General features: G+C 67.1%; 52 protein-coding genes and 1 pseudogene (2 of these 53 running past the window's edge). 16 read left to right on the top strand and 37 right to left on the bottom strand.

The window, feature by feature from the left end:
- The 5 genes from NIBR502770_RS19700 to NIBR502770_RS19680 form a co-directional block, all read right to left on the bottom strand.
- Window positions 1-932, bottom strand: the 5' portion of a protein-coding gene (locus NIBR502770_RS19700; RefSeq protein WP_141183077.1) for an MFS transporter. 394 nt of this gene lie to the left of the window's left edge; only the first 932 of its 1,326 coding nucleotides appear in the window; the start codon lies at window positions 930-932; the stop codon falls past the left edge of the window.
- A 122-nt stretch (window positions 933-1,054) separates the two neighbouring features.
- Window positions 1,055-1,510 (bottom strand): MaoC family dehydratase, encoded by a 456-nt coding sequence (locus tag NIBR502770_RS19695; protein ID WP_141183076.1) that lies wholly within the window; start codon window positions 1,508-1,510, stop codon window positions 1,055-1,057.
- 43 nt (window positions 1,511-1,553) lie between these two features.
- Window positions 1,554-2,768 carry an acyl-CoA dehydrogenase family protein gene (locus tag NIBR502770_RS19690; RefSeq protein WP_141183075.1) on the bottom strand — a complete coding sequence of 405 codons (1,215 nt, stop codon included), beginning with the start codon at window positions 2,766-2,768 and terminating at the stop codon, window positions 1,554-1,556.
- A 1-nt stretch (window position 2,769) separates the two neighbouring features.
- Window positions 2,770-3,660 carry an amidohydrolase family protein gene (locus NIBR502770_RS19685; RefSeq protein ID WP_141183074.1) on the bottom strand — a complete coding sequence of 297 codons (891 nt, stop codon included), beginning with the start codon at window positions 3,658-3,660 and terminating at the stop codon, window positions 2,770-2,772.
- A 2-nt stretch (window positions 3,661-3,662) separates the two neighbouring features.
- On the bottom strand, window positions 3,663-4,604 hold the full coding sequence (locus NIBR502770_RS19680) for an SDR family NAD(P)-dependent oxidoreductase (RefSeq protein WP_141183073.1): 942 nt from the start codon (window positions 4,602-4,604) through the stop codon (window positions 3,663-3,665).
- A 130-nt stretch (window positions 4,605-4,734) separates the two neighbouring features.
- Between NIBR502770_RS19680 and NIBR502770_RS21730 the strand changes: the two genes are divergently transcribed.
- From NIBR502770_RS21730 to NIBR502770_RS19665, 3 genes are all read left to right on the top strand, one after another.
- Window positions 4,735-5,202: a MarR family winged helix-turn-helix transcriptional regulator gene (locus NIBR502770_RS21730; RefSeq protein ID WP_141183072.1), complete on the top strand. Its 468-nt coding sequence runs from the start codon at window positions 4,735-4,737 to the stop codon at window positions 5,200-5,202.
- A 441-nt stretch (window positions 5,203-5,643) separates the two neighbouring features.
- Window positions 5,644-6,522 (top strand): hypothetical protein, encoded by an 879-nt coding sequence (locus NIBR502770_RS19670; protein ID WP_141183071.1) that lies wholly within the window; start codon window positions 5,644-5,646, stop codon window positions 6,520-6,522.
- A gap of 156 nt (window positions 6,523-6,678) precedes the next feature.
- Window positions 6,679-7,287, top strand: a complete 609-nt coding sequence (locus tag NIBR502770_RS19665) for a DUF1349 domain-containing protein (RefSeq protein WP_371416478.1) — start codon at window positions 6,679-6,681, stop codon at window positions 7,285-7,287.
- Between the two features lie 16 nt (window positions 7,288-7,303).
- On the opposite strand, the gene NIBR502770_RS19660 is transcribed toward NIBR502770_RS19665, so the two are convergent.
- The 4 genes and pseudogenes from NIBR502770_RS19660 to NIBR502770_RS19650 all read right to left on the bottom strand — a co-directional run bounded on the left by NIBR502770_RS19660 (window position 7,304) and on the right by NIBR502770_RS19650 (window position 10,917).
- Window positions 7,304-7,771, bottom strand: coding sequence for a DUF3237 domain-containing protein (locus tag NIBR502770_RS19660; protein ID WP_141183070.1), 468 nt, complete (start codon window positions 7,769-7,771; stop codon window positions 7,304-7,306).
- The gene (locus NIBR502770_RS21710) at window positions 7,768-8,292 is read right to left on the bottom strand and encodes a CocE/NonD family hydrolase (RefSeq protein WP_246839797.1); all 525 of its coding nucleotides are present in this window, start codon (window positions 8,290-8,292) and stop codon (window positions 7,768-7,770) included. The genes NIBR502770_RS19660 and NIBR502770_RS21710 overlap by 4 nt, the downstream gene beginning before the upstream one ends.
- Window positions 8,293-8,363: 71 nt before the next feature.
- Window positions 8,364-9,470 (bottom strand): annotated as a pseudogene (locus NIBR502770_RS19655) (CocE/NonD family hydrolase); the annotation flags it as partial.
- A 79-nt stretch (window positions 9,471-9,549) separates the two neighbouring features.
- Window positions 9,550-10,917 (bottom strand): MFS transporter, encoded by a 1,368-nt coding sequence (locus NIBR502770_RS19650; RefSeq protein ID WP_141183069.1) that lies wholly within the window; start codon window positions 10,915-10,917, stop codon window positions 9,550-9,552.
- A 168-nt stretch (window positions 10,918-11,085) separates the two neighbouring features.
- On the opposite strand from NIBR502770_RS19650, the gene NIBR502770_RS19645 reads away from it, so the two are divergent.
- Both NIBR502770_RS19645 and NIBR502770_RS19640 read left to right on the top strand, forming a co-directional pair.
- Window positions 11,086-12,021: a PaaX family transcriptional regulator C-terminal domain-containing protein gene (locus NIBR502770_RS19645; protein WP_246857333.1), complete on the top strand. Its 936-nt coding sequence runs from the start codon at window positions 11,086-11,088 to the stop codon at window positions 12,019-12,021.
- Window positions 12,022-12,121: 100 nt separating this feature from the next.
- The gene (locus NIBR502770_RS19640; RefSeq protein ID WP_141158490.1) at window positions 12,122-12,868 is read left to right on the top strand and encodes a FadR/GntR family transcriptional regulator; all 747 of its coding nucleotides are present in this window, start codon (window positions 12,122-12,124) and stop codon (window positions 12,866-12,868) included.
- A gap of 14 nt (window positions 12,869-12,882) precedes the next feature.
- Here NIBR502770_RS19640 and NIBR502770_RS19635 read toward each other — a convergent pair whose 3' ends face one another.
- From NIBR502770_RS19635 to NIBR502770_RS19625, 3 genes are read right to left on the bottom strand one after another with little or no spacing between them, the layout of a single operon-like run.
- The gene (locus tag NIBR502770_RS19635) at window positions 12,883-13,848 is read right to left on the bottom strand and encodes an alpha/beta hydrolase (RefSeq protein ID WP_141158491.1); all 966 of its coding nucleotides are present in this window, start codon (window positions 13,846-13,848) and stop codon (window positions 12,883-12,885) included.
- Complete coding sequence (locus NIBR502770_RS19630; protein ID WP_141158492.1) at window positions 13,845-14,837, bottom strand: alpha/beta hydrolase; 993 nt, start codon at window positions 14,835-14,837, stop codon at window positions 13,845-13,847. The genes NIBR502770_RS19635 and NIBR502770_RS19630 overlap by 4 nt, the downstream gene beginning before the upstream one ends.
- On the bottom strand, window positions 14,834-17,545 hold the full coding sequence (locus tag NIBR502770_RS19625; RefSeq protein ID WP_141183067.1) for an alpha-L-rhamnosidase: 2,712 nt from the start codon (window positions 17,543-17,545) through the stop codon (window positions 14,834-14,836). The genes NIBR502770_RS19630 and NIBR502770_RS19625 overlap by 4 nt, the downstream gene beginning before the upstream one ends.
- 159 nt (window positions 17,546-17,704) lie before the next feature.
- Here NIBR502770_RS19625 and NIBR502770_RS19620 point away from each other — a divergent pair, with 159 nt between their 5' ends.
- A complete protein-coding gene (locus NIBR502770_RS19620; protein ID WP_141158494.1) occupies window positions 17,705-18,535 on the top strand; it encodes an IclR family transcriptional regulator in 831 nt (276 codons plus the stop codon).
- A gap of 6 nt (window positions 18,536-18,541) precedes the next feature.
- On the opposite strand, the gene NIBR502770_RS19615 is transcribed toward NIBR502770_RS19620, so the two are convergent.
- A complete protein-coding gene (locus NIBR502770_RS19615; RefSeq protein ID WP_141183066.1) occupies window positions 18,542-19,693 on the bottom strand; it encodes a cation:proton antiporter in 1,152 nt (383 codons plus the stop codon).
- Between the two features lie 140 nt (window positions 19,694-19,833).
- Entirely contained in the window at window positions 19,834-20,757 is a 924-nt protein-coding gene (locus NIBR502770_RS19610) for a LysR family transcriptional regulator (RefSeq protein ID WP_141183065.1), read from the bottom strand.
- Between the two features lie 101 nt (window positions 20,758-20,858).
- Between NIBR502770_RS19610 and NIBR502770_RS19605 the strand changes: the two genes are divergently transcribed.
- Window positions 20,859-21,125 (top strand): hypothetical protein, encoded by a 267-nt coding sequence (locus NIBR502770_RS19605; protein WP_141183064.1) that lies wholly within the window; start codon window positions 20,859-20,861, stop codon window positions 21,123-21,125.
- Window positions 21,126-21,129: 4 nt separating this feature from the next.
- On the opposite strand, the gene NIBR502770_RS19600 is transcribed toward NIBR502770_RS19605, so the two are convergent.
- From NIBR502770_RS19600 to NIBR502770_RS19560, 9 genes are all read right to left on the bottom strand, one after another.
- A complete protein-coding gene (locus tag NIBR502770_RS19600; protein ID WP_141158498.1) occupies window positions 21,130-22,617 on the bottom strand; it encodes a glycoside hydrolase family 43 protein in 1,488 nt (495 codons plus the stop codon).
- Between the two features lie 79 nt (window positions 22,618-22,696).
- Window positions 22,697-23,164 carry a phage tail protein gene (locus NIBR502770_RS19595; protein WP_141158499.1) on the bottom strand — a complete coding sequence of 156 codons (468 nt, stop codon included), beginning with the start codon at window positions 23,162-23,164 and terminating at the stop codon, window positions 22,697-22,699.
- A 76-nt stretch (window positions 23,165-23,240) separates the two neighbouring features.
- Window positions 23,241-24,194 (bottom strand): glycoside hydrolase family 43 protein, encoded by a 954-nt coding sequence (locus tag NIBR502770_RS19590; protein WP_246857332.1) that lies wholly within the window; start codon window positions 24,192-24,194, stop codon window positions 23,241-23,243.
- The gene (locus NIBR502770_RS19585; RefSeq protein WP_141183063.1) at window positions 24,194-26,488 is read right to left on the bottom strand and encodes a family 78 glycoside hydrolase catalytic domain; all 2,295 of its coding nucleotides are present in this window, start codon (window positions 26,486-26,488) and stop codon (window positions 24,194-24,196) included. The genes NIBR502770_RS19590 and NIBR502770_RS19585 overlap by 1 nt, the downstream gene beginning before the upstream one ends.
- A gap of 65 nt (window positions 26,489-26,553) precedes the next feature.
- Window positions 26,554-27,474: an MBL fold metallo-hydrolase gene (locus NIBR502770_RS19580; RefSeq protein WP_141183062.1), complete on the bottom strand. Its 921-nt coding sequence runs from the start codon at window positions 27,472-27,474 to the stop codon at window positions 26,554-26,556.
- 71 nt (window positions 27,475-27,545) lie between these two features.
- The gene (locus tag NIBR502770_RS19575; protein WP_141183061.1) at window positions 27,546-28,550 is read right to left on the bottom strand and encodes an ABC transporter ATP-binding protein; all 1,005 of its coding nucleotides are present in this window, start codon (window positions 28,548-28,550) and stop codon (window positions 27,546-27,548) included.
- Window positions 28,547-30,637 carry a dipeptide/oligopeptide/nickel ABC transporter permease/ATP-binding protein gene (locus NIBR502770_RS19570; protein WP_141183060.1) on the bottom strand — a complete coding sequence of 697 codons (2,091 nt, stop codon included), beginning with the start codon at window positions 30,635-30,637 and terminating at the stop codon, window positions 28,547-28,549. The genes NIBR502770_RS19575 and NIBR502770_RS19570 overlap by 4 nt, the downstream gene beginning before the upstream one ends.
- Window positions 30,634-31,587 (bottom strand): ABC transporter permease, encoded by a 954-nt coding sequence (locus tag NIBR502770_RS19565; RefSeq protein ID WP_141158504.1) that lies wholly within the window; start codon window positions 31,585-31,587, stop codon window positions 30,634-30,636. Before NIBR502770_RS19565 ends, NIBR502770_RS19570 begins: the two co-directional genes overlap by 4 nt.
- A 62-nt stretch (window positions 31,588-31,649) precedes the next feature.
- Entirely contained in the window at window positions 31,650-33,206 is a 1,557-nt protein-coding gene (locus tag NIBR502770_RS19560; protein ID WP_141158505.1) for an ABC transporter substrate-binding protein, read from the bottom strand.
- Between the two features lie 222 nt (window positions 33,207-33,428).
- On the opposite strand from NIBR502770_RS19560, the gene NIBR502770_RS19555 reads away from it, so the two are divergent.
- Entirely contained in the window at window positions 33,429-34,688 is a 1,260-nt protein-coding gene (locus tag NIBR502770_RS19555) for a glycoside hydrolase family 1 protein (RefSeq protein WP_141183059.1), read from the top strand.
- A gap of 54 nt (window positions 34,689-34,742) precedes the next feature.
- On the opposite strand, the gene NIBR502770_RS19550 is transcribed toward NIBR502770_RS19555, so the two are convergent.
- The 3 genes from NIBR502770_RS19550 to NIBR502770_RS19540 all read right to left on the bottom strand — a co-directional run bounded on the left by NIBR502770_RS19550 (window position 34,743) and on the right by NIBR502770_RS19540 (window position 36,406).
- Complete coding sequence (locus NIBR502770_RS19550) at window positions 34,743-35,573, bottom strand: nucleoside hydrolase (protein WP_141183058.1); 831 nt, start codon at window positions 35,571-35,573, stop codon at window positions 34,743-34,745.
- A 75-nt stretch (window positions 35,574-35,648) separates the two neighbouring features.
- The gene (locus tag NIBR502770_RS19545; RefSeq protein ID WP_141158508.1) at window positions 35,649-36,086 is read right to left on the bottom strand and encodes a universal stress protein; all 438 of its coding nucleotides are present in this window, start codon (window positions 36,084-36,086) and stop codon (window positions 35,649-35,651) included.
- Window positions 36,087-36,121: 35 nt separating this feature from the next.
- The gene (locus tag NIBR502770_RS19540; RefSeq protein WP_141158509.1) at window positions 36,122-36,406 is read right to left on the bottom strand and encodes a hypothetical protein; all 285 of its coding nucleotides are present in this window, start codon (window positions 36,404-36,406) and stop codon (window positions 36,122-36,124) included.
- 242 nt (window positions 36,407-36,648) lie between these two features.
- Between NIBR502770_RS19540 and NIBR502770_RS19535 the strand changes: the two genes are divergently transcribed.
- On the top strand, window positions 36,649-36,954 hold the full coding sequence (locus NIBR502770_RS19535) for a hypothetical protein (RefSeq protein ID WP_141183057.1): 306 nt from the start codon (window positions 36,649-36,651) through the stop codon (window positions 36,952-36,954).
- On the opposite strand, the gene NIBR502770_RS19530 is transcribed toward NIBR502770_RS19535, so the two are convergent.
- On the bottom strand, window positions 36,939-37,691 hold the full coding sequence (locus tag NIBR502770_RS19530; RefSeq protein ID WP_246857331.1) for a GAF and ANTAR domain-containing protein: 753 nt from the start codon (window positions 37,689-37,691) through the stop codon (window positions 36,939-36,941). The two genes, NIBR502770_RS19535 and NIBR502770_RS19530, sit on opposite strands and share 16 nt — an antisense overlap.
- 103 nt (window positions 37,692-37,794) lie before the next feature.
- Here NIBR502770_RS19530 and NIBR502770_RS19525 point away from each other — a divergent pair, with 103 nt between their 5' ends.
- The gene (locus NIBR502770_RS19525) at window positions 37,795-39,351 is read left to right on the top strand and encodes a carboxylesterase/lipase family protein (protein ID WP_141183055.1); all 1,557 of its coding nucleotides are present in this window, start codon (window positions 37,795-37,797) and stop codon (window positions 39,349-39,351) included.
- Here the strand turns inward: NIBR502770_RS19525 and NIBR502770_RS19520 are convergent.
- The 5 genes from NIBR502770_RS19520 to NIBR502770_RS19500 all read right to left on the bottom strand — a co-directional run bounded on the left by NIBR502770_RS19520 (window position 39,329) and on the right by NIBR502770_RS19500 (window position 43,770).
- Window positions 39,329-39,769: an SRPBCC family protein gene (locus NIBR502770_RS19520; protein WP_141183054.1), complete on the bottom strand. Its 441-nt coding sequence runs from the start codon at window positions 39,767-39,769 to the stop codon at window positions 39,329-39,331. The two genes, NIBR502770_RS19525 and NIBR502770_RS19520, sit on opposite strands and share 23 nt — an antisense overlap.
- Window positions 39,770-39,849: 80 nt before the next feature.
- Complete coding sequence (locus NIBR502770_RS19515) at window positions 39,850-40,341, bottom strand: RpiB/LacA/LacB family sugar-phosphate isomerase (protein WP_305775687.1); 492 nt, start codon at window positions 40,339-40,341, stop codon at window positions 39,850-39,852.
- Window positions 40,338-42,107 (bottom strand): dihydroxyacetone kinase family protein, encoded by a 1,770-nt coding sequence (locus tag NIBR502770_RS19510; RefSeq protein WP_141183053.1) that lies wholly within the window; start codon window positions 42,105-42,107, stop codon window positions 40,338-40,340. Before NIBR502770_RS19510 ends, NIBR502770_RS19515 begins: the two co-directional genes overlap by 4 nt.
- A 35-nt stretch (window positions 42,108-42,142) precedes the next feature.
- Window positions 42,143-42,916, bottom strand: coding sequence for an SDR family NAD(P)-dependent oxidoreductase (locus NIBR502770_RS19505; protein ID WP_141183052.1), 774 nt, complete (start codon window positions 42,914-42,916; stop codon window positions 42,143-42,145).
- A gap of 29 nt (window positions 42,917-42,945) precedes the next feature.
- Complete coding sequence (locus NIBR502770_RS19500; RefSeq protein WP_141183051.1) at window positions 42,946-43,770, bottom strand: sugar phosphate isomerase/epimerase; 825 nt, start codon at window positions 43,768-43,770, stop codon at window positions 42,946-42,948.
- A gap of 186 nt (window positions 43,771-43,956) precedes the next feature.
- Between NIBR502770_RS19500 and NIBR502770_RS19495 the strand changes: the two genes are divergently transcribed.
- The 5 genes from NIBR502770_RS19495 (at window position 43,957) to NIBR502770_RS19475 (ending at window position 48,579) form a co-directional block, all read left to right on the top strand.
- Complete coding sequence (locus NIBR502770_RS19495; protein ID WP_141183050.1) at window positions 43,957-45,294, top strand: MFS transporter; 1,338 nt, start codon at window positions 43,957-43,959, stop codon at window positions 45,292-45,294.
- Between the two features lie 36 nt (window positions 45,295-45,330).
- Window positions 45,331-46,242 carry a transketolase gene (locus tag NIBR502770_RS19490; RefSeq protein WP_141183049.1) on the top strand — a complete coding sequence of 304 codons (912 nt, stop codon included), beginning with the start codon at window positions 45,331-45,333 and terminating at the stop codon, window positions 46,240-46,242.
- Window positions 46,239-47,258 (top strand): transketolase family protein, encoded by a 1,020-nt coding sequence (locus NIBR502770_RS19485; RefSeq protein WP_141158520.1) that lies wholly within the window; start codon window positions 46,239-46,241, stop codon window positions 47,256-47,258. The genes NIBR502770_RS19490 and NIBR502770_RS19485 overlap by 4 nt, the downstream gene beginning before the upstream one ends.
- A gap of 120 nt (window positions 47,259-47,378) precedes the next feature.
- The gene (locus NIBR502770_RS19480) at window positions 47,379-48,038 is read left to right on the top strand and encodes a GntR family transcriptional regulator (RefSeq protein ID WP_141183048.1); all 660 of its coding nucleotides are present in this window, start codon (window positions 47,379-47,381) and stop codon (window positions 48,036-48,038) included.
- A gap of 91 nt (window positions 48,039-48,129) precedes the next feature.
- Window positions 48,130-48,579, top strand: coding sequence for a transferase (locus NIBR502770_RS19475; protein WP_141183047.1), 450 nt, complete (start codon window positions 48,130-48,132; stop codon window positions 48,577-48,579).
- A gap of 44 nt (window positions 48,580-48,623) precedes the next feature.
- On the opposite strand, the gene NIBR502770_RS19470 is transcribed toward NIBR502770_RS19475, so the two are convergent.
- Window positions 48,624-49,676, bottom strand: a complete 1,053-nt coding sequence (locus tag NIBR502770_RS19470; protein ID WP_141183046.1) for a LacI family DNA-binding transcriptional regulator — start codon at window positions 49,674-49,676, stop codon at window positions 48,624-48,626.
- A 167-nt stretch (window positions 49,677-49,843) separates the two neighbouring features.
- On the opposite strand from NIBR502770_RS19470, the gene NIBR502770_RS19465 reads away from it, so the two are divergent.
- Window positions 49,844-51,769 carry an adenylyl cyclase gene (locus NIBR502770_RS19465; RefSeq protein WP_141183045.1) on the top strand — a complete coding sequence of 642 codons (1,926 nt, stop codon included), beginning with the start codon at window positions 49,844-49,846 and terminating at the stop codon, window positions 51,767-51,769.
- Window positions 51,770-51,814: 45 nt separating this feature from the next.
- Here the strand turns inward: NIBR502770_RS19465 and NIBR502770_RS19460 are convergent, their stop codons facing one another.
- The 4 genes in view from NIBR502770_RS19460 to NIBR502770_RS19445 are tightly spaced (at most 12 nt apart) and all read right to left on the bottom strand, a layout consistent with a single transcriptional unit that may run on beyond the window.
- On the bottom strand, window positions 51,815-52,852 hold the full coding sequence (locus NIBR502770_RS19460; protein WP_141183044.1) for a HoxN/HupN/NixA family nickel/cobalt transporter: 1,038 nt from the start codon (window positions 52,850-52,852) through the stop codon (window positions 51,815-51,817).
- Window positions 52,852-53,817: an urease accessory protein UreD gene (locus NIBR502770_RS19455; protein ID WP_141183043.1), complete on the bottom strand. Its 966-nt coding sequence runs from the start codon at window positions 53,815-53,817 to the stop codon at window positions 52,852-52,854. Before NIBR502770_RS19455 ends, NIBR502770_RS19460 begins: the two co-directional genes overlap by 1 nt.
- Entirely contained in the window at window positions 53,814-54,428 is a 615-nt protein-coding gene (ureG, locus tag NIBR502770_RS19450; RefSeq protein WP_141183042.1) for an urease accessory protein UreG, read from the bottom strand. The genes NIBR502770_RS19455 and ureG overlap by 4 nt, the downstream gene beginning before the upstream one ends.
- Window positions 54,429-54,440: 12 nt before the next feature.
- Window positions 54,441-54,964: the 3' portion of an urease accessory protein UreF gene (locus tag NIBR502770_RS19445; RefSeq protein ID WP_141183041.1), read on the bottom strand. Its footprint extends 145 nt past the window's final position; only the last 524 of its 669 coding nucleotides appear in the window; its start codon lies off the right edge, out of view; its stop codon occupies window positions 54,441-54,443.

Below are 54,964 nucleotides of genomic sequence, written 5' to 3'. Positions count from 1 at the left end.
AAGCGGTCCGAAAGGCGGCCGCCCAGGAGGACGAAGACGATGGAAATGGCCGAGGCCCCGGCGAACGCGTAGAGCACGCCCTGCTGCGGTGCGCCCTTGGACACGGCGTAGGTCACCGAGAAGGTGGGCAGCACCACCTGCAGGCCGAACCCGGCAGCCCCGGCGAACATGATCATGATCAGTGCCTTGGGCCGGCGGAGCACGTCCAGCAGCGGGATCTTGCGCTTGGCGCCCTGTGCTTCTTCCTTGGCCACGGCCTCGGCGAAGATGGGGCTTTCAGAAACGCGGAGGCGCACGAACATGCCCACGATCAGGAGCACGAAGGACAGCAGGAACGGCACGCGCCAGCCCCAGGCCAGGAAGGCATCCTGCGGCAGGGCCGAGAAGGCACCCATCACCAGGGTGCCCAGCACGGCGCCGGTGGGCGCCCCGGCGTTGACGAACGACGCCGCGAAGCCGCGCCGTTTCGGGTCCGCGTGCTCCAGTGCCATGAGCGCCGCCCCGCCCCATTCACCGCCGACGGCGATGCCCTGGCAGACCCGCAGCAGCACCAGGATCACGGCGCCCCACGGCCCGATGATGCCGGCGCCGGGAATCAGGCCGATGAGGGTGGAGGCGATGCCCATCATGGCCATGGAGATGATCAGCATCCCCTTGCGGCCCACCTTGTCACCAAAGTGTCCGAAGATGATGCCGCCCAGCGGCCTGGCCACGTATCCGGCGGCGAAGGTGGCGTAGGCGGCCACGACGCCTACCCATTCGTCCGTGCCGGCGAAGAAGACCTTGGGGAAGGCCACCGCTGCGGCCGTGGCGTAGAGCAGAAAGTCGTAGAACTCGATGGTGCTGCCCAGATAGCTGGACAGGATGACCGTGCGCGCTTCCTTGCGCTTGGCGGCCGTGCCCGCAGGTGCGAGCGTGGTGTGTCCGGACATGGCTGTTCCTAAAGACGGAGGAATGTGGGGTTTTTGGGGTTGCCTGAGGCGGCGGCGCCGGGGCGCCGCCTGGGGGTTGGAACTGCTGTTACTGGTGGAAGTGGCTTACTTGTAGAAGCGGCTTACTTGTAGAAGCGGGCCAGGAATTCGGCCACGACGGCGGGGCGTTCCTGGCCTTCGATCTCGATGGTGGCGTTGACCTTGATCTGGGCGCCGCCCTTGACCTCGGTGACGTCGGCGATGGTGGCCTGCATACGGACCTTGGAGCCGACCTTGACCGGGGAGGTGAAGCGGACCTTGTCCAGGCCGTAGTTGACCTTGGTGGTGACGCCTTCGACGTCGAACAGCTCCCCCCAAAACGGGATGATCAGCGAGAGCGTGAGGAAGCCGTGGGCGATGGGGGCGCCGAACGGGCCGTCCTTGGCGCGTTCGGGGTCGGTGTGGATCCACTGCTGGTCGTCCGTGGCGTCCGCGAACTGGTTGATCTGGTCCTGGGTGATCTGGCGGTAGTCGGTGGTGCCGAGGTCCTTGCCGGACAGGGTGAGCAGGGTGTCGAAATCGACGACGAGATTGGGCATCGTTGCCTCCTGGCAGTTGTTTGTTGGTTGGGGAAGTAGTGGTTCAGCGGGTGAAGGCGCTTTCGCCGGTGAGGGCGCGGCCGATGATGAGGGCGTTGATCTCGTGGGTGCCTTCGTAGGAGTAGACGGCTTCGGCGTCGGCGTGGAAGCGGGCGACGCCGGCGGCGAGGGTGATGCCGTTGCCGCCCACCACCTCACGGGCCAGCGCTACGGTGTCGCGCATGAACAGGGATGTCTGCATCTTGGCCAGGGCGGAGTCCTGGTCGCGGTAGATGCCTTTGGCCTGCTGCTCGGTGAGCCTGACCACCAGGGACAGGCTGGCCGTGACGTTGCCGAGCATGCGGGCCAGTTTCTCCTGGACCAGCTGGAAGGAACCCAGGGTGCGGCCGAACTGACGGCGTTCGTTGACGTAGGCGAGGGCGGCTTCGAAGGCGCCGGCGGCGATGCCGGTGGCGATCCAGGCGACGTCCGAGCGCATGGCCCGGAGCATTGCCGCGACGTCCCTGAAGGAGTTCACGTTGTGCAGGCGCATGGCCTCGGGGACGCGGACACCGGTGAGGGTGATGTGGGCGTTCTGCATCATCCGCAGTGCCGTCTTCCCGTGGATCTTCTCCAGGGTGACGCCGTCGGCTGTCCGGTCCACGAGGAAGGCCTTGACCTGCCCGTCTGCGGTGTCCCGGGCGAATACCGCGAGGACGTCCGCGGTGGCGGCGCCGCCGATCCAGCGTTTGGCGCCGTCCAGGATCCAGCTGCCGTCGGGCTGCCGCCGGGCGGTGGTGGAGAGTCCGCCGGCGATGTCCGATCCGGATTCCGGTTCGGTCAGCGAGAACACGCCCTTGAGCGAGAAGTCGATGACCTTGGGCATCCATTCGGCCTGCTGTTCCGCCGAGGCACCCACGCGGATGGCTGTCCGGAACAGGCCGGCCTGGGCGGTGTACCAGGTGGCCAGGGACGCGTCGGTGCGGGCAAGTTCGAAGATCCGGAAGCCCTGGTAAATTCCACGGGCCGGACCGTCGGCCGTGAGGCCGGCAGGTTCCATCAGGTCGAGGTCGATCAGCGGCCGGGCGAGCTGCTCCGGAAATTCGCCGCGTTCCCAGTACTCGGCCAGCAGGGGCCTGGCTTCCGCGTCCAGGAAGGACCGCAGCCGGGACAGGACCTGGCGTTCTTCCGGCGTCAGGAGGGACTCGGCGTCGTACCAATCCGCTGCCTCATAGAGCCGGGCACCCGGGCCGGCCTTCGCCGTCGTCAACGTTCCCATCTCAGCCTCCCAACCCGAGGAGCCGCACCGCGTTGTCCTTGAGGATCTTGGGCCGGACCTCGTCCTTCAGGGGCAGCTCCGCGAAGGCACCGAGCCATTTCTGCGGGGTGATCAGCGGGAAGTCGGTGCCGAACAGCACCTTGTCCTGGAGATAGGAGTTGGAAGCCTTCACCAGCGATTCCGGGAAGTACTTGGGCGACCAGCCGGAGAGGTCGATGAAAACGTTGGCCTTGTGCGTGGCGATGGAGTTGGCCTCGTCCTGCCACGGCACCGAGGGGTGGGCCATGATGATCTGCAGGCCGGGGAAATCCGCGGCCACCGCGTCCAGCAGCAGGGGGTTGGAGTAGGCGAGCTTGATGCCGTACCCACCGGGAAGGCCTGCGCCCATGCCGTTCTGCCCGGTGTGGAAGATAGCGGGCAGGCCGAGTTCCTGGAGGGTCTCCCACAACGGGTAGAAGCGCTCGCTGGACGGGTCGAAGCCCTGCAGGGACGGGTGGAACTTGAAGCCGCGCGCGCCGAGTTCTATGGCCTGGTGCTTGGCCCCGGCGATGGCGTCCTCGCCGGTGCGCGGGTCCACGCTGCCGAACGGGATCAGTACATCGTTGTTCCGGGCGGCGCCGGCGATGAGTTCCGGGATGCTGTTGGGTTCGTGCTTGAGCTGGGTGCGGGCGTCGACCGTGAAGACGACGGCGGCCATGTTCAGTTCGCGGTACACCTCGGCGATGCGGTCCAGGGACGGGGTGCGGTCCTCGGCCTTGAAGTACTTGGCCGAGGCTTCGGTCAGTTCCTCCGGCAGGGAGCCGTGGCCGCAGCTGTCCACCTCGAGGTGGACGTGCATGTCGATGGCGTCGAGTTTGGCCGGGTCGATGCCCAGTTCGTAGCGGTCGGCCATGGTCAGCGGGCCTCGGCGGGCTGTGCGGGCTTCAGGTCCTCCGGCAGCGGGAGGAATTCCTCGCCGTAAGTCTGGAGGGTTTCGGCCGTGAACAGCTGGCCGGCGTTTTCCTGCAGCGCCTCGTAGCTCCAGCCGCCCTCGCGGTATTCGGTGGTGGCCGGTTCCGGGTGGGTCCAGACCTGGAGCCGGTCACCGCCGGCTCCGATGGCCTGGCCGGTGATGGTGGCTGCCTCGTCGGAGGCGAGGAAGGCAACCAGTCCGGAGACGTCGTCGGCCGTTCCAAAGCCCAGGTCGTGGCGGAAGAAGGACGGCATGGCCTCGCCGCGTTCGTCGGCCTCCACGGCTTTCTGGAAGTAGGGGACGGTCTTGGTCATGGCTGTGGCGGCGACGGGGATGACGCTGTTGACCGTGACGCCGGCCTTCTTCATTTCCAGCGCCCAGGTGCGGACCATGCCCACGATCCCGGCCTTGGCGGCGGCGTAGTTGGTCTGGCCGAAGTTGCCGCGCTGGCCCGTGGGCGAACCGATGGTGATGATGCGGCCGGCGACGTTGTGCTCCTTGAAGTACGCGTAGGCCTCGCGGACGCAGGTGAAGGTGCCCTTGAGGTGGACGTTGATGACCAGGTCGAAGTCCTCGTCCGTCATCTTCAGCAGGGACTTGTCCCGCAGGATTCCGGCGTTGGTGACCAGGATGTCCAGGCGGCCGAACGTGTCGACGGCTCCGGCCACCAGCGCCTTGGCGGCGTCCGTCGTCCCTACCGGAACCACCACCGCGGTGGCCCGGCCGCCGTCGGCCTCGATCTGCGCGACGGCCTGCGCGGCCGTGTCGGCGTTCACGTCATTGATGACGACGGCGGCGCCCTGGCGGGCCAGTTCCCTTGCGTAGGCAAGGCCGAGGCCCTGCCCGCTGCCGGTGACGATTGCAACCTTGCCGTTCAAGCTCATGGCCTGCTCCTTCGCATGCGCCGGCCGAAGCCGTTGGGGTGGTCCCACTGCGGTGTGAGATCCTTGTTGAAATCAATGAAATTACGGATCATTGAAAAAGTCAACGATTGTTTTTTACACCGGAGTTGTGATGGCCACCTTGGGCACCGAAGTTCAGACCCCCCGCCTTGCGGCAGCCAGGATCGGCAGTGATGTGGGCCTGCTGCTGGCCAAGCTGCATGCTGCCGGCTCGGTGCTGAACAACAAGGCGTTGGCTGACTTCGGGCTGCGGGAGCGGTCCTTCTCCATCCTGACGCTGGCGTGCAGCGGGCTGGAGCCTACGCAGCGGGAACTGGCGGATTTCCTCAGCCTGGACCCGAGCCAGGTGGTCACCCTCGTGGACGACCTGGAACGCCGCGGCCTGGTGGAACGGGCGCAGGGCAAGCAGGACCGGCGCGCCAAGATCATCGTCTCCACGGCCGAGGGCCGCAGGATGCATGCGAAGGCCCGCACTGCCATGGACGAGGCCGAGCTGGACCAGCTGGCCGGGCTTTCCGGGGAGGAGTCGCAGGAACTGAAGCGGCTTTTACGCAAAGCCCTCTGGGGCGCGTCCGAATAGGCGCTGCCGGCCGAGCGGGTCCGTCGCAAGCGTGCTTTTTGGGTGTCCTATAACTAACGAAGCGTGCAGCGAGTCGAGCGCGGGGTAATACGACATAGTTACCAGAACCATGTGGCCCCACGAGTAGGGGCAGCTTCGACAACTCGTCCGAGGACCGCTGAGACGTTGCCTGTCACAAGGGTTTCGAGGCAGTCTGAGGCGTAGCGGTTAGGGCACCCTCACCGTGCATGTCATCGTTCGGGGTAAACGTGCATATCAGGGGTCGGCAACGAAGCTGAGGGATGAATCCATGCCCGGGCTCACATCCGTGAGCATAGCGGCGTAGCAAAAGTACGCCCGCTGAAGGACCGGCTAACGGGCATATCGCAAGACGACATTGTTCCGGTTGCCGATCCTACCTCAGCGCCCTTTTGGTGCCTTGCGACTAACGTTTTGATGATTATGACCATAGACGGTGCAATCGGGGAACCAGGCCCCAAGAACCTGTCAGAGCTCAGGTGGGCTGGAGATACCCAGCCCGTGTGGTTCCTTGACCTCGTCCAACCGCAGATTGGCGGTGGAAAATTTGATCCAGGAGATCTCCTGCGGATCGAGGCACGCCCTGAAGCGACGGCGCTTCGTATCAGCGGGCTGGACCAGGCTGTGTTTGAGCGACTAGTTTCCAGCTACGGACAACAGTTCACAGCAATTGAGTTCTGGAAGTGCCCCAGAATTGAAGACCTCACCCCGCTTGAGGACCTATCAGGGCTCCGGATGGTCTCGTTCTATTGGAATCAGCGGTCCGCGCGACTATGGAACCTATCCCGTACGCCACATTTGACTGAGTTACGGGTACAGGACTTCACACGCTTTCATCGGCTGGATGACCTCTCGGCCGGACACGCACTAAAGGAACTCATCCTCGGCGACGCGGTATGGAACAAGACCACTTTCGAGACGCTGGAGCCCTTGGCCTCGCTGACGGGATTACTCAGCCTAAGCTTGCTTCCGAAAAGCATCGACGATGGTCGGATCCAGCCTCTTGGTAAACTTACCGACCTCGAAAATCTACAGATACCTTTCAACCTGTTCACGACAGAGCAGATCGCTTGGCTCCGAGCACGGCTGCCTGAAACACTGGAATCGGAAGCATTGAAGGCCATTCTCCCGCTTAGGACACCCTTCGACCTTGCCGGTAAGCCTCGCGACGTTCTCTTGATCGGGAAGCGTAAGCCCTGGCTCAACGCTGAACAGGACGCAGCAAGGATCCACAAGCACGTTTCCAGCTTCGAACAACTCTTGGCCAGCTTTCGAAGCGATCCGAGCCTCGAGCCGAAGTGACAAATCGCGCTAGACGCGAGTACTCCATGAACCCGCGGCCCATCCGACGCTATGGTGTCCGTTCAAGGATCGGTCAACGGGCAATAGCCGTCGTGTTGGATGTGCCGCTGCTTGAATAGGGCTTACGGCCTGAACGATCGACTTAGGAAATCTGACGTGACACAACTGATAAAGGAAGCACACGATTCCTGGGACCGGGGAAGGTGGCGCAACCCGCCGGTGCGTGTCATCGCTGATGGTCGGACTCTGCGGGTAACCGCAGCCGAGAACAGTGATGCGTGGAGGCACACCTCGTACGGCTTCGTCCATGACAGTGCGCATGCCCTGTTGGCACCGCTGCCCGCTGAGGGGGCCGTGGAGGTTTCATTCCTCCTGAATTACACCGAGCAGTTCGACCAGGCGGGAATCTATCTGCACGTTTCGGACTCCGTTTGGATCAAGGCCGGCGTGGAGGTGTCCGACGGGGTTCCCCAGGTTGGGGCCGTCGTAACACGCGGGGTATCCGACTGGTCGGTGGCACCAGTCCCTGAGTGGATCAATCAGGAAATCACAGTGCGGCTGAGCAGGGCCGGTAACGCCGTCACCATCAGGGCTCGCGCCGGGGATGAGTCTTTCCGGCTCGTCCGCGTTGCTCCTCTGGATGAAACAGTAAATGCCGAGGTCGGCCCATTTTGTGCCTCGCCCACTCGGGCTAACCTCACGACCACCTTCACCCGATGGGTTGAGACCAATGCAGACGCAACCCTGCACCCTGAACACGACTGACGCCGCAGCACCCGGGTCAGCGAACGATGAAGACGGCGATCTTCACCGAGTCCGGGTAGCGCTCGCCGGTGCCCACCGCGACGACATGGTTCAGCCACCCCCACGCCTCGGAGGCGGTGGAAAACCTCAACGAGCAGCGGAAGTAGATGGCGTCCGGATCCACTGCGTCACCCCGGTTCAGCCGGGCGATGTCCGCCGCGGAGCCGTAGCGGAGGGCGCTGTTGTGTACATGAATCAATGCCCCGTCCTCCGCCTCAACAACGTAGCGGGCATCGAGTTCGGTCAGTTCCGGGCTGTGGAGGGTCTGGAAATCCGCGCCGCCGGGCAGCACCGTGCCGCTGAGGGCGGGCCCCGTCATGGAACCGCCGGTGATCGGTATGATCCTGCGGTGTCCCGTGGGAGCCGGGCCGACGTCAATGGGTGTTTCCACCATGACACGCAGCTCCGTCAGGAACTCCAGGGGCGGCGGTACACGAGTGCTCACAGCAGGCCAACCGTCAGGCGGCTGGGGTGGGAGGAACCAACATGGATGCGCTGGTTGGCGGTTACGGCAACTCCCGATTCGTAGGCGAGCTTGCCGGTGTTAAGGTTCCGGTCCCAGCGCGGGTGGCAGCTTGAGGTGACCTGTACGCGCAGCCGCTCCCCCGGCGCAAAAGTCAACGCCGTCTCCCAGAGGGAGATGGTGTACTCGTAAACCCGATCCGGCTCGATGGCAGAGGGCGGGCATCCCTCCTTGAACAGCCCGGTTTCCGCGTAGGCGTCGCGCCAGGACGCCCGGACGATGCCGTCGGCAATGCCCAGGGAAACACCGTCCGCCGACACCTTGCAGAGCCGGACAACCCAGTCCGTGTCCACGGCGCTGGATGATGCGAACAACGTTGCGGTGACGGCACCGAAAATGGTGGTGGCCTCGGTGAAGGGCTCCGTGGTGAAGACGGCGACGTCGGCCCGCGCCTCCACGGCGTCCTGCCGTGCCGGTCCCGCAGGAAAGGCGCCGGCCAACATGGTGGCCCCCCGATGGTGGGGACCGCGTCCAGCGGATCGTAGGCGTACTCAACATTTCCGTCCGCACCCGCCTGGTCCAGCAGCTCCCCGCCGGCGGAGAAGAACCACGACCTCTGCCCTGAGGGAACCGGAAGTTCATCAAAGCCGCGCCAGCGGTTCTCGCCCAGGAAGTACACCAGCACCGGGGGGACCGCAGCGATGGCCGCTTCGTCCTCCTTGAGGACGGCGTCGAACCAGGCCGTATGGAGGGACGACAGATCTCCACGGCCATCGACGATGCCGGAGGACGCGGCCGCGCCGAAGTGGATGTCCGGGTACCCGCCGGTGAGGTTGGTGTGCGTCCACGGACCCAGGATGAGGCGGGGTTCCATACCGGGGAAGGTCTTGCTGAGGGCCGCCTGGCGGCGGTACTGGTCCAGCGTGTTGGGGGCGAAGATATCGAACCAGCCGCCGATGTGCAGCGTTGGCAGCGGCACCGCCGCATCGGAAGCGGCATCCCACAACCGGCAGAAATCACTCCCCGGCCCCTCCCCCGCCGACGGAATGACCTCGCTGCGAAGGAAGGTGCCCACTCTGGGCTCCAGGTCCCGCAGCGGCAGGACGCCGTAGCAGGAACCATCAGCAAATCCAGCGTCCAGGGCAAGCCATTCCTGGAGCTCTTTCGCGCGCCGCTCGGGATCGTCAGCATGTTCCCGCATCAGTTCATTGAGCGAAATCGAGGCATGGCCCCAGGCCAGGCGGCTGCCCAGCTCATGGGCGCCGCCCCGGTACAGCGCGCCGTTGTTGGCGTTGCCGCCCGCCGAGACCCCCGGGGCCAGGGCCTTTAGCCCGGCCGGGGCGTACCGGGCTGCACGCCACTGGGTTTCCGCGAAGTAGGACCGGCCCCACATGCCCACGCGGCCGTTGGACCACGGAAGGCGCGCGGCCCACTCCACCGTTGTGGCGCCGTCGGACGCTTCATTGACCGAGGGCTCAAACCTGCCGTCCGAGCCGAACCTGCCGCGGCAGTCCTGCATCACCACCACGTACCCGGCCGCCGCAACGGTCAACGGATTGAAGTAGGCCGAGTTGACCGCCAGGTCCCGCCCGTAGGGAGTGCGCGTGAGCAGCACCGGGAAGGTGCTGCCCGGCGCGTCCGGCCGGTAAACGGTGGACCGGAGGATGGTTCCGTCGGTCATGGTTGCTTCAACATCGCCGTCGACGACGACCGGGTAGCGCACGTACGTGCCTTTCGTTTGGGTGGGGGTGGCTTGGTGCTCAGGCGGCCTGGACGGGCCGCTTGCCGAGGTCTTCGGTCCTGGTCCGGTAGGTCTCCTTGACCCACACGGCGGTCACGACGGCGGAGACCAGGCAGCAGGCGGCCGTGAAGACGGCAACGGGGAGCCACCCGTCAGGGCCGGGCTGGACGATGGCGGCGGCAATGGCGGGTGCGAAGCCGGTGACGACGAGCCCCAGCTGGGAGGCAGTGGCTGCTCCCGTGTAGCGGATCCTGGTCTCGAACATTTCCGCGGTCATGGATGGGCCGAGCGGGTTGACCATGCCGTAGCCGACGGTCATGAAGAGGATGGCCGTGGCGAAGATCAGCGGGATGGAGCCGGCGCTGATCGACCAGAAGAAGGCAAAGACAGCCCCGGCGCAGACGATGTTGCCCGTGATGAACACCGGTTTACGTCCGATCCGGTCCGCCAGGATGCCGGCGTACGGCTGGACGATGATGCCCAGGGCCGCGGTGACGATGGTGACGGTGAGCATGACGGCCGCGGGGACTCCGAGCTTGCCGGCGTAGGCCAGCCCGAAGGCAGCGAACACCGAGGAGACCACGCTCCACAGGCCGAAGAGGATCACCTTGAGGATGGTGGCCCAGTGGTCGCGGAGGACCACCTTGATGGGCAGTTCCTGCTTGTGGTCCTCCTCCTTGGCGGCCTCGAACACTTCCGATTCCGGGAGGCGGAGACGGATGTACAGGCCCACCGCGACAACCAGGATGCTGGCAAGGAACGGCAGGCGCCATCCCCACGCGAGCAGGTCGTCCTGGGGCAGGAGCGAAACTGCAAGGAATGCCAGCGACGCCAGCATGATGCCTGCCACGGCTCCGGTGTTGACCCAGCTGGCGTAAAAGGCCCGTTTGTGGGTGGGGGCGTGTTCCATGGTCATGGTGACGGCACCGACTGATTCGCCGGCCGCCGAGGCTCCCTGCAGTGCGCGCAGGAGAACCAGCAGGACCGGCGCGGCGGCACCGATGGCGGACACCGGAGGAAGGCAGCCGATCAGGAACGTGGCCACTCCCATGAGGACCAGCGTCAGGACCAGCATCTGCCGGCGCCCGATCCGGTCGCCGAAGTGGCCAATCACGCCGGCAGCCAGGGGCCGCACCACGTAGCCGATACCAATGGTTGCCATGGACAAGACCATCCCGAGGGCGGGATCGATGCCCGGGAAGAAGATCTTGTTGAAGATCAGCGCCGAGGCTGAGCCGTAGATGAAGAAGTCGTAGTACTCGAGGGTGCTGCCGATGAAGCTGGCGACTGCTGCCCGGCGGGCATTCTGCGTGCCCTGTTCGGTGGATGCGGGAAGTGACATGGCGTCCGGGGACAACGGCGTCACCGGGCTGGGACCTGCGGTCATTGCGGATCTCCTGGAAATGATGGGTCAGCAGGCGCCTGCTGGGGACTGTGCGTGCCGGCGCGGGATGTGGCCCGGATCACTGGCTAAATGTTATGCGCTTATCAAGACGACCGTCAACAAATATGCAAAGTAAATTTGCTCCGCTTTGCCTGCCTGCGAAGATGGGGTGTGACTTCTAAGCCGCATCCATTCCCAGGCGGGCCCGCCGAACCCCGTGTTGCCGCCGAGGAAGTCAATTTCCCGCGCCCATCGAAAGGCTCGGCGACCCAGCACCTGGTGGTCACGATGCTGGCGGACTATTGGCGCGACTACACCGGGTGGCTGCCCTCCCGGCTGATTGTGTCCCTGGCCGCGGCCCTGGGCCTCAGCTCTTCCGCTGCCTCAACAGCCCTCAGCCGGCTCGCAGGGCGCGCCGTCCTGGAACAGTCGAGTGCGGGGCGCGCTTCCCGGTACAGGTTCACCCCGGAGGCGAGGGCACGCCTGGAGATCGGGGTGAGACAGATCAGTGGCTTCGGCTCCGGGGAACGCCCCTGGGATGGCATGTGGACCGTGGTGGCCTTCAGTGTCCCGGAGCGCTCGCGCGAAGTGCGCGAGCTGCTGCGGAGCCGGCTCAAATGGCTGGGGTTCGCTCCGTTGTATGGGGCGGTGTGGGTTTCCGCGTGGGACACCGCCGACGACCTGGAGGATTCCTGCCGCCACCTGGGGGTGGAGAACTACGTCATCTTCCGCACCGCCGCGGAAGGGCTGCGCGGGCGGCCGTTGTTGGAGGCCTGGGACCTGGACGAAGTACGCCGGCAGTACACCCCCTTCATCAACGCCTACCGCCAGAAAACTGACGCCCTGGCCGGCGAACGCCTCCCGGGGGAAGAGGCCTTTCGGCTGAGGACCGAGGTGATGGACGCCTGGCGGGCGTTCCCCTGGGAGGACCCCGGGCTCCCCCCGGAGCTGCTGCCCCACGATTTCCCCTTGTTCGAAGCGCGCCGCATCCTATTAGCCCTCTACAACCCGTTACTGGAGGATGCCCGTTCCTACGCGGAGGAGGCTGCGGAGAGGCTGGCACCCGGGGCTGCCGGGCACAGCAGGCCCTTCGTACTGGAGGGCTAAGGCTTCCCTGCCACCCCCTTCATGTCTGCCATGTTCCGTGGACAGAGACAAATAAGACAGACAAATACCCGGTCTCTCCGTCCCGCCATATGATTTATTCATGACCATCCCAAAGGCGGCGTTGTCCCCGGACCTGCATTCGTCGCTGGTCGACAACCTGGGGCTTGCCATTGCCGAGGGAACACTGGCACCGAACTCCATCCTGCGGCTGGACGAACTGGAAACCCAGCACAAGGTGTCCCGATCCGTGATCCGGGAGGCCACCCGCGTCCTGTCTTCCATGGGAATGCTCGAGTCCCGCCGGCGCCTGGGCACGGTGGTCCAGCCAGAGGCGAGCTGGAACCTCTACGACCCTCAGGTGATCCGGTGGCGGCTGGCGTCGGCCAAGCGGCTGGAGCAGCTGCGGGCCCTGAATGAATTGCGCGGCGCCATTGAACCGCAGGCCGCCCGCCTGGCCGCTGAACGGGCGTCACTCGATGCAGCCAGCGACCTTGTCTCCATGGCCGCCCGCCTGTGGGCCGTCGGGCAGCGCGGGGACCAGGACGAATTCCTCCGCCTGGACATCGAGTTCCACGCCGCGGTCCTGAACGCCTCGGGCAACCTGATGTTTTCGCAGCTGCACAACCTCGTGGCGGAAGTGCTGGCCGGGCGGACGCAGCACGGACTGATGCCGCATCTGCCGGACCACGAGGCGCTGCAGCTGCACGTGGATGTGGCCAGTGCCATCCAGCACCGCGACCCGGGAGCCGCGCTCGCGGCCATGAGCAGGATCGTGGAGCAGTCCACCGAGGAAATGGGCGACATCTGGTCCAGCAGCCACCAGGAAGAAAGTTCCGGGCAGCCCTGATCCCTTGGCCGCGGCTAAGGCCGGCGCACCGCCGCCAGCTGGCCCGCCAGGAACTCCAGGGCCGCCTGCCCTTCCGGCAGCCCGGCCGTGTGGTTGAGGTGGCCGTGCACGGCGCCCTCGGCCAGGAAATAGGACACCGGAACCCCTGCCCGCTCCAATGCCGAGGCAAACTGCTCGGTTGAGCCGCGGGCGTCGTCGTACTCGCAGGCAAGCAGGGCGGCGGGCGGAAGCCCGGCAGGATCCGCATAGCCGGGCATCGCATAGGACGGCGCCATGCTGACCGGCCCGCCCACGTAGTTCTCCGCCGTCCGGATGCAGTCCTCCAACGTGAACCGCAGGTGCCGCGGCAGCCCGGCCATGGCCTCATCGTCCAGTCCCCCGGCAGGCGCTGGGAGTTCGGCGTCCAGGAAGGGGTAGGCCAGCAGCAGTTTCGCGGGCAGCGGCTTGCCGGCGTCCACGAGGTACAGTGCGGCCCCTACTGCGAGGTTGCCCCCGGCGCCGGCCCCGCCCAGGCAGAGCAGGTCCGGATCCAGGCCGAGGGATCCGGCGTTCTTCCGGGCCCAGAACCACCCTGCCAGGGTGTCATCATGCGGAACGGGAAAGGACACGCCGTTGCGCGCCAGGCGGTAGTCCACGGACAACACCGGCGTCCCCCGGGCAGCGAGCACGCGTGCCAGGTAATCCGATTCGGGGCTGTCAATGCTGCCGCTGACGAAGCCGCCGCCGTGCAGCCACACGAGGCCCGGGCTGCCCGGAGCTCCGGGTTCGCCGTAGATCCGTATGCCTACCGGCCCGTGCCGGCCGTCCGCGGCCACCGTGCGGATGGGCACCACGGGTCCGGGCGAGCGCACGGCGTCCGGGTTGAGGAACTGCGGGCCTTCCGGGGTTGCCAGGTACTCCGCGAACCCGGCGTCAGGCGCCTGGCGGTCGTGCCCCGTGCCGGCGGCCGGGGCGGAGTCTGCACGTTTGGTGGGGGTCATGGTGTGCCCAGCTTCCGTGAGAAGTAGTCGACGGCGGTGGCCAGGATGGTGTCCATCTGGTCCTCCGCACCGAAGAAGCAGTGGTCGCCGCCTTGGATGGTGACCACGTCATGCTCCACGCCGGCCTCCGCGAGTGCCGCGGCCAGCAGGTCGGTCTGCGAATGCGGCACCAGCCCGTCGGAGTCACCGTGGACCAGGAGGAACGGGGCGGCGCCGGCATCCACGTAGCTGACCGGGCTGGCCGCGGCCAGTAGCTCCGGATCATCCGAGCCGCCCACCAGCATGTGTTCGGGCTGCAGGGACATGCCCGGCGGCACGGCGGCGGTCAACGCGTCCGGAAACAGGCCGTCGGGCCGCTGCATGGGCGGGATGTCCACCAGGGAGGAAACACCGTAGAAGTCGACGACGGCGCTGACGCTGCTGGAGCGCCCCTGCACGCCGAGGCCGCCCTCCAGGTCCGGGCGGTTCCCGGTCAGCCCCAGGAGCGCCACCAGGTGCCCGCCGGCGGATTCGCCCCAGGCCCCGAACCGTTCCGGGTCGATGTTGAGGTCTGCGGCGAATTCGCGGAGGTACCGGACGGCGGCCTTGAGGTCGTGCAGCTGCGCCGGGAAGGGTGCTTCCAGGGAGTGCCGGTAGTCGGCCGTGGCGCAGGCGATGCCGGCCTGGTTGAGCAGCCGGAAAACGGAGTCCGGCACAAATGTGGGCGGCAGTTCCCGCCGGTCGCCCAGCTGGAACGCGCCGCCGTGCACCCACAGCACCAGCGGCGTGGGTCCGGCAGCGTTGCGGGGCAGCCAGATGTCCAGCTTCAGCGGCCGGAAGCCGAGTGCGCGGGCGTACGTCACTTCGCGGTGGGCCAGGGAACCGTCGCCCACCCGCTCCGGCCTGCCGGGGGCATCGTAGACCGGGAAGGCCGGAACAGTCCGGCCTCCGGGGCGGGAAACGTCAGGGCGGGACGGGTCGAGTACCCCGGTAGCGTCTTCCACTGTCATAGTGTGCTCCTCATCAGCTCAGGTTGGGTGCTGTCCCCGCCGGGTGCGACCAGGAAAGTATGGTGTCCGGGCCCGACGACGGCTGCCGGCCGGCCGGGCAGCAGCACCTCGGCGGTGGTGCCGGCGGGGATCGTGGCAGTGAGCGTCAGCACGGCGCCGTCCGCCGGGTCCGTCGACACAGCCCAATGCACTTCGATCAGGCCGTGCGGCCCCTGGTGGGAGGTGGATGCGGAGGTGAGTCCGGCGCCGGGGCGGGGTTCGATGACCACCCGGTCCCAGCCTGCGCTTCCGGGTGCCTGGCGAAGCCCGGCCGTGTACCTGTGCAGGAAGGACACCACGGCGCCCTTGCTGTAATGGTTGAGCGACTGGTGCGGGATGCCGTCGCCGTCGATGCCGTTCCAGAGTTCCCATACTGTGGTGGCGCCGCGGTCCACCATGGCCAGCCACGACGGTTCGGAGTCCTGCATGAGCAGTTCGTAGGCGAGGTCCAGTTCGCCGTTGTCAGCCAGGACGGGCAGCAGATAGGGCGTGGCCAGGAAGCCGGTGCCGAGGTGGGTGCCGGCGCCACGGATCAGTTCCGCCAGCTGCGCGGTGACGGTGGTGCGGTGTACCGGGCTGACAAGGTGGAAGGCGAGGGCGCGGACGCAGTTGGCCTGGCTGGCGTGGGTGACATGCCCGGCGGCGTCGAGGTATTCCGTTTCCCAGGCGTCCCGGATGCTTGCCGAAAGTTCCGCCAGCGCGGCGGCCTCCCCGGCGAGCCCCAGGATCGAGGCGATGCGTGCCATCAGGTCCGTGGTGTGCCGGTAGTAGGCGGTGGCCACGATGCCGTTGTCCGCGGTGCGGGCGGCAAACAGGTCCGGTTCCGGGCCGTCCGGCTCCATCCATTCGCCGAAGTGGAAGCCCGTGTCCCACAGGTACTTCTCGTGGGCGGCCGGGAACGGCGCCTGCGCTGCGCGGGCAGCATGCCGCCGGGTTTCGGCGGCCGTGCGGACGAAACCGAGCCAGCGCTTCATCGCCTCCCAGTTCTCGGCGAGGATGGCGGCATCGCCGGTGGCCAGATAAGCCTCCCACGGCACCATCACGATCGCGTCGCCCCAGCCGGCCGAGCCGTTGGTGAAGGCCATGAATTCGGCCGAGGTGGCCTCCGGCCCGGGTGTCGGCGAGATGTTGGCGATGACGCCGTCCTCCCACTGGTCGGCGCGGACGTCGCGGAGCCACTTCCGGGTAAAGCCGGTGACGTCGTACAGGTACGCGGCGGTGGGGACGAACAGCTGCCAGTCCCCGGTCCAGCCGGCCTTCTCGCGCTGCGGGCAGTCGGTGGGGACGTCGCAGGTGTTCCCCAGGAAGCTCCACTCCACAATCCCGTGGAGCTTGTTCAGCCGCTCATCGCTGCAGCTGAAGGTGCCGATGCGCTCCATGTCCGTCCGGACCAGGCAGGCGGTGATGTCCGCCGGTGCCAGGTCCGCGGCGAGGCCCTGCAAGGAGACGTACCGGAAGCCGTGGGTGGTGTGCCGGGGCTCAAAGACTTCGCCCGGGGCCCCGGAAGCGGCGACCGTGTCCACCTGGCCGGCGGCGAGGAAGGCCCCCGGTGAGCGGAAATCATGCGGCCGCAGGTGGTCCCGGGTGACGTCACCGTCCGGCCCCAGGGCCTCGCCGTACTCCAGCGCGACGGTTTCGCCCGGCGCCCCCAGTTGGGTAAGGCGGATCCAGCCGTGGAGGTTCTGGCCGAAGTCCACCACCTGGTTGCCGTTTGGCAGGCGGGTGATGGAAACGGGAACCAGTTCCCCGGTCACGCGGGTGGGAGGGGCCAGGGGGCCGGCCAGCTGTGTGAAGCTGCCGGGGCGGACGACGGCGGCACGCACCCTGGGCGCCTTGCCTCCAGTAGGTGTGCTCCCGGCGTCGTGCGCCCGGAAGTCGACCCGCTGGCCCGCCATGAGGTCGGCGCCGGTGATCTCCGTGGCGGACACCAGCCAGGAGCTGTCGGTGCCGATGACCTGCGTGGCGGTCCCGGACCCCACCTCGAGCTGCGCAAGGAAAGCTGTTTGCGTACCGTACATGTCGGCGTCGCGCGTGTACCCGAAGCTGCCGCGGTACCAGCCGTCGGTGAGGATGGCCCGGATGGTGTTGGCACCCTCGCGGAGCAGGCCGGTGACGTCATAGGCCTGGACCTGGAGGGTGGTGTTGTAGCTGGTGGAACCGGGGGTGAGCTGCTGGTCCCCCACGCGGCGGCCGTTGATGAAGAGTTCGTAGATGCCGTGGGCGGTGGCGTAGGCGCGGGCCTTCTCCGGGGCGGCGTCCAGCGTGAAGGTCTTGGTGAAGGCGTAGCCGGGGCGCTCCCCCGCCCGCGCCATTGCCGGTTCGTCGGCGCCGATCCACTGCGCCGTCCAGTCGGTGGCGTGCAGGAGTCCCAGTTCCACAGGCATGGGCTGTGACCAGCCGGTAGGTGTTTCGTTGCCGGCTTCATCGGTGTTCCAGGTGCGGACGCGCCATTCGAAACGGCTGCGGGAGTCCAGCGCGGGGCCGGTGTACGGGGCGGCGCACGCGGCTGATTCCTGCCTGCCGGTGTCCCAGCCGTTGCTGGCGGTGATCCGGTACGCAGCCTGGGTGGTGCTGCCGGCGGGCGGCGTCCAGCTGAGCCGGGGTGCACTAACGGTCAAGCCCATGGCTTCCGGCAGGTGTTCGGCCCGAAGCCGGGTTGGGACGGTCATGCGGCAGGACTCCTGGATGCGGTTGCTGGGAGTTCCAGCTTCCTGTCCGGCCACTGGTCCTCTACACAGCTCTTTCAATGGTTGGAATAGTATTGTGGTTCAGCTCACTGCCTTCCCCGTGGGCCACAGGAACTGCCAACGGCGCTAGGAACCACTGCCATGATTGCCACTCCGGAAACGGACACCCCGCCTGCGCGCGGAAAGCGGCCCAAACAGGGCGAACCCGTCATCGACCGCGCGCTGAGCCTGCTCGCCGTCTTCTCGGACCGGCGCCGCGCGCTGACCCTGTCCGAGCTGGCCCGCCACGCGGACATGCCCGCGCCCACTGCGCTGCGCCTGATCGCCCGGTTGGTGGCGTGGGGCGCGTTGGAAAGGCTCGACGACGGCCGGTACGTGGTGGGGGTCCGGCTGTGGGAAGTGGCTTCCCTGTCTCCGCGCGGGCACGGTGTGCGGGAAATTGCGCTTCCCTACCTTGAGGACCTGTTCGAGGTCACCCGGCACCATGTCCTGCTCGCAGTCCGGGACAACGAGCAGGCGGTGCTGATTGAGCGGCTGTCCGGGAAGGACGCCACCGAGGTCGCCTACCGGGTGGGCGGCCGGGCGCCGCTTCGCTCAACGGCCATCGGATTGGTGCTGCTCGCAGGAGCGGACCAGCAGTTCCAGGAGACCATCCTGAAACGCCCTCCGGAGAACGAGCCCGGCGTGCCCGAAATGCCGGAGGGGCAGCTGCGCCGGACACTCTCCGACGTGCGGCGGACCGGCATCGCCATGATCCGCCGGACCGTCCCGTCCCGGACGGTCTCCGTGGCCTCGCCCATCTTCGATGCGCAGGGCACCGTGGTGGCCTCGCTGTCGATTGTGGTTCCGGACGGTGCCACGCCGCCCAACGTCCTTGCCCCGGCGGTCCGTGCCGCCGCCCGCGCGGTGTCCCGGAACATGGGCTTCCAGGCCCAGGCAAGCTCCGGCTTGTGGACCCACTCCCGGGGGTAGAGCGGGCTATTTAGCGGGCGCCGGGGCGTTCCGGGCGAAGGTGCGGGCAGCCCGTGAACCGGCCGCCGCACTTGCCCCGATGGTGATGAGCGCCCCCAGGATCAACGCCGAGGCTTCCCCCGGTTCCAGCAGGTCCAACTGGGAGCCGATGGTGGCAGCGGCAACGGGCACGCCCAGTTGGGATGCGGACAGCACGGCGAGCGGCAGCGGCTGGCCCAGCAGGCGCAGGCTGCCGTGGACCAGGAGGGTGCCGGCCCCGAGGCAGATCCCGAGGAGCACCATGCCCGGCGTGCCGGCCAGCGCACGCAGGTCCAGCGATGCGCCCAGCCACACAAAGAACACCGGCCCCAGGAAACCGTCGCTGACCGCGAAGAGCTGGTGCGCCAGGCGCCGGGGTTCACCCACCGCCGCCACCACCAGTCCGAAGGAGAATCCGGCAAGCATGATGGACACGTGCCCTGCGACGGCAAGCCCGGACAATGCGAAGAGCAGCGCAAGCTGGATCCGCAGTTCCAGGGCGAACTTCCGCTCCTCGGACACGTCGTGCACCCGCCCGCGGGTGCCGCTGCGCTCCAGCCAGCGCAGCAGGAAGAAGAGCAGCACGGAGCAGGCTGCGACGGCGGAGGCCCCCATCGCTGCCCTCGGCGCGTTGGGCGGGTCCACGGCGAGTGGAAGCGCCACGATGCAGGCGATGTCCGCCACCGCCACCTGCGCCGTCGTCGTAAGGACCTTTGGTCCCGTCAGCTGCAGGGAGTCGACGATGGGCAGGACAAGGGCCGCCGAGGAGGAGGCGAGCAGCACTATGTAGAGCGGTGCGTGCCCGGTGCCGAAGGCGAAGGCGATGAGGATTCCGACGCCGGCCGCGAGGACCGCTGCGATGGCGGCCCGCAGGGCGCCGCCGCCCAGGGCAGGGCGGAGGGCCTTGTCCCGCACCGGCACATGCGTTCCGGCGACGAACATGATGAGGGCGAATCCGACGTCCGCAACGAACGTGAACGTCGGGTCCGAGGAGTCCACCAGGCCCAGGCCGGTTCGGCCGATGGCGATGCCCGCGAGCAGTTGCCCCAGCACCATGGGAAGGTGCCAGGTCCGGGGAAACGCCAGCAGGGGCCCGAGGAGCGCGACGGCGGCAATCAGCGAAAGCTGGAAGAACGACACCTGCCTCCTTTTGCCGGCGCGCCCGGATCACTGGCCGCCGCAGTCATCGGCAGCTCGCCGGCGCCGCGGACGGATTGTGCGCCCACAGTACTCATGCCCCTGCGGGCGGTCAACGGCACCGCAAGGCGCATCAGGGCCGGTCAGGACGCGGACCGCGTGTCGAACGCCGCCGCTGATTCGCGCAGGAGCCGCGCAACGGTGTCCACCGGGGTGCTGGAACGCCGGCGCCCCTCGAACCGCCGCAGGACGATGCGCCGCGTCCCCAGCCCGGGAACGTCAAGGATGTCCACCCCTTCATGCGCCACTCCGGCCAGGGCCAGGGTGGGCACAATGGCAACCCCCTCGCCGGCAGCGACGAGCGCGAGCGCCGTGAGGGTCTCCTGGTACTGATGGACCGTCTCTATGGTGGCGCCCGTCGAATGGCGCAGCCGCCCCAGGACCGCGGAGTTGGCGGCCGATGAGTTCACTCCGAGCCAGGGAACCGGCAGCCTGCCGAGGTCAACATTCTCGGTAGTGAGCAGGGCCCCGGAGGGGACCACCAGCCTCCACGGTTCATCCAGCAGTGGTTCCTCGATCATTCCGGCTCCGAGGGAAAGCTGGCCGGCGGTGGTGGAGTCATGTTCCACCACCACGGCGTCGAGCTGGCGCTGCCGGAGCAGCCGCATCAGTGCGGGAAAATCATCCTCCACGATGTGGATCTGGAGTTGTGGATACTGGCTCCGCCACTCGGGCAGCCGGGGAATCACCACGGTGCGGACAAAGCTGGTGAAGCCGCCCAGCCGCACCACGCCTGAAATGTTGGCCCCGCTCTCCATCCGGGTCCGGGCGACGCTGAGGGCGCGTTCAATCTCTTCGCCGGCTTCAGCCATGGCGAGGCCTGCGGGAGTCAGCACTGACCCTTTTGGCGTACGGACCATCAGCGCGTGCCCGGTTTCCCGCTCCAGCTTGGTGATTTGCTGGGACACCGCGGAGGGCGTCAGGCGCAGTTCGTCGGCGGCGGCCAGCACGCCGCCCGTCCGGGCAACAGCGAGAAGCACAAGCAGCCGGCGCGGATCCATATCCATATTAAGCATTTCTAAACCAGGCGTGCAGAAGAATGCAATTGATCTACATGTCTTCAGGCCCCCAGAATTGCCATCAGGCAACGATTCACGAAAGGACACCTATGGAACTCGTATGGGAAATCTCCGGTTGGGCCGGCGCCGCCATGTTTCTGACGGCGTTCCTGTCGGTCTCCATGGGCTGGGTGAAGGCCGGCCGGGCGTTCCAAAGCGCAAACCTGCTCGGGGCCGCTGCCTTCATCCTCAACGGCGCCTTCCACGAAGCGTGGCCCTCAGTGGCCACCAACGCCGCGTGGCTCCTCATCTCCGCCGTTTCGCTCCTCCGCATGCGGGGCGCCCGGGGTACCGATGCCGGCGCCGTGGCCGCGTAGCGGGTCAGTCCTTGCCGCGGTAGGAAAGCCGGCGGACCAGGACCTCGCCGTCCACAGCGAAGACGCCGAAGGCCCGGCCGGTGAAGCCCTTGGCGGTCTCGAAAGCCCAATGCCTGCCATCGAGCTCGGTGAGCAGCTCATCGTCCGGGTTGCGGCCGGGCCCGGAGGACCGGACCAGGAGGCGGATCCTGTCGCCGCCCACGGCACCGGCGCTGAAGTCCGACGGCGGCGGGCTGGCCACGATGGCAAGTTCAACGTCTCCGGACGGAACCGTTGTTTCCCAGGTGCGGTCAAAGCCTGCGACGACGGCGCGCGCCGTGATCCGGACAGATCCGCCGTCCTGGGCGGCTTCGATGCCGAACCAGTTGTCCTCGGCGTTCCGCACGGCGATGCCGCCCGCGCCGGCGGCGACGTCAAGCACGGCCCTGAATTCCATCCCGAGGTGGCGCTGGCGTTGGGCCAGGAAACAAGGCCGGCCCGAGCCCATGGTGTTGCCTTCGCCCGTGAGCAGGAGCCCCTTGGAGGTGGGGGCGGAGAACTCCGCCGGTACCCTGCGCACGCCGATCCATTGCGGGTCCTCCAGCCCGGCGCCGTTGCTGAAGTCATACTCACACTCCTCGGGCCGGCCCCCTGTCACACGGGGAAGCCGCGCATGCGGCCAGCCGTCGGCCCAGTCCACTGCGGTCAGGAACGTCTCCCGGCCCAAGGGCGAGAAAGACTTCGCCAGCCCCAGCGGGCGGACGCCGAGCAGGACCATGGCCGTTCCGCCGTCGGGCAGGTCAACGAGGTCTGCGTGCCCGGTGTTCTGGACGGGCGAACCGGTTCCCGCGGCGGTAAGGATGGGATTATGCGGCGCGGATTCGAACGGGCCTTCCGGGTGCCGCGAGCGGGCCACTGTGACGGCGTGGCCGCGGTCCGTTCCGCCTTCCGCGGCCAGCAGGTACCACCAGTCACCGCGCCGGTAGAGGTGCGGTCCTTCGGGTGAGTAAAGTCCGCTGCCGGACCACAGTGCCCGCGGCTGTTCGAGGGCTTCCCCGGTCTCGAGGTCCACCCGGACCTGCTGGATCGCGTCAGGGTGGCGGGCAAAGGTCACGTACGCAGTTCCGTCGTCGTCCCAGGCGAGGTCGGGGTCGATGCCGTCCACCGCTTCGATGACGGTGCCGTCGCTCCACGGGCCGGCCGGGTCGGTGGCCGTGAACACCACGCAGCCCCGCCCGCCGAGGAAGACGGAGACGATCAGGTAGAACAGCCCATCCCGGTAGCGGAGGGTCGGCGCCCACACGCCTCCCGGCGTGGGAACGTTGGCGATCCGTACCTGCTCCTCCCTCGTGGCCACGTGGCCCACAAGTTGCCAGCGTTCCAAGTCCGGGCTGTGATAGACCGGCAGGCCGGGCAGGTATTCGAAGGACGAAGTGACCACGTAGTAGCCCTCCGGGCTGGTGGCGATGCTCGGGTCAGGGTTGAAGCCCGAAAGGATGGGGTTGGAGTTCATTCCGCCATCGTGCCGTGCAGCAGCGTCCGGGGCAGGGCCCGGTTTCAATCGTTGGAAGGCGTTCTTCGGCGCTGCTGCCCTAGTTGTACTGGCCCTTGATCACAAAGTAGGAGCCACGGATGGTGCCGGCAAGCTTGGACTTCTGACGGGCGAACTTGAAGCTGGAGGCCAGTTCTTCAGGCACCTCCATGCCGTCCGAAAGCTTGAAGCCAACCGCCCGCTTGCCACCTTCCTCGAGGCCGTACATGACATTGATGGACAGCCCTGATTCGTAGAAGACGTACGCCATCCGCAGGCCGTCCACCTCGAAGGATGACACCTCCAGGGGCTTGGACGCGATGACCAGATTCCGCTCCGCGGACAGGATGTTGGTGATGTACTGCAGCGTCTCCGGATCATCTTCCGCCGGGGTGGTGGTGAAGTCGTGGTCGTACTTGTTCTTGTAGTAGCGCGCCTCGTTGGCGCGCAGCCCCGCCAGCGCGTCGGCAACCGGCGACGATTCCAAACCAACAGTCGAGACGTTCTTGAAATCCACGGTGTACGGCATGAGTCCTCCTGGTTTTGTCCTGTGGCACATCGTTGCAGATCAGCGCCCGTGTTGCATCCGGCACCGCAGGCCCGCGTCACAGGATCCGGATACCCGCCCCGCTGACGTCCACTTCGGTCAGCCGCACACGTTCGTCGGGCGTGCTGTTCGGCCAGTGAAAGGCCAGGTAGTCACGGCCGCCGGACGCGCGAAGGACCATGCCGTGGCCGCCGTCGCTGGACCACAGGGGTTCAGGACGTTGGATCCAGGGCCCTGTGACGGTTCCGCTGGCCGATTCGGCGAGGCCCATGGCATACCCGTCCTCGCCGTGGCTGGACCACAGCATCAGCAGGGTGCCCCCGGCCCCGCCGATGAGGAACGGGCCATCGGTGAACAACGGGTCCGTGGCAAGGTTGAGCCCCTTTGGTGGTTCCATGCCCCCCGGGAAACGAAGGGGACGGGTCCAGTTGGCCGAGGACGCCGCGAACAAGAGGACCGGCTCTCCAACGGTGCAGCGCAGGTCCGCTGAGAGGTGGACCGCGTACAGTTCCCCGTCCCGGATTCCCGGTCCGGCCGGCGTCCCCTCGGTGCCGCGGCTGTAAACCAGCCAGCGGGCGCCGCCGTCGTCGACATGCAGGGTTCCGTCCAGGCACGGCTGGGTTGGCGGGGTGACCGGCCCGTCGCTCCACGGCTGGTAGGGGCCTGTGGGGTTGTCAGAGGCGAGTACCGCAACACCGCGCGGACGTGCACCGGAGGATGTCGCCAAGGTGGCGAGCATGAAGAACCGTCCGTCCAGGGCATACACCTCCGGCGCCCAGAACTGGGTGTCCGCCCAGAAGCCGGCCGGCGGCCGGAACGCCGCGATGGGGCCTTCCCAGTGCTCCAGGTCGCGGCTGGTGTAGCAGTCAAAGCCGGTGGCGGGGCCGCCCCACACGTTCTCATCGCTGGTTCCGAACAAGACGAACTCACCGGGAGCGGCCTCCAGGATGAACGGGTCCCGCATCCGGATTCCGTCGAGGCGCAGGTGCTGGACCGTCGCCTGGTGGCCCATCAGCGGCTCGCCTGGTAATCGAGCACAGGTGCCGGTGCGCAGGCAAAGTGGTACTCGCCGCCCTCAACCGTGTGCCGCTCGCCGTCCGGAAGCACGACGTCGGCCGCCACCCCGGCAGGGACGGTCGCCTCCAGACGGAACGCACCGCCGTCGAGCGTCCATTCCACCCGGACCTCACCGTGCGGGGTCTTCAGGGACGTCCTGGCCCAGCTGATCCCCTCCCCCGGCCGCGGCTGGATCAGTACGCGCGCGTAGCCGGGTTCGGCGGGCCGGATGCCCCCAATGGCCTTGTGCATCCAGTCCGCCACCGCACCCAGGGCGTAGTGGTTGAAGCTGGTCATTTCGCCGGGGTTGATGGTGCCGTCAGGGAGCATGGAATCCCAGCGTTCCCAAACGGTGGTGGCACCCATGGTCACCGGGTACAACCAGGACGGGCAGCCCTCCTCCAGCAACAGGCGGTAGGCCTCGTCCACATGTCCGGTGTCGGTGAGTGCGTGGGTGATGAACGGCGTTCCCGCGAATCCGGTGGACACCCGGTAGTTGTTGTCCCGCACCAGTTCCGCCAGGCGGGTCCCGGCGAACTCCCGCAGCTCCGGGGTGGCCAGGATGTCGAAGGCGATAGCCAGCGCGTAGACCGTGGTGCAGTCGCTGCGGATGGTGCCGTCGGCAGCGACGTAGTTCTCGGCGAAGGCGGTACGCACCCGGGCGGCGAGCGCCTCGAAGTGGGCCTCGTCGTCGTGCCTGCCCAGCAGCCCGGCAGCCTGGGCGGTTAGGCGCGCGGTGCGGTACATGCATGCGGTGGCCACCACGCCGGTGTCCGCCTTGGCCGCCCATGGCTGGTCCGGCGCGGCGTCGGGGTCCAGCCAGTCGCCGAACTGGAAGCCGGAGTCCCACAGGCCCGTGGGCGAGAGCAGCCCCTCCACCCGGCGGGTGTGCGAGGCCATCGACTCGTACTGGTTCCGCAGCACGCTGAGGTCCCCGTAGGCCTCCCAGAGTGCCCATGGCACCCACACGGAGGCTTCACTCCACAGGGCGGACGATTCCGGAGCCGGGAATTCGGGCGGCTGCGGGCAGTATTTCAGGGCATCGGGCACGGTGATGGGCACCAGACCGTTCGCGGCCTTCTGCTCGGCGGCAAGGTCCAGGAGCCAGTCCTGCAGGAAGCCCTTGACGTCGTACAGATACGCCGCAGTGGGGGCGAACACGGCGATGTCGCCAGTCCAGCCCAGCCGTTCGTCGCGCTGCGGGCAGTCAGTGGGCAGGTCCAGGAAGTTGCCGCGCAGGCCCCAGACGATGTTGCGGTGCAACTGGTTCACCAGCTCGTTGGAGCATTCGAAGGTGCCGGTGCGTTCCAGGTCGGAGTGGACCACCACGGCCTCAACGTCATCCGCGGTCAGTGTTCCCGGCCAGCCGGCGATCTCGGCGTAGCGGAAGCCATGGAAGGTCTTGGTGGGCTCGAAGGAGTCCAGGCCGCCGGAGAGGATGAAAGTGTCCGTGGCCTTGGCTGACCGCAGGGGCCGGACGCCCAGCTCTCCGGCTTCGAGGACCTCGGCGTGCCGCACGGTGATGGCCTGCCCGGCCTCGCCCTGCACGGTAAACCGGAGCCAGCCCACCAGGTTCTGGCCGAAGTCCACCAGGGTACGGCCGGAGGGAGACGTGAAGATTTCCACGGGACGCACGACGCCGGCCCGAACCACGGGCGGGCCGACCGGCTCAGCAAGCCGGTCGGCGTCGAACGCCAGCTCCCGTACGCCGGTCCAGTCAGCGCCCGGCACATAGCCGGGCTCCGCCCACCCCTTGTGAAGGCGGCGGGCGTCGATGGTCTGGCCGTCGTAGAGGTCGTTAGACGTGGTGGCGGACGGGCCTGCCTGCCAGGAGGCATCGGAGGCGATCGACTGCACGTGGCCGTCCGCGAACTCGATGTCCAACTGGCCGAAGAATCCCAGCTCACTGCCGTAGAGGTTGGCCATGCCGTGCCAGGCCAGCCGGCCGCGGTACCAGCCGTTGCCCAGTTCCACGCCCAGCACGCTGGTGGGCGTCACCAGGGTTGTGACGTCATAGCTGCGGTACCGGAGCCGCCACTCATAGGCGCTCCAGCCCGGGCTCAGGACGTCGTCCCCCACTTGCGTGCCGTTGATGCAGGCCTCGTAGATGCCGAAGGCGGTGGCCCGCAGCGTCGCCTTGACCACGCCGCCGTGGCCCTCCTCAAGCCGGAATTCCTTGCGGAGGCGCGGGGCGCCGTCGAAGTCCTGCCCGGGCGAAATCATGGCAGCGAGCCAAGGAGTGGAAGTCATGGAAGGAGGGGTCCGTTCTGTATAGCGGGTTTCAGGCGTGCAGGCAGTGACAGCAGGGCGGTGGGCTAAAGGGGTATAACGTCCAGTGCATTCGGGGCGATGATTTCCCCCTCGTAGCCGACGGCTTCGGCCGCGGGAACCGCCAGCGCAAGCCAGGTGGATGGTGGTTGCGCAACAGGCGTGTAGTGGCTGAAGACCAGCTTCTTGGCTTGCGCAGCGAGGGCTACAGCAGGCAGGTCGAGGACGCTGGAGTGTGCCTCGAACAGATGCTTCTTCAGCTCCTCTCCACGCGGGAAGGGAAGTTCGGCTGCAATGCGCTCAATGGCGCTGTTGTCCTGCGTTTCATGGACGAGCACATCACACCCCTTGGCGATGGCCGCAAGATTAGCGTCATGGGCGGCCGTGTCACCGGAAAACACCACCACCTTGCCGGTGCCCTTGACCGTAAACCGGTAGGCATAGGCGTTCGCCACTTCCGGGCCATGGAACACCCTGGTGGCATCTACACGGACGTTGGCGTCTTCCATGACGGGGACGACTGCCCTGTCCGGGGGCACCTCGATGTCATGGCCATCAGGTGCCATGAAGGCACCGAAACCACCGCCGGACTCGAAAAGGGCAATCTCGTCCCCGAAGCCGGCGAGGAGATTCGTTGCTTTTTGCTTAGTCCCGGGTGGGCCCCAGATATCCACGGGCGGCAGGGGCGGGCGTGCTGTCCACCCGTGCAGCAGGAGTCCCGGCAGCCCGGAAGTGTGGTCCAGGTGATGGTGCGTGATGAACACGTTGCGAATGCCGGCGAATCCCAGTCCGGCCCTGACGAGCTGTCTTGGCGTATCAAGCCCGCAGTCAACCAGATACACCGCGTCATTGACCACCAGCGCCAAGGCGGGTTTGGCTTCGTCGGGACCCACCACGGGACCACCATTGACTCCCAGCATGACGATCCTGTCGGTGAATCGAGCCGGCCGCTGTCGTTGCTCTGTCATCAGGGCTCCACTTCTGTGTTGAAGGCTGTCGTTGCAGCGATGGGGTGGCGTCCCCTTCGCTGACTGGAGGTTCAGGCGTAGTGGCAGGCGACGTCGGCCGTTTCCACCCGGCGCAGCGCCGGCCGTTCGGCGGCGCACAGGTCGGTGGCCAGCGGGCAGCGGAGCCGGAAGGGGCAGCCGCCGGGTGCGGGCACCGCAGCGGCCCCGGTACGGACGCCCAGTGATTCGCGGCCTTCGCGACGCGCCGCCTGCTCCGCCGGCCGCGGCACGGGGGAGGCCGCCACCAGCGCCTGCGTGAACGGGTGCCTGGGGTTCCCGGTGACGGCGGCGGCAGGACCGCTTTCCATCACCTGGCCGCGGTACAGCACCACCACGCGCTGGGCCAGGAATTGCACCACGGCGATGTCGTGCGCGATGAACAGGTAGCTGAGGCCCCGCTCGTCGCGGAGGTCGGCCAGCAGGTTGAGCACCTGCGCCTGGGTGGAAAGGTCAAGGGCACTGACGGCTTCGTCGCAGACCACCAGCTGGGGATCGCAGATCAGGGCGCGGGCCACGGAGATGCGCTGGCGCTGGCCGCCGGAGAACTGGCTGGGGTACCGGTCCACGGCCTCCCGGGGCAGGCCCACACGTTCCAGCATGTCCTCGGCCTTTACCCGGGCCTCCGCAGCGGCGATGCCGCGCAGGCGCAGGGGTTCGGCCAGGGAGGTGCCGATGGTGTTCCGGGGGTTCAGGGAGGAGTTGGGGTCCTGGAAGACGGCCCGCAGTTCCCCGCCCAGGTCCCGGCGCTGGGCCGCGGTGGCGGAGGTGATGTCCCGGCCCTGGTAGTTGATGGTGCCGCCGGAAACTTTCTGCAGGCCAAGGATTGCCTTGCCGATGGTGGACTTGCCAGAGCCGGATTCCCCCACCAGGCCCACCGTTTCACCGCGGGCGATACTGAAGCTGACGCGATCGACGGCGGCAGGTGCTGTGGCTGCCCGGCGACCGCGGCCGTAGCGCACCACCAGGTCCTTCACTTCGAGCATGGGGACGGTGGTGGCCGGCGTGGGCCCTGGGCGCTCCGTGACTGCGGTGCTCATGCCATGTCCTTTTCGGTGAGTAGCGTCTCTTTGGAGGTGACCTCGAGCAGGCGGGAGGCCGGGATGTCGGTGGCCAGCCAGTCCATGCCTTCGACGGCGAGCTGGTCCGCTTTGACGCACCGCACCAGGCCCTCTGCTGCGCCGGAGGGCAGCAGAGGGACGGGTTCGAGGCAGGCGGAGCCGGCGAACTGGCAGCGGGCGGCGAACCGGCAGCCGGTGGGCCAGTCCTTGGGCTGGGGTACCTGCCCTTGAATCGTGGCGAGGCGTTCCGGCATGTCGTTTGCATGGTTGGCGTGCGGGTCCGCGGCCAGCAGGGCCAGCGTGTACGGGTGTCGGGGGCTGTCCAGGATGGCTGCTGTCCTGCCGTTTTCCACCACCTGCCCGGCATACATCACGGCCACCTGGTCGCAGATGTCCGCCACCACGCCGAGGTCGTGGGTGACCATGACCACGGACATGCCGGTGTCCTTCACCAGTGCACGGAGCAGGGAAAGGATTTCGGCCTGGACCGTAACGTCCAGGGCAGTGGTGGGTTCGTCCGCCACCAGCAGCCGGGGCTGTCCGGAGAGGGCAAGGGCGATCGCCACGCGCTGCGCCATGCCGCCGCTGATCTGGTGCGGATAGGTCTTCAGAATCCGGGCAGCATCAACGATGCCCACTTTCTCCAGCAGGCTGAGCGCTTCCTTGCGGGCCTCGGCGTTGCCCATTCCGCGGAGCCGGCGGATGGTGGCGGTGAGCTGGTAGCCGACGGTGAACATCGGGTCCAGGGCGCGCATGGGTTCCTGGCTGATCAGGGCGATTTCGCGGCCGCGGACGGATTCCATGTCCTTGTCCGTGGTCGCGGCAAGGTTCCTGCCGTTCCAGAGGATTTGTCCGCCGGTGACGGAAACGCCGGAGGGCAGCAACCCGAGCAGGGACAGTGCGGTCATCGTCTTGCCGCAGCCGGACTCCCCCACCAGGCCCAGGACCGTGCCCTGTTCTACGTCGAAGGAGACGTCGGTGACGAGCCGGACGCCGTTGTCGACGCCGACGGAGAGGTTGCGGACACTGAGCGTCCCCTTGGCCGTTTCCCGAACAAGGGCGCCGTCCTTCGCGGTAGGGACAGGGGCGGCGGCGATTGCGGCGACGGCCTTTGCGCGCTGCCTGCGTGCCGCGGCGGAGGGCAGGTGCGGTGCGGCGGCGTTGGGTGCCTTGCCCAGGGCGTTGCCGATGGCATTGGCCGACAGGACCGTGAGCGCCAGGACGGCACCGGTGGGGACCATCATCCACGGGGCATCGTAGACATGCTGGGAGGCACCCTGGATCATGCCGCCCCAGCTGGGCTGCGGGATGGGCGGCCCGAAGCCGATGAAAGCCAGGCCGGCCTGGATGAGCATGCCGACGGCGAAGATGAGTGCCGCCTGGACCACGATGGTGTTGGCCAGCCCGGGCAGGACGTGGCGGAGGCTGATGCGCAGCGGGCTGGCGCCGTCCACCTTGGCCGCGTCCACATAGAGCTGGGACTGCAGCGACTTGGCCTGGCCCAGGATCACCCGGTAGATACCGGCGGACATCAGGATGCCCAGGATGGCCATGACCACGGGGATGTTGGTTCCCACCGCGCCGATCACGGCCAGGATAATCACCGTGCCCGGCAGGGACATCATGACCTCGGTGACCCGGCTGATCACGCCTTCGGTCCGTTCACCGGCGCCGGCAGCAAGCATGGCCAGGATGGTGCCGAGCCCGACGCCGACAATCACCGTGAGCATGGACGTTCCCAGGGTGCCTGCCGCCGCGGCGAAGATGCGGCTGAGGATGTCACGGCCCAGTTCATCCGTTCCCAGCCAGTGCGCGCCGGTGGGGCCGGACAGGACGGCAGTGAAGTCCTGGTCCTCGGTTTTGTACGGCAGCCACAGCGGCGCGGTCAGTGACGCGGCGACCATCGCCACGAGCCAGACGAGCCCGGCCACGGCGCCGGGCGACGCGAACAGCCGGTGTCCGGAAAATTTGGCGATGGCGGCCTTGCCGGCATTGCGCACGGGCGCCGTTGCCGGCGTCGGGGTTTCCAGCTGGTCTGCGGGGACCGGAGCCATTGAAGGGATCATGAGGCACGCAACTTCGGGTCGAGGAACTTGGTGGCCAACTCCAGCACCAGGTTGACGGCGACCACCACCACGGTGGCGATGACCACCACGCCCTGCACGGCGGGGGCGTCATGGGTGCTGACCGAGGTCTGGACGGCCTGGCCCAGGCCGGGCATGGCGAACAGCTGCTCAGCGATGACGGAGCCGCCGAACAGGCCGATGAACTGCAGGGCGATGCCGGCCACGATGGGCAGGCTGGCGTAGCGCAGGGCGTGGACGTAGAGGATTTTCCAGGTGGGGGTGGCCGTGGCGCGCAGCGTGCGGATGTGTTCCTGCTGCAGGGCCTCGAGCATGGAGGCCCTGGTCTGCCGGGCGATGAAGGCCGCACCGCCCACTGCCAGGGTGATCACCGGCAGCGCCAGGGACAGCGCCCAGTCCTGCGGGGAGACCTCGAACGGGACGTAGCCGGTGGCGGGAAAGATGGAGGACTGGACGGCAAAAAGGTAGACGAAGAGGACACCCACCCAGAACGCGGGCAGTGCCACCAGGAGGCCGACGAAGCCGCCGATGGCTTGGTCCAGCACTCCCCCGCGGACGGCCGCGGTGACGCCAAGGGCGATGCCCAGGACGGCACTGAGGATGGTGGCACCGGCGGCAAGGGAGGCGGTGACAGGCAACCGGCTCGCCAGGTCCGCGCTGACGGAGCGGCCATCGATGAGCGAGATGCCCAGGTCGCCCTGGACCGCGGAACCGAGCCAGGTAAAGAACTGCGCGGGGAGCGGGTCGTTCCAGCCCAGCCGCTGGTTGACTTCGTCGATGGCCTCCTGGGAGGCTCCGGCGCCGAGGGACACGGCCCCGGGGCTGCCCGGCATCGCGTGCACCAGCAGGAATGCCAGCACCGCAACCACCAGCACGGTGGCCAGCGCCATCAGCAGGCGCTTGGTGATGAATAGTGCCATGGTGACCTCCATCGGTCAGGCCGTCCTGCCGGGTGCTCCCGTGGCGGAGAGCACCCGGCAGGACGGTGCGGGTGTTAGCTGGCCGGGGTGTAGGACGAAAGGAGCGGGTAGGCGTTGGTGCCGGCGAACTTCACCGGAGCCACCTTCTTGGTGTTGTAGCCCTGGTTGGTAAGCGCCTCGTACAGCGGGATCATCCAGCCGGACTCCATCAGGCGGGTGTTCAGCTTCGTGGCGGCTGCCTTGGCGGCGGCGTCGTCCTTGGCGGCGGCCAGTTCGCCGGTGGCGGCGCTGAGCTGGTCATCGGTGGCCTTCTGGACGTTGGTGAAGCCGTTGAGGACCACGCCGTACATCACGCCGACGGGGTTGTCCCAGTTCAGCGGCGCGTAGCCCAGGGGCGTGGTGGCGACGGCGGCGAAGGCTTCATCCGTTGACGCGGCCATCTTCACGTTCATGGTGATGCCGACGGCGGCGAGGTCCTTCTGGACGGCCTGCAGGTCCGTTTGGGTCTGGGCGCTGGCGATGATGGTGAACTCGAAGCCGTTGGGGTAGCCGGCCTCGGCCAGCAGGCTCTTGGCCTTGTCCGGGTTGTACGCGAATTCGGTTTCAAGGTCCTTGGTGAAGCCCGCTGAATCCTTGGGGAGGGCGTTCCAGGCCGGGACATCGCCCTTGTGCAGGGCGTCCACCAGGGCCTGGCGGTTGATGGCGTACTGGATGGCCTGCCGGACCTTCTCCTGGGCGAACGCCGGGGCGGTCTTGCCGATCTTGTCGAAGGAGATCATGGTGTTGACGGTGCCGCCGATCTGGGTGACCCCGACGCCCTTCGACTTGGCGAAGTCAACCGTGTTCGAGGTCAGCATGGCCACGTCCGCCTGGCCGGACACGAGGGCGTTGGCCCGGGCCTGCGGGTCCTGGACCACGCTGAAGACCACCTTCTTGTAGGCGTACTTGGACGCGTCGGCGCTCTTGTCGTTCTTCACCATCACGTACTTGTTGCCCTTCACGGTGGAGGGGTCCAGGGTGTACGGGCCGGAACCGTCCGGGGTTGCCGACAGGCTGGCGGTGTCTGTGACACCGTTCTTGCCCACGATCATGCCGGTGGTGGAGGCCAGGTTCTTTTCAAATCCCGGCTGCGGCTTGGCGAACGTCAGGGATACCTGGGTGGGACTCACCACATCCACGGAGGTGATTTCCTGCGCACCACCCTTGGCGACGGCCGAGTACGCGCTCAGTGCGGGATCGGAGCGGCGGTCGAGGTTGGCCTTGACCAGTGCGGCGTCCAGCTTGGAACCGTCCGTGAACGTGACGTCGTCCTTGAGTGTCAGCGTCAGGACCGTGTTGTCCGCGTTGTAGCTGAACTCCTTGGCCAGGCCCGGCCCCGTGGAACCGTCCGGCTGCAGGGTCATGAGGCTGTCGTAGAGGCCTTCGAAGAACTGGCGCTGCGCTGCGGAGACGCGCAGCGGGTCGTAGCCGAAGGAGGCCGAGTCGCTGTCGATGGCCAGCGTGATGCTGCCGGTGTCGGCTTTGGCGGAGGCCTGGCTGGATCCGCCGCCACAGGCGGCCAGGGAGCCGATCAGCAGGGCACCCGTCAGGACGGCAGCGCTGCCGCGTGCGGTGGAGGTCATAAGTTTCATCTGGTGCGCCTTCGCATTCTTCTATGACGGTGACAAACGGAGGAAATTCGAGGGGCCGGGGCTGTCCGGCTCCCTTCAAGAATCCGTTGGGGCCTGCTGGACCAAACATGAGAATGTCATTGATTGAAAAAGTATTGTGGCGGCGGTCACGCGGTTGGACAGGATGGAGGCAGGCAGTGAGGCCTGGGACGCCGGCGTGCGTCCATGATGAGAGGAACCCCAATGACCAACCCGTTTCCGCAGGACTTCCTTTGGGGCGTGGCCACCGCAGGCCACCAGGTGGAAGGCAACAACGTCAACAGCGATGTCTGGTTCCTGGAACACCTTCCGGGCACCATTTTCGCGGAGCCGTCCGGGGATGCCGTGGACCACTACCACCGGTACCGGGAGGATATTGCCCTGATCGCCGGCCTCGGTTTTACCAGCTACCGGTTCTCCGTGGAATGGGCCCGGATCGAACCGGAGGAAGGGCATTTCTCGGTGGCTGCGCTGGACCACTACAAGCGGGTGCTCGAGGCCTGCCGGGAGCACGGGCTGACGCCGGTGGTCACGTTCCACCATTTCGCGTCACCGCTGTGGCTGCTCCGTTCGGGCGGCTGGGAGGGCGAACGCACGCCGGAGCTGTTCGCCCGCTATTGCGGCCGGGTCATGGCGCACCTGGGTGACCTGATCGGCGTCGCCTGCACCCTGAACGAGCCCAACCTCCCTTGGCTGCTGGAGTCATTCGGCATCGGCGGGGAAGCGCCGGAGAACCGCGGCAAGGTCCCCATGTGGGCGGCTGCCGCACAGCGCCTGGGCGTGGACGCCAGCACGGTTGCCCCGTTCCAGTTCTGCTCCACGGAGGCCGGCTTCAACGTTAAACTCGCGGCGCACAAGGCGGCCACCGAAGCAATCAAGGCACACCGCCCGGATCTGCGCGTGGGCTGGACCTTGGCCAACTCGGACATCCAGTCGGTCCCCGGCGGCGAAGAAATCGCGGCCCAGGTGCGCCGGGACGTCAACGAGCGGTTCCTGGAAGCCTCCCGCGGCGACGACTTCGTGGGCATCCAGACTTACGGCCGCACCGTGTACGGCCCGGACGGCCACGCTCCGGCTCCGGAAGGCGTGGCCGTCAACCAAATGGGCGAGGAAATCTATCCCCAAGCGCTGGAGGCCACCATCCGCGAGGCCTGGCGCGTTGCCGGCATCCCGGTGATGGTCACCGAGAACGGGTTGGCCACGGAGGATGACACGCAGCGGGTGGCGTACCTGCGGACAGCCGTCAACGGCGTTGCTTCCTGCCTTGCGGACGGCATCGACGTCCGCGGGTACATCGCCTGGACCGCGTTCGATAACTTCGAGTGGATCTTCGGCTACGGGCCCAAGTTCGGCCTGATCGCCGTCGACCGTTCCACCCAGGCACGGACTCCCAAGGAGAGCGCGCGCTGGCTGGGCAACTTCGCCCGGCAGCAGGCACCGGCGGGGGCGCCGCTGCACGCCTGACAGCAGCGGGTGGCCCGGACCGCCTGTGGCGGTCCGGGCCATTGTTTTAGCCTGCTACTGCTGCAGCCGCAGCTTTGCGAGGAAATCCGCCATGATCAGCCGCGTGTCCACGGAGGTGTAGGTCCGCCGCGAGGGATGGTTGCGTGTTTCCGTGAAGGTGGACGTGGCATCGTCGAGGCCGGTAACCACCAGGGGTGCGCTGTCACCCAGGCACCACAGCGGCCCGAATTTCACGAAGTCCGGCACGTCCAGGCTGTTGAAGAGCTCCCACAGCCAGGCGCCTGCCGCGCCCGAGTTCCTGAAGGCATGGTCAAGTTCGGCCACCGGGGCAACAACCTGCCGGTACGTCTCTGCCGGGAACTGCCACACGGACAGCTCCTGGTTCCCGAGCACGAAGTCTGCGGCGGCCGGGTCCGTGAAGTAGTTGTATTCCTCATCATTCGCCGTGGCCCCGCCAACCCAAGCCAAGGTGAGGGAGGAGGCGACGGCGGGATCCAGCAGGAGCGCATCGGCCACGTTGGTGAGCGGGCCGGCGCAGACAAGGACCAGGGGCAGCACTCCGCCGGCTGCTGCGGTGGCAGCGATCGCCCGGGCAGCCGGGTTGTCCCGGGGTTGTCCGGTGAAGGGGCTGTCGGATCCCGGGTGGGCCACTGCCGGCTCCGGGCTCTTGAGGACGCGCAACAGTTCCCCGGCCAGGTTCGCACCCTTCTGCGCCATGCCCGCCGGCGGCCCAAACATCGGGTTGGTCAGGGAACTTGTGACGCCGACGATCGCGTTGGCGGGCGACATGGCGTGGTGGGCCAGGGCCACCAGCCCGTCCGGGTCACCCGCCCAGTCGTTGTCGATCAGCACGCGGCAGCGGGGCTCCACCCGAATCATGTCCATGCTGCAAGCCTTGCGGCAGCGCGGGACCCACAGAACGGCGTTTCCATTCACTGAAAGGCGAAGGTACCGCGGTGGTTATCCCGCGTCGGGCTCCCGGATTACCAGCACGGGGCAGTGCGCATGATGGATGGTCTGGTGCGACACTGAACCCAGCAGCATCCCCGTGAAGCCGCCGTGGCCGCGTGAACCTACCGCCACCAGGTCAGCGTCCCGGGAGGCCTCAATGAGCGCCGACGCGGGATTCCCCTCCACGATGCGCCCCGTGACCGTCACGCCCTGGTTCTTGACGCGTTCAAGTTCTTCTTCGAGGATGGCCTGGGCGTCCTTCTGGAAGATGTCATAGTCCCAGGCTGTGCCGAGGGCATCGCTGACATAGGGAAAGCTCCAGGCGGTCACGGCCTGTACCTCTCCCGTGCGCAGCCTGGACTCCTCAATTGCCCAGTCCATAGCTGCCCTGGACTGGTCCGACCCGTCAACGCCCACCACAATCCTGAAACTCCCGCTGTCCGCCACGGTCTCCCTTTTCCTGTCGCTTCTTCAGGGCAACGCTAGCGCTGCCCTCCCGACGTGCCTTCCGCCGGCACGGCCACCGTCGTATGCTCAGCATGCGCGGCCTGGTGCGGGTTGCCCGCTTCCTTCGCGCAATGGAGGCAGCAGTAGATGCCTGCCTGGCTTTCAACGGGATGGCCCAGGATCCGGCAGCCGCAGTGCTCGCATGCCGGAGCCATCATGTGGATGGCACATTCGAAGCTGTCGAACGTGCCGGTCTGGTTTCCCATACTGACGGTGAACATGCGGCCCTCGCTGCTGCCGCAGACATCACATGCGCCCATGGTCCTTGCCTCCTGTTGTGCTCGCGTGCTCCAGACACTCAAGTTGACTTCCGGTGCCTGTTCGCCGCCTAGGGGCGAAGGTCCCCCGCCGCCGGATGTGGCGGAAGCAGCGCCGGGGCGAGTCCAGCGCATAGGTGTGGCGCCACTCTCCCAGCGAAATATTTGCGGTTCATTCCCATCCACCCAGGCCGCCGTTCCGAACTACAGCTGCAGGAATCCATAACCAAGGCTAGGACGGGACGATGGATGCCGTTGACCAGCAGGCCCTCACCGGCGCAGTCATCAAGGAGCACGGACTGGATCTGGCACAGCTGTGGCTCGAGTTCGTCGGCTTGGGCGGCGACGCCTCGGAACAGCTCATCCGCGACTACTGCGCCGGCCAGTGCACCCTGTCACCGAAGGAGCGGGACGCCCTGGCACAGGCCGTCAACGAGCACTGTGCCGCCCAGGGCCTGCTCCTGCGCGTCCCGCTCAGCAGTTATGCCCTGTTCCTCCTCCAACCGGAGCCGCAGGATCCGGAGCGGAAGGGCCCCTACTCGTCGAAGTAGGTAAAGGTGTCCGTCACCCCGGCCACTGACGAGATCACCATGGCCGCCACATCGCGGAGTTTCATGTTGCGCGTGTTGGATGCTTCCCGAAGCAGTTTGAAGGCAGCGTCCTGGGTGCAGCGGTTTTGAGCCATGATGGCCCCCGTAGCCAGGTCGATCACGGTGCGGGTCTGCATGGCGGCGGTCATGCCGTCCCTGGTCTCCTCCAGCCTGAGCATGCGGAGGCAGAGCGTCAGGCCCTTGGAGGCCCGCCGCACAAACGTCTCCGCAACATCCACGCGGTTGTCGCGGGGGTCGACGGGATGCGAGCAGTAGAACGTCAGCACGCCCTGCGCGTCCCCCTCTAGCTCCACGGGGATGCTCAGCACCGAAAGGAATCCCTGATCCTGCACTGCTTGGACATAGTCCGGCCACCGCTGTTCCAGCCGCAGGTCGGCCACCAGGACCGTGGCGCTGGTCCGCATGGCCGTCAAACCCGGACCGTCGCCGTGCTTGAACTCCACTTGGTTCATCACCTTCGCGGCGGCGTTGCTGCAGGCCGTGGTCACGGGTTTCTTGGGCCGCAGTACCGTGATTTCGCACGAACACCCGGGATCGGAGCTGCCGAGGCGGCCCACGGCATAGGCCGCGAGATCCTGCAGGATCGCCCCGACCTCGGGGGTATGGAGGAACGACTCCTGAAGATGCAGGGCAACGTCAGCAAAATTTTCGGCACCAAAGACGTCGGCGTGGGGCACGCGTCTTACCTCCCGGACAGTTATGAAGAGCCACAGCATCGTGGCCGCCCACTGCCGAACGGTGATGCCAGCCTACCTGTGCGGACGCCGTAACCTGTCAACCATGACGCGTCTCTCCACCCCCGCCGGGTCCATCCTCGGCAGCTCCCTCGAAGCTGAAGGGACCACCATCCGCCGGTTCCTTGGCATCCCCTACGCTGCACCGCCGTCGGGGGCCAACCGCTTCCGCCCTCCGGTCCCGGCAGCCCCGTGGGCAGGCGTCCTGGACTGCACCGCCGCCGGCCCCGCAGCACCCCAAAACCTGGAGAACCCCGCCCCGCCGGGCAGCAGGCCGCGGAAATGGAGCGAAGAAGGCTGCCTCAACCTGAACATCTGGGCCCCGCCGGGGGACGGGCCGGCAAGGCCGGTGATGGTGTGGATCCATGGCGGCGCGTTTCTGCTGGGCGCCAACAGCGACGCCATGTACGACGGCGCCCGGCTGGCCGCCGCGGCGGGCGTGGTGCTCGTGTCCATCAACTACCGCCTGGGCGCCCTGGGCTTCCTGCATCTGGCGGACCTGCTTGGCCCAGGGTACGAGGACTCGTCCAACGTCGCCCTGCTGGACCAGCTGGAAGCCTTGCGCTGGGTACGCCGGAATATCGGGGCATTCGGCGGCGACCCGGAAAACATCACTGTTTTTGGCGAGTCGGCAGGCGCCGCGGCCATCGGCACCCTGCTGGGCATGCCGTCGTCGGAAGGGCTCTTCCACCGCGCCATCATGCAGAGCGGCACCGCGGAACGGTACCGGCGGCCGGACGAATCCGCGCACATCAGCGCGCAATTCCTGGAACTGTGCGGCCTGGACAAACCATCCGCGAAGGAACTGCTGACCCTCCCCGCGGGGCGGCTGCTTGAGGCCCAGGCCGCCCTGGAAAAGCGGATCGCGACGGAGACTTACGCCGTCCCGCTGCCCTTCCAGCCGACCGTGGGGACACCCTCACTGCCGGAGCCGCCGCTGGACGGTATCCGCCGCGGGCTCAACAGCGGGGTGGACCTGCTGGCCGGAACCAACCTCAACGAAGGCTCCTTCGCCGTCGAAATGCGCCCGGCTGCCCCAGAGGACCCAGGGTATCCTGACCGCGCCGCCGCCGTCCTCGCCGCCGCAGGGGTTCCGTCTGCCCAGGCACCGGGCTACACCGAAGCACTGGCCCGGGTACTGTCCCGGGAGCCCGGGGGCAAGGAAATCCTTGAAGCCGCCATCGCCGATTCCGTCTACCGCCAGCCCACCAACCGTCTTTTGGCGGCGCGCCAACTGGCCGCGCCAAACGGCGCGGCCGGGAGAAACTTCGCCTACCTGTTCACCTGGCGCAGCCCGGCCATGGGCGGAAAGCTGGGCGCCTGCCATGCCCTGGACATCCCGTTCGTTTTCCGGCACCTGGACGCGCCGGAGGCTGCGTTCCTTACCCGGAGCGCGGCGCCGCGGTCCCTCAGCAACACCATGAGCGGGGCCTGGGCAGCCTTTGCGCGCACTGGATCGCCGGACACGGCAGGGCTGGAGTGGCCGGAATATGGGGACGCGCGCCGCACCATGATGCTGGACGACGGCGCCCGGGTCGAGGACGATCCGCGCAGTGGGATCCGGGAATTCTTTGCAGGCGTCAGGCCGCTGCCAGCGAATTAAGCGTGTCCCGGATCCCGTTCAACGCGGGATCACGCAGCGAATTGAAGGCAGGCTTCAGCAGCGGCTGGATGATCTTGGCCGGCCCATGGATGCTGAACTCGGCCGTGTACGTCACCACGGAGCCGCTCCCGTTGGGCCTGACTTCGATGGAATCGAACGAGGTGACGGTCTTGTTCTCGCCGCGCAGTTTTATGTGGTTGTCCGTGAGCTCGATGACCTCGTAGACCAGCGTCTGGCGCTTTCCGCGGAACTCGGACTCAGCGTGGTATTTGTGGCCTACGGCAACGGGCCCCGGGGTGATTTTGTCCATCACGGGGGTGTTGGGATCCCACTTAGTGGTGTTTTCGAACTCACTCATGAAGGCAAAGGCCTTCTCCGCGGACAGGTTGGTTTCCACACTTCCGGTGACTGTGATCATCACCCCAGTGTAGGAGCACCGCGCAACGGGGCGGCAGCCGTGTTGCCGAACAGCCGCCGCCCCGCGGGCCGGGACCCGGCTTAGCAGCCCTCGAAGTCGGTGAGGACCTTAACCTTGCCCGCCGAGGCCGACGACGGATCGAACGTGTACCCGATCCATTCCTTTGCCAGGCGCCGGGCGAGTTCGATGCCCACCACGCGCTGCCCCATGGTGAGGACCTGGCAGTCGTTGGACAGGATGGACCGCTCCACCGAGAACGAGTCGTGCGCGGCGGTGGCGCGGACGCCGTCCACCTTGTTGGCGGCGATGGCGACGCCGATTCCGGTACCGCAGAACAGGATGGCCCGGTCAGCGGCGCCGTCCCTGATCATCTCGCCGGCCGCTATGCCCACATACGGGTAGGGCTTGGTGAAATCATTCGGGGCGTCGCTCCGGTTGACGCCGATGTCGATGACCTCGCTGACGCGCGGATCGTTCCGCAGGTCCGCGAGGATCTTGTCCTTGTAGTCCACGCCGGCTTCATCCGCGCCGACAATGAGCCGCAGCCCCATGGTGTTCCCTTCCGTTGTCATGACTCAGCGGCCGTCGCCGCAACGGTGGTGGTGCTGCCTTCGGACCCGGTGGCACCGGTGAAGTGCGGCCCCATGACGGCAAAGACCATGGCCAGCGATGTGGCGCCGGGATCCGCCGTGCCCAGGCTCTTTTCCGCAAGGGGCCGGGCCCGGCCCTTGAGTGGCAGGAGGTCCGCGGTGGCTTCCGCGGCGATGACCGCCTCGCGTGCCGCGTCCTCCCAGGCGCGGCCCGGTTCCACGCCGTAGCCCACCGCACGGCTGAACCCGGCAACAAACGGCAGCAGCGCGTCCACCATGGTCTTGTCCCCCGCTTCGGCTTTGCCCAGCTGGACAATCCGGTCCGCGAACGCCGTCACTGCTGCCGCAAGGGCACTGGGAGCGGGTGCGGAGGCATTGCCCACCGTTTCACCGAAAGCCCGCAGTCCAGCGCCCCACAGGACACCGGAGGTGCCGCCTGCCTTGTCCGCCCAGGCGTCGCCGGCGGCAGCCAGCACATCGCCGGCGCCGGCGCCGTGGCCCAGTGCGGCGGAGGCGGCTGCGGCGGCCGCATCCACGCCACGGACCATGCCGCGGCCGTGGTCACCGTCGCCAGCGATCGCGTCCATGTGTCCCAACCGCTCTTCGGCGTCGTGCAGCGACGAACGGGCGGCGTCGATGGCCGCTACGCAGGCCGCGGCATACCCGCGGGAGGATGCGGTGGCAACGAACGCAGCAGCGGCCGCGCCGCCGTCGGACGTTTCCTCGACCCCACGCGCCCCGGTCTCCCGGGCAGCGGTGCCCCGGCGGTAGGCAGGAGTCTCGGCAGGGGCAACCCACAGCGGTTCCAGTTCCTCATCAAGCCAGGTGACGGTCAGCGAGACGCCGGCCATGTCCAGGCTGGTGACCAGCTCCCCCACCTCGGGCATCACCAGCGTGTAGTCGGCGGCACGCAGCAGCGGTGCCACGGTCCCCCAGAGGACGAAGAGCTCCTCGTGCTTGGTGGAGCCGAGGCCATTAAGGATGACGGCGATGCGGCTGCCGGCGTCCGGCGGGGTTTCGGAGAGTACGCGGGCCACCAGTTCGTGGCCCAGTTCCTTGGCCGAAGGCAGGTGGGTGTCGTGCAGGCCCGGCTCGCCGTGGATGCCCAGGCCCAGGCCCATCTGCCCTTCAGGCAGGGTGAACAGGGGCGATTCGGCGCCCGGGAAGGTGCAGCCGGCGAACGCGCTGCCGATGGTGCGGGTGCGTTCGTTGGCCTTGCGGCCCAGGCGGACCACCTCGGCCAGGTTCGCGCCATTCTCGGCGGCAGCGCCCATCACCTTGAAGACCGTGAAGTCACCGGCGATGCCGCGGCGCTTGGCGGATTCCGACGGCGGGGCGCTGGCGATGTCGTCCGTCACCAGGACGTTGTCCGCAGCGATGCCCTCGGCGGCCAGGCGCTCGCTGGCCATGCCGAAGTTCATCACGTCGCCGGCGTAGTTGCCGTAGGTGAAGACGACACCGGCGCCGGACTCTGCGGCCTTGGCCACCGAGTAGGCCTGCTGGGCGGAAGGCGAGGTGAAGATGTTTCCCACCACCGCTCCGTCCGCGAAGCCGGTGCCGATCACCCCGGCGAACGCCGGATAGTGCCCGGAGCCACCGCCGGCCAGGACGGCCACCTTGGGTTTTGCCGGCCGGAAGCGGCGGACGGCACCGCCGGGAACCTGCCGGACCAGGTCCGAGTGGACGTCGCAGAACCCGGCGAGGGCTTCTTCGGCGAAGTCGGAGGGGTCATTGAAGATCTTTGTCATGGAGGGAGCTTTCTGGCTGGCGCCGGGGCCGGCTGCTAGTGGATGTGGCTGCCGCCGTTGATGTCGACGGTGGTGCCGGTGAGGTAGGCCGAGTCCTCGGAGGAGAGGAAGGCGATCACGGCGGCCACTTCCTCGGTGGTGGCGTTGCGGCCCAGCGGGATGCCGGCGTTGATGGCTGCTTCCTGCTCCTCGGTGCTGCCCACGCGGATGTTGGTGTCCACGGCGCCGGGGGTGATGGCGTTGACGGTGACGCCGGTGGTGCCCAACTCACGGGCCAGCGCCTTGGTGAAGCCCAGGATGGCCGCCTTTGCGGCGGAATAGGGGACCTTGCCGAAGACGCCGCCGCCGCGCTGGGCGGACACGGAGGACATGTTGACGATCCGGCCCCAGCCGTTGTCGATCATGTCCGGCAGGAAGGCCTTGGTCACCAGGTAGGTACCGGTGGCGTTGACGTCCATGACCTTGTGCCACAGCTCGAGGGTGGTCTCCAGGAACGGGACGGGCGACGTGATGCCGGCGATATTGGCCAGGGCGCCAACGGGCGGGAGGTTGCCGGCGGCCACTTCGGCGGCTACGGCGGCCTGGGCGGCAATCACGGAGGCTTCGTTGGCGACGTCGATCTCGTGGCCGAACGCGGGGACGTTGAACTCGTTGCCGATTTCGGCCGCGACCTTGGCGGACTTCTCGCCGTCGAGGTCAAGGATGACGATGCCCCAGCCGTCACGGGCGTAACGGCTGGCCGTGGTGATGCCGATGCCCCGGTCCGAGGTTGCTCCGGTGAGGACGGCGGTGCGCTGGATGGTGGTCATGGTGGTGCTCCTTGAATTGATTTTGGGGCTCAGATGAGGTCGGTGATGAAGCTTGCCGCTTTGGCGGCGGCGGCCGGGCGTTCGTCATGGGTGACGTCCCGGGTTTCCAGTTCAAGCGAGAAGTGGCCGGTGTAGCCGTCGGCGGCAAGGCGTTTCAGGCCGCCGGCGAAGTCGGCGTCACCGTTGCCGATGCTGAGGTTGATGTTCCCCGGCACGGCGTCGCGCAGGTGGACGTGGCTGATGCGGCCCTGGTGCCGGTCCAGGTAGGCCTGGATATCTTCGCCGGACGCCACAATGTGGCTGAAGTCCATGACGATTCCGACGCCGGAACCGGCGAGGCGGTCGGCCAGGAGTCCTGCGCGCTCCAGGTTCCAACAGAACCGAAGGAAGTGGAGGGACTCGGTCCAAAGTTCGACGCCGAACTCCGCGGCCCGCTGTCCGGCACCGGTGAGCTGGGCGGCCACGAGGTCCAGATCCTCTTCGACGCTCCGGACTGGGTTATGGTCCAGGGCGCCGCACGGCAGGACCAATGCCTTCGCCCCTATGTTGGCCGTCAGGGTCAGCAGGGCGTCGAGGTGGCGCTCCCGCGCAGCCCGGCCCTCGTCGTCGAGCACCTTGTTGAGGTCACCGACATCGCCGTTCACGGAGCGGACCCGCAGGCCGGACGCGTTGACCTCGGCGGAGACAGTGTCCACCGCGGCCGCGTTGAGCCCGTAGGGCACGTGGTCGCAAACGCCGGGCAGGGCGCCCAGATCGATTTCTTCGAAGCCCAGTTCCTTCATGGTGCGCAGGGCCGTGCCAAGGTCCTGGTGCCGGAAGCTGATGGATGAGCACCCAAGTCTGGAGTGGAACATCATTGATCCTTTGGTTCGTGCCGGGCTTTAGTGATGGGGACCACAATACGTTCGTTAACTGTCAACAGTCAACTCTAAAAGTCGACTGTTGACAGTCATAATGATGTGGGTCACACTGGTGTCCATCAATTGTTAACAGTCGACAGCGGCGGACTTCCTCCAGCCGCTTTTCGAAAGGGAACCACCATGAGCAAAGATGCTCTGACCATGCGCGGGCCGGTCCACGGCACCAAGGACGCCCGGCGAGTTGCCATCGGATCCGGCGTGGGGGCCGTCATCGAGACGTATGACTTCATCGGCTTCGGCACCGCTGCCGCACTGTACTTCGGCACCGCATTCTTCCCCGGCAGCGATCCCGTAACGGGGACCCTAGCATCCTTCGCCACCCTGGGCGTCGGCTTCGCTGCCCGCCCGCTGGGCGGCATCATCGGCGGCCACCTCGGCGACAAGGTGGGCCGCAAGCCGGTCCTGGTCGCCTCCCTCATCCTGATGGGCCTGGCAACCTTCGCGATTGGCCTGCTCCCCACCTACGCCGCGGTGGGACTGCTGGCCCCGGCACTGCTGGTCTTCGTCCGCATCGTCCAGGGCCTGGCCTTCGGCGCGGAATGGGGCGGCGCCATCCTGATGAGCTACGAGCATGCCCCCTGGAAATCAAAGGGCAAGTTCACCGGAATCGTCCAGGCCGGCTTCCCCGTGGGCCTGCTGCTGGCCAACCTGACCTTCCTGGCGAGCACCAGCCTCGGAGGTGAGCTGGCATGGCGGATCCCGTTCCTGGCCAGCATCGTGCTGGTCGTCGTAGGCCTCATCATCCGGTCCAAGGTCCCGGAATCCCCGGTCTTCGATGAGGTGAAGGACAGCGGCACCATCGTGAAGGCACCGATCGTCGAGGTCATCAAGACTGACTGGCGCAACATCGTCAAGGGCATCGGCCTGCGCATCGCCGAGACTGCCGGCTACGCAGTATCCATCACCTACATGATTTCCTACCTCAACAGCCAGCACCTGGCGGACAAGACCCAGACCCTGGTCGCCCTCTGCATCGCGTCTGCCATCGGCATCTTCGCCACCCAGGCCTGGGCCGCACTGACGGACCGCATTGGCCGCCGCCCCCTTTATGTCTGGTCCACCGCTTTTGCCGCACTGTTCGCGATCCCGATGTTCCTGCTGGTTAACACCGGCCTGTTCATCGCCATCATCCTCACCATCGTGATCTCCTATGCGGTCTGCCAGAACTCCTTGGCCGGCGCCCAGGGTGCCTGGTTCCCGGAGCTCTTCCAGGCCAAGACCCGCGCCTCCGGTGCCAGCCTCGCGTACCAGATCTCGGCCATGGTTTCCGGCTTCACGCCGTTCATCACCACCTTGCTGTTCGTCAGCTTCGGCTGGATGGGCCCGGCACTGCTCTTCGGCGCGTACGCCCTGATCGGCCTTTGGGCCGCCGTCGCTACCCGGGAAACCTGGGGCAAGCGGGAACGCGAACTGGCTGACGAGGCCACCAAAAGCACCCCGAACACCGTCAACGCCTGAATGACCACCGCGCACGAAACGACCACGGAGCCAGCAATGCCTACAGATACCGTCCAGGACGCCGCCCCGCAGGGACAAACACTGCAGACCGCAGTGACGCCCGAACGGCTGGAGAAGATCAGCGCCGCCGCGTACCGCATCCGGCACCACGCCCTGAACATGGGCGAGGTCCAGGGCCAGGGGTACGTTGGCCAGGCCCTGGGTGCCGCGGACATGCTCGCCACCGTCTACGGGGACCAGCTGAACTTCCGCGCCGGGGACCCGCACTGGGAAGCCCGCGACCGGTTCCTGCTCTCCACCGGCCACTACGCCATCGGCCACTATGCCGCTCTCGCCGAAGCCGGGATCGTCCCCGTGGAGGAACTGGAAACCTACGGCTCGGACGACTCGCGGCTGCCGATGTCCGGGATGTCCACCTACACCCCCGGCATGGAAATCTCCGGCGGTTCGCTGGGGCACGGGCTGACCATCGCCGTCGGCATGGCCCTGGGCCTGCGCTACCAAGGCTCGTCCGCCCGGGTGTTCAACTTCCTCTCCGACGGCGAACTGGACGAAGGCTCCACCTGGGAGGCCGCCATGGGCGCGCACCACCACCAGCTGGGCAACCTCACCGCCATGGTGGACATCAACGCCCTGCAGGCCGACGGCAAGACCGACACCGTGCTCCGCACCGAGCCGGTCACCGAAAAGTGGGAATCCTTCGGCTGGTACACCCAGCGCGTGGACGGGAACGACGTCGGCGCGCTGCTGGCAGCGTTCGACAACGCAGCCGCCCAGGCCGCCGCCGTCGGACGCCCCTCCGTGATCCTGTGCGACACCAAGGTGGGCTGCGGCGTTCCGCTGCTGGAAAACCGCGAAAAGGCGCACTTCATGCGCATCGAAGAGAACGAATGGCAGACCTGCCGCGAGCAGCTCACCGCCGGATACGAAGGAAAGGCTTCAGCATGAGCACCACCACCGAGGCCCCCGACACCGCAGCAGCGGCCAAGCCGAAACTGAAGACCTCGGCGATGATCGCGTCGTTCGCCGACCCGGGCCAGAAGACCTCCAACGCACCGTTCGGGCACGCCCTGGTCAAGGCCGCACAGGAAAACGACAAGATCGTGGGATTGACCGCGGACCTGGGCAAATACACGGACATGCACATCTTCGCCCAGGCCTACCCGGAGCGGTTCTTCCAGATGGGCATGGCCGAGCAGCTGCTCTTCGGCGCCGCCGCCGGGCTCGCCGAGACCGGGCTGGTGCCGTTCGCGTCCACCTACTCGGTGTTCGCAGCCCGCCGCGCCTACGACTTCCTCTGCCTGGACGCCGCCGAACCGAACCTTAACGTCAACATTGTGGGCGGCCTGCCCGGCCTGACCACCGGATACGGCCCCAGCCACCAGGCCACCGAGGACATGGCGATCTTCCGCGGCATGCCCAACCTGACCATCGTTGACCCCTGCGACTCGATCGACATCGAACAGGCCGTCCCGCAGCTCGCCGCCTCCGAGGGACCGACCTACCTGCGGCTGCTGCGCGGCAACGTGCCCACCGTCCTGGACGAGTACGGCTACACGTTCGAACTCGGCAAGGCCAAGGTGCTGCGCGGCGGCAACGACGTCGTCTTCATCTCCTCCGGACTGATGACCATGCGTGCCCTGCAGGCAGCCAAGGCCCTTGCGGCACACAACGTGGACGTCGCCGTCGTGCACACCCCCACCATCAAGCCGTTCGACGCCGAAACCGTCCTCAAGGAAATCAACACGGACCGGCTCGCCGTCACCCTGGAGAACCACTCCGTGGTGGGCGGGCTTTTCGAAACTGTTGCCTCCGCCGTCGTCACCGCCGGAGCAGGCAAGCGCGTGGTGCCCATCGGGCTGCCGGACCAGTTCCTCGACGCCGGCGCCCTGCCCACCCTGCACGAGCGCTACGGGCTATCCGTGGACCGCATCGTGGCCAAGGTCCTCGCCGAACTCGGCTGACGGATTTCAAGACATGTGGGAAAGCACGGCACCGGTCAAGGCCGGTGCCGTGCTTTCTGCCGTACCATCGGAATTACTACCGACTGTTAGCAGTCGACTTAAGACATTGAGGACAAAGCCATGGCCGGATTGGGCGCACCCCTGCTGGGACTGGAAAAGAAGAGCCTTCGTGAGCAGGCGCTCTCGGCGCTGCGGACCGCCATCACCAGCGGCGAGCTGGAACCGGGCCGGCACCTGGTGGAAACGGAACTGTCCGAGATGCTGCAGATCAGCCGCGGCACGCTCCGCGAAGCCCTCCGCCAGCTGGAACAGGAAGGCCTGCTGTCCGCCGGCCCCCGCGGACGCCTGTCCGTCCGCCACCTGGATGAAAAGGAAATCCGGGACATTTATGCTGTCCGTGCCGCCCTGGAATCGCTGGCCGCCCGGACCCTCTGCGAACTGCCGGACCGGCAGCAGGTCACCGAGTCGCTGCACAAGGCCATTGATGCCATGGATGCCGCGGCCGGCGGCAGCCTTGAGGAACGGATTGAATCCGACCTCGAGTTCCACCGCACCCTCTGCCGGCTTACGGGCAACGAAACACTGCTCCACTCCTGGGAATCCCTTGAGGGCTCCATCCGGATGTCCATCATGTTCGCCGGACTGGAAAAGGGCGTCAGCAACATGAGCGTGGACCGCCACAAGGACATCGTGGGCGCCATCGACACCGGCGATGCCACCCTGGCCCGGAAGACCATCCTTGAACACATGAACACGGCTGCCGCCAACCTGGTGGCGTAGCGCGTCACGGCCCGCGTGCTGGGAATCCTCGCGGCCTCCCGGCCGTTAACCTACTGAGCGGTAAATAGCCGCGGTGGTAACGAGGGATGGTATGACCGCGAAGTTTGTGTCAGTAGAGGACGACGCCGGGAAGGTCACCCGGTACAGCCGCCACGACAACGGCGGCGGCCTCATCGCTCCGGGGGCCAGCGTGGCTGAGAGCACCCGGATCGGCCCCATGACCTATGTGGAGCACGGCGCGAAGGTGGGTTCAGGTTGCCGGATTGGACACGGCAGCTGGATCGACCGCGGCGCGATCATCGGTGACAGGACGGTCATCGGCGACGGCGTGCGCATCGGCCGGGGCACGGTGATCGGCAACCGTGTCCACATTGGCAGCCACTCGCGCATCGGCTCCAGCGTCCTGATCGAGCACGGCGCACACCTGGATTCGGACAGCACCGTGCCGGACGGCAGCGAGGTCCTCGCGGGCGCCCATTCACGCCTGGCGCCGGCCAGGCATCGGACGCACCGCAAGGTAAAGGGCGGGCTGGCCGCCTAGGTGCAACCCGGCAGTCGGGCGGACATCCTGAGGTTTTGGGTCCGCTACTGCACGGAGCTTCCGCGCACCACCAGTTCCGCAGGATAGATGACTGGTCCCGGAACCCCGTCGGGATTCGCGATGGCACCCACCAGGAGCTTTCCGGCTGCGGCTGCCATGTCCACCATGGGATGGGCCACCGTGGTGAGGCCCAGGCCGTTTGCCGCCTGGATGGAGTGGTTGTCGAAGCCCACCACTGCCACGTCGTCCGGCACCCGCCGCCCCCTTCCGCGAAGGGTGTCCACGACGCCGAGCGCCATCAGGTCCGATGCGGCGAATATTCCGTCCACGTCAGGCGATGTAGCCAGCAATTGGGCTGCAGCATCGGCACCGCCCGCCGTCGTGAAGTCCCCGTGGATGACGGGTCCGGGCTCAAGGCCGGCTTCCCTGAGTCCCTGCCGCCATCCTTCCAGGCGGTCGACGGCGGCCGTCATGTCAGGAGGGCCGGCAACAGTCGCCAGCCGGGTGCGGCCGATGCCGGCCAAGTGCCGTGCCGCCAACCGGCCTCCCTCGAAGTTGTCCAGGTCCACATAGGGAATTCCGGACGACGTGTCCCATGGCCTGCCGATGAAGACGGTGGGCAGTCCGGTGCCGCCAAGGGTCTCCACCCAGTCATCAGCGTGGTGGTGGGAGACCACGATCGCGCCGTCAACGTGGCCGCCGCGCAGGTAGCGGATGGTCCGCGCCGAGTCGTCACCGGCCCGGGACATCAGCAGTACCAGCTGCAGGTCCGTCTCGCGCAGTGCTTCATTGACTCCAGTAATGACGGCGGCGAAGTACGGGTCCAACATGACCCGGGCATCAGGTTCGGGGATCACCAGTGCCACGGATCCGGCGCGCCGGGTGACCAGGCTCCGGGCAGCACGGTTGGGAGTGTAGCCCAGCGCCACGATCGCGGCGTCAACGGCCGCCTGGGCCTGCGCGCTGACCTTTGAGCCGCCATTGATGGCACGGGATGCTGTGGAGCGGGACACCCCTGCCGCTGACGCCAAGTCCTCCAGCGTGGGACTGAGCCGCCCTGCCCCTTCCGGAGCGGACCGGCTGGTCTTTTCGTTCATTACACCGACAATACGACACCGATCCAGCGTGGGAGCGCTCCCGTCAACCCTTGCCGGGGCAAAATCCCGATGCTACGCTCTCCCGACGGGAGCGCTCCCACCACTCGGCCCCGGCTGCCTGTCGCAGCCGTCGTGGTCGTCCAGCCCCTCCACTGACAGGACCAGCAATGCCGCTAGCCTTACGCCCAGACGCACCCCGACCCCTTCCGGCGCAGCGCCGGAGCCGCGCCGGCACTGTTGCAGCCGCCACCGCCCTTCTCCTTGGCCTTGTTGCCGCCGGCGGGACGGCCGCAGCACAGGCGGCGCCCTCAGCAGCCCAGCCCGCAGCCCAGGCTCCGGCGTCGCCGCCACCGCCGGCACCGACGCCGCAAAACCCGTTCGGTTCCAATACCTACGTCTTCGACCCCGGCATGCCGGTGGCACAGATCCAGGCCACCGTGGACGCCATTGCGGCCCAGCAGGTGGACGATGAGATGGGCTCAAAGCGCTACTCGCTGCTGTTCAAGCCCGGGACTTATGGCACCCCTGAAGAGCCGCTGATCGTCCAGGTGGGTTACTCCACCGAGGTGGCGGGACTGGGCGCCGCGCCCACCGACGTCACCATCAATGGACACGTCGACGTCTACAACCGCTGCCTCACCGCGGACAATTGCATCGCCCTGAACAACTTCTGGCGCTCCCTGTCCAACCTCACCATCAACGTCACCGGCCTGGAAGGCTGCCGCAGTTCCGCGAATTTCTGGGCGGCTTCCCAGGCTTCACCGATGCGCCGGGTCAACATCACCGGCGGCAACCTCTCCCTGATGGACTACTGCACCGCCGGCCCGCAGTACGCCAGCGGCGGGTTCATTGCGGACTCAAAGACGGGTGCGATCATCAATGGCTCCCAGCAGCAGTACCTGGTGCGCGACAGCAGCATCGGCAGCTGGTCCAATGGGGTCTGGAACCAGGTCTTCTCCGGCGTGGACGGCGCGCCCGCCGCCTCCTTCCCCAACCCGCCGTACACCACGCTGGACAAGACTCCGATCAGCCGCGAGAAGCCCTACCTGACGTTGGATTCGGCCGGCCAGTACAGCGTGTTCGTGCCCTCCGTCCGCAAGGACCCGGCCGGGACCACGTGGGAAAACGGTCCCACCCAAGGCCGCAGCATCCCCCTGTCCGATTTCTATGTTGCAAAGCCCGGTGATTCAGCGCAGGCCATCAACGCGCAGCTGGCCCGTGGAAAGAACCTGCTCCTTACTCCCGGGGTCTACGACGTTGACCGGAGCATCGAGGTCAAGCGTGCAGGAACAGTGGTGCTTGGACTTGGAATGGCAACACTTTCCGCCGTCAACGGATCGGTTCCCCTGACAGTTGCGGACGTCCCCGGCGTGGACATCGCCGCCGTTACCGTGGACGCGGGCGAGGTCAACTCCCCTGCCCTGATGCGCATCGGCAAAGCGATTCCAGGCGCAGGGGGAGGACCAGCCAACTCAGCCGTCCTCAGCGATCCAGCCAACCCCACCACGCTCCACGATGTGTTCTTCCGCATCGGCGGGCCCCACGTGGGCAAGGCCTCAGTCAGCCTGGAAGTCAACAGCGACAACGTCCTCCTGGACCACATCTGGGCCTGGCGCGCAGACCATGGGAACGGTGTCGGTTGGACCACCAACACCGGCAGGAACGGTGTGATCGTCAACGGCAACAACGTCACTGCCACCGGCCTGTTCGTGGAGCACTACCAGGAGTACAACGTCGTCTGGAACGGCGAAAACGGCAAGACCGTCTTCTTCCAGAACGAGCTGCCCTACGACGCCCCCAACCAGGCAGCGTGGCAGCATGACGGGGTCCTGGGCTGGGCCGGGTACAAAGTCTCGGATTCCGTCAAAACCCACGAACTCTGGGGCGGCGGCAGCTACGTGTACACCAACGTGGATCCCACCATCCACGCCACCCGCGGTTTCGAGGTTCCGGTGACTCCGGGCGTCAGGCTGCACAGCCTGCTGACCGTGAATCTCGGCGCCGGGACACTGGACCACGTGGTCAATGACACCGGAGCACCGGTGTCCACGGACGCCGTCGGAGTTCCCAGCTACGTGGCCGATTTCGGCTAGGAGCCACGGGGCGCGTTGCCGGCAGTGGATGCCGGCGACGCGTCCCTATCCGTTCCGGGCCTGCCTCCACGCCAGCGCGGCGCCGCCCCAGACGGCCAGCAGCAGCCCCACCAGCAGCAGGCCGGCCTCTCCCAGGTCGATCGATGAAAGCCAAGCCGTCACCGGATCATGCAGGCCGAAGGCAGCATGCATGAAGCCTGCCAAAGTAATCAGGGCAATGAACAGGGCCGAGACAGCCGAGATGCCCGTCACCACAGCATTGAAGCCAAGCTTCCGCCGCGGGTCGGCCAGTGCCGACCGGTACATCCGCATCATCACCATGCCGTTCACCGAATCACACAGCGTCATTGCGGCTGCGAAGGCGAGCGGCAGGGCGAGCAGGGCGAACGGGGGTACCCCGGCCAGGGACGCCGCCGTCGTCATCATCAGCAGCCCGATGGTGGTTGCGGTATCGAAACCCAGCCCAAAGAGGAAGCCGACCACGTAGATGTTCCGCGGCCGGCGCACCCTCGCGAGGGGTTTGGCCAGCAGCCGCGCCACCAGTCCCTGCGGTTCCAGGTCGCGGGGATCGATGGCCGCTCCGGCCCGGGAGCGCCGGAAGGCAGCGGCCGAGCGGGTGAAGGCCGAGCCGTTGAACAGCCCCATGGCCAGCAGGAACAGCCCGGATACACCGCTGCCGATCAGCCCCAGCACGACGTTGCCGGCCGTACCTTCCTCAATCAGGCTGCCAACCATGGACGCACCGGCGATCACCAGCACCCCGGCCAGGGTCACCACCGAGCTGTGGCCCAGGCTGAACGCGAAGCCCACACTCACCGGATGCTGCCGCTGTGCCACGAACTTTCGGGTCGAGTTGTCGATGGCCGCCAGGTGGTCCCAGTCGTAGCTGTGCTTCACTCCGGCGAGGTAAGCGGTGAGGACAAGTCCCCAGGAGAGCGCCCCGCCGCCCCCGGGCCGGGTTCCGGCAAGCAAAAGGACGACGGCGGCAGCGTGCAGCGCGGCCACTGCACCAAAGGTGAACAGCGCGCGGGTCCGGAGCGGCAGGGAGTCCCGGTCCCGGTAGAGCGCGGCGATGCTGGTCATCAGTGCTTCCTCAGGTCCAGCGGCCCTTGGCCGTACCAGCGACTGCGCAGGAAGTCGGTGCAGGACCGAAGCAGGCGGTTCAGTTCGTCGGTGCTGTTGGAGAGGCTCCGCAGAACCAGCCCGGCGGTTCCCGCAACTGGGCGCGTCAGTGAGATGCCGGTCAGCGCTTCGCTGCCGGCGGTCAGCAGGTGCAGTTCGTCGGCGAGCGCCTGGTCCACCCGGGGATCCACCACCACCAGGGATCCGAGGTGGCTGTAGCCTTCCATGAAACCGAGCCCGCTTACGTGGTGCAGCGGCGGCCGGATCAGCAGGTTGTCCAACGCCAGCAGTTCGGTGCCCGCCCCGGTTTCCACGCAGATGTGGTTCCTCAGCCGCACTTCCTCATACCGGAAGGCGGCGCCGTCCGGCGACCAGCCGGGCGTCACCACCTCGGCCATGACCAAGGACGACGACGGCCGCAAGGTTACAGAGGTCCGTTGCCGGTAGCTGGCCTCCCGGTAGGCGATGAGCTGGTCCGGCATGAGTTCCAGCCGAGCCCCCTCCCCCAGCCGGACAGCCATCCGCTGCTCGGCAAAGGACCCGGGAGTCCGATAAACCTTCGTAGCGGACTGGGTGGTCAACAACAGAGATGCCGAGTCCCCCACCTCCACATCCAGCAAGAACAGGTCAGCCCCCAGATAGGCCCCGCCAGGATTCACAACGACATAACAAACCTGCCCGGAGTTATCGAGGTAATGCGGCCGCATAACCCGAAGAGCACCGCGATGGTACTGATGCGCCGCAACTGTGCGCTGTCCACGCAAGGCGACCACAAGCTCAAGCTCGCCCATCGGGGGCCGATCAGCGGACGCGGGTGATAGGGGCCGCGGCGTGGCGGGCACCGCGGAGCGGGCACGGCCCCTATCACCCGCGGTCGCAGGCCCCGGTGAGACAAGCGCTGAACTGGACTCCGCCGTCGTGCTCATGCCAAATCAAGCATCAGGACGTCGTGCCGGATCCAGTCGATGACCTTGTCGAGTCCCTCGTCAGTCTTGAGGTTCGTGAAGCAGAACGGCTTATTGCCGCGGAACTCCTTTGAGTCCCTCTCCATGATGGCCAGGTCAGCCCCGACGTGGGGTGCGAGGTCGGTTTTGTTGATGATGAAGAGGTCGGACTTGATCATGCCTTGGCCGGCTTTGCGGGGGATCTTTTCGCCTTGGGCCACGTCGATGATGTAGATGGAGAAGTCGACGAGTTCGGGGCTGAAGGTGGCGGAGAGGTTGTCGCCGCCGGATTCGACGAAGATGACTTGAAGGTCGGGGTGGCGGGTTTTGAGTTCCTCGATGGCGGCGGTGTTCATGGAGGTGTCTTCGCGGATGGCGGTGTGGGGGCAGCCGCCGGTTTCGACGCCGATGATCCGGTCCACGGGGAGGATGCCGTTGGCGGCGAGGATTTTGGCGTCCTCGATGGTGTAGATGTCGTTGGTGATGGCGGCCATGGAGATGTCGCCGCTCATGTGCCGGGTGAGCCGCTCCACGAGCTGGGTTTTACCGGCGCCGACGGGCCCGCCGATGCCGATTTTGATGGGTTCGGTCATGGTTTCCTCCTGCTAGCTCATGAACATGCGGGCACGTTGGCGTTCGTGCCGCATTTGCGAAATTTCCAGTCCGGGGCTGACGGCGCCGAAGTCGTCCGCCGTCAGGTGCGCGATCGTGGCGATGGCGGCAGCGACGTCGTCGTGCGCTTTCCGCAGCACCCGCTGCCCGGCGTTCTGGCCCAGGGGGATGGCGCGGACGGCGTTCTGGGTGAGGGAGGTGACGGTGGCGAAGAGGTAGGCGGCGAGCGCTTCCTGGAGCGGCACGCCCAGTGAGCGGGCGACGACGGCGAACGCCAGCGGCTGATGCCCGGCGGCCCGGCCGGTGGTCACGAGCTCCCGGTACAGGTCCAGGGCGGGCGAAGGAAACACTTCAGCTCCAATCTCCAAAAGCCGGCCGCCCATCTTCAAACTGGCCTCCCGAACCTGCCGCGGCAAAAGAGAAGCAGAAAGCAAAGAATCCAGCTCCCCAAGATCAACCCCCTCGTAGTACAGCCGAACGGCAAGCCCATCGGAATAGGTCAGCTGCTGGCCGACGA

This window comes from Pseudarthrobacter sp. NIBRBAC000502770, from assembly GCF_006517815.1.
In the GTDB taxonomy this organism is placed as follows: Bacteria; Actinomycetota; Actinomycetes; order Actinomycetales; family Micrococcaceae; genus Arthrobacter; species Arthrobacter niigatensis.
The sequence above is the reverse complement of the archived record's forward strand: the minus strand, read 5'-3'. Positions and strand labels throughout refer to the sequence as shown.

Excerpts from the sequence above, each read along its gene's own strand:
- NIBR502770_RS19565 (WP_141158504.1), bottom strand. The coding sequence starts at position 31,587 with ATGGAGGTCACCATGGCACTATTCATCACCAAGCGCCTGCTGATGGCG.
- NIBR502770_RS19515 (WP_305775687.1), bottom strand. The coding sequence starts at position 40,341 with ATGACAACGGAAGGGAACACCATGGGGCTGCGGCTCATTGTCGGCGCG.
- NIBR502770_RS19580 (WP_141183062.1), bottom strand. The coding sequence starts at position 27,474 with ATGACAGAGCAACGACAGCGGCCGGCTCGATTCACCGACAGGATCGTC.
- NIBR502770_RS19555 (WP_141183059.1), top strand. The coding sequence starts at position 33,429 with ATGACCAACCCGTTTCCGCAGGACTTCCTTTGGGGCGTGGCCACCGCA.
- NIBR502770_RS19560 (WP_141158505.1), bottom strand. The coding sequence starts at position 33,206 with ATGAAACTTATGACCTCCACCGCACGCGGCAGCGCTGCCGTCCTGACG.
- NIBR502770_RS19670 (WP_141183071.1), top strand. The coding sequence starts at position 5,644 with ATGACCATAGACGGTGCAATCGGGGAACCAGGCCCCAAGAACCTGTCA.
- NIBR502770_RS19630 (WP_141158492.1), bottom strand. The coding sequence starts at position 14,837 with ATGACAGTGGAAGACGCTACCGGGGTACTCGACCCGTCCCGCCCTGAC.
- NIBR502770_RS19690 (WP_141183075.1), bottom strand. The coding sequence starts at position 2,768 with ATGGGAACGTTGACGACGGCGAAGGCCGGCCCGGGTGCCCGGCTCTAT.
- NIBR502770_RS19505 (WP_141183052.1), bottom strand. The coding sequence starts at position 42,916 with ATGACCACCATCCAGCGCACCGCCGTCCTCACCGGAGCAACCTCGGAC.
- NIBR502770_RS19640 (WP_141158490.1), top strand. The coding sequence starts at position 12,122 with ATGACCATCCCAAAGGCGGCGTTGTCCCCGGACCTGCATTCGTCGCTG.
- NIBR502770_RS19550 (WP_141183058.1), bottom strand. The coding sequence starts at position 35,573 with ATGGACATGATTCGGGTGGAGCCCCGCTGCCGCGTGCTGATCGACAAC.
- NIBR502770_RS19475 (WP_141183047.1), top strand. The coding sequence starts at position 48,130 with ATGACCGCGAAGTTTGTGTCAGTAGAGGACGACGCCGGGAAGGTCACC.
- NIBR502770_RS19485 (WP_141158520.1), top strand. The coding sequence starts at position 46,239 with ATGAGCACCACCACCGAGGCCCCCGACACCGCAGCAGCGGCCAAGCCG.
- NIBR502770_RS19510 (WP_141183053.1), bottom strand. The coding sequence starts at position 42,107 with ATGACAAAGATCTTCAATGACCCCTCCGACTTCGCCGAAGAAGCCCTC.
- NIBR502770_RS19595 (WP_141158499.1), bottom strand. The coding sequence starts at position 23,164 with ATGCCGTACACCGTGGATTTCAAGAACGTCTCGACTGTTGGTTTGGAA.
- NIBR502770_RS19570 (WP_141183060.1), bottom strand. The coding sequence starts at position 30,637 with ATGATCCCTTCAATGGCTCCGGTCCCCGCAGACCAGCTGGAAACCCCG.
- NIBR502770_RS21710 (WP_246839797.1), bottom strand. The coding sequence starts at position 8,292 with ATGTTGGCCGGCGCCTTTCCTGCGGGACCGGCACGGCAGGACGCCGTG.
- NIBR502770_RS19610 (WP_141183065.1), bottom strand. The coding sequence starts at position 20,757 with ATGGATATGGATCCGCGCCGGCTGCTTGTGCTTCTCGCTGTTGCCCGG.
- NIBR502770_RS19585 (WP_141183063.1), bottom strand. The coding sequence starts at position 26,488 with ATGACTTCCACTCCTTGGCTCGCTGCCATGATTTCGCCCGGGCAGGAC.
- NIBR502770_RS19455 (WP_141183043.1), bottom strand. The coding sequence starts at position 53,817 with ATGAGCACGACGGCGGAGTCCAGTTCAGCGCTTGTCTCACCGGGGCCT.
- NIBR502770_RS19525 (WP_141183055.1), top strand. The coding sequence starts at position 37,795 with ATGACGCGTCTCTCCACCCCCGCCGGGTCCATCCTCGGCAGCTCCCTC.
- NIBR502770_RS19695 (WP_141183076.1), bottom strand. The coding sequence starts at position 1,510 with ATGCCCAATCTCGTCGTCGATTTCGACACCCTGCTCACCCTGTCCGGC.
- NIBR502770_RS19480 (WP_141183048.1), top strand. The coding sequence starts at position 47,379 with ATGGCCGGATTGGGCGCACCCCTGCTGGGACTGGAAAAGAAGAGCCTT.
- NIBR502770_RS19520 (WP_141183054.1), bottom strand. The coding sequence starts at position 39,769 with ATGATCACAGTCACCGGAAGTGTGGAAACCAACCTGTCCGCGGAGAAG.
- NIBR502770_RS19620 (WP_141158494.1), top strand. The coding sequence starts at position 17,705 with ATGATTGCCACTCCGGAAACGGACACCCCGCCTGCGCGCGGAAAGCGG.
- NIBR502770_RS19650 (WP_141183069.1), bottom strand. The coding sequence starts at position 10,917 with ATGACCGCAGGTCCCAGCCCGGTGACGCCGTTGTCCCCGGACGCCATG.
- NIBR502770_RS19460 (WP_141183044.1), bottom strand. The coding sequence starts at position 52,852 with ATGACCAGCATCGCCGCGCTCTACCGGGACCGGGACTCCCTGCCGCTC.
- NIBR502770_RS19635 (WP_141158491.1), bottom strand. The coding sequence starts at position 13,848 with ATGACCCCCACCAAACGTGCAGACTCCGCCCCGGCCGCCGGCACGGGG.
- NIBR502770_RS19470 (WP_141183046.1), bottom strand. The coding sequence starts at position 49,676 with ATGAACGAAAAGACCAGCCGGTCCGCTCCGGAAGGGGCAGGGCGGCTC.
- NIBR502770_RS19540 (WP_141158509.1), bottom strand. The coding sequence starts at position 36,406 with ATGGGCGCATGTGATGTCTGCGGCAGCAGCGAGGGCCGCATGTTCACC.
- NIBR502770_RS19600 (WP_141158498.1), bottom strand. The coding sequence starts at position 22,617 with ATGAACTCCAACCCCATCCTTTCGGGCTTCAACCCTGACCCGAGCATC.
- NIBR502770_RS19500 (WP_141183051.1), bottom strand. The coding sequence starts at position 43,770 with ATGTTCCACTCCAGACTTGGGTGCTCATCCATCAGCTTCCGGCACCAG.
- NIBR502770_RS21730 (WP_141183072.1), top strand. The coding sequence starts at position 4,735 with ATGGCCACCTTGGGCACCGAAGTTCAGACCCCCCGCCTTGCGGCAGCC.
- NIBR502770_RS19590 (WP_246857332.1), bottom strand. The coding sequence starts at position 24,194 with ATGGGCCACCAGGCGACGGTCCAGCACCTGCGCCTCGACGGAATCCGG.
- NIBR502770_RS19605 (WP_141183064.1), top strand. The coding sequence starts at position 20,859 with ATGGAACTCGTATGGGAAATCTCCGGTTGGGCCGGCGCCGCCATGTTT.
- NIBR502770_RS19535 (WP_141183057.1), top strand. The coding sequence starts at position 36,649 with ATGGATGCCGTTGACCAGCAGGCCCTCACCGGCGCAGTCATCAAGGAG.
- NIBR502770_RS19625 (WP_141183067.1), bottom strand. The coding sequence starts at position 17,545 with ATGACCGTCCCAACCCGGCTTCGGGCCGAACACCTGCCGGAAGCCATG.
- NIBR502770_RS19685 (WP_141183074.1), bottom strand. The coding sequence starts at position 3,660 with ATGGCCGACCGCTACGAACTGGGCATCGACCCGGCCAAACTCGACGCC.
- NIBR502770_RS19495 (WP_141183050.1), top strand. The coding sequence starts at position 43,957 with ATGAGCAAAGATGCTCTGACCATGCGCGGGCCGGTCCACGGCACCAAG.
- NIBR502770_RS19490 (WP_141183049.1), top strand. The coding sequence starts at position 45,331 with ATGCCTACAGATACCGTCCAGGACGCCGCCCCGCAGGGACAAACACTG.
- NIBR502770_RS19680 (WP_141183073.1), bottom strand. The coding sequence starts at position 4,604 with ATGAGCTTGAACGGCAAGGTTGCAATCGTCACCGGCAGCGGGCAGGGC.
- ureG (WP_141183042.1), bottom strand. The coding sequence starts at position 54,428 with ATGACCGAACCCATCAAAATCGGCATCGGCGGGCCCGTCGGCGCCGGT.
- NIBR502770_RS19575 (WP_141183061.1), bottom strand. The coding sequence starts at position 28,550 with ATGAGCACCGCAGTCACGGAGCGCCCAGGGCCCACGCCGGCCACCACC.
- NIBR502770_RS19465 (WP_141183045.1), top strand. The coding sequence starts at position 49,844 with ATGCCGCTAGCCTTACGCCCAGACGCACCCCGACCCCTTCCGGCGCAG.